43 protein-coding genes and 1 tRNA gene (2 of these 44 cut by a window edge) are annotated in these 57,671 nt (G+C 70.6%); 25 read left to right on the top strand and 19 right to left on the bottom strand.

Translation table 11 applies throughout. The features are described 5' to 3' along the window. From MUY14_RS12155 to MUY14_RS12165, 3 genes are all read left to right on the top strand, one after another. Nucleotides 1–1,830, top strand: the 3' portion of a protein-coding gene (locus MUY14_RS12155) for a glycosyltransferase (RefSeq protein WP_247023081.1). It extends 744 nt beyond the left edge of the window; only the last 1,830 of its 2,574 coding nucleotides appear in the window; the start codon falls outside the window, past its left edge; the stop codon is at nt 1,828–1,830. Continuing rightward, nucleotides 1,830–3,278 (top strand): radical SAM protein, encoded by a 1,449-nt coding sequence (locus MUY14_RS12160; protein ID WP_247023082.1) that lies wholly within the window; start codon nt 1,830–1,832, stop codon nt 3,276–3,278. Before MUY14_RS12155 ends, MUY14_RS12160 begins: the two co-directional genes overlap by 1 nt. Nucleotides 3,279–3,369: 91 nt before the next feature. After that, nucleotides 3,370–4,212 (top strand): GH25 family lysozyme, encoded by an 843-nt coding sequence (locus MUY14_RS12165; RefSeq protein ID WP_247023083.1) that lies wholly within the window; start codon nt 3,370–3,372, stop codon nt 4,210–4,212. On the opposite strand, the gene MUY14_RS12170 is transcribed toward MUY14_RS12165, so the two are convergent. Next, nucleotides 4,149–4,451 carry a hypothetical protein gene (locus tag MUY14_RS12170; RefSeq protein ID WP_247023084.1) on the bottom strand — a complete coding sequence of 101 codons (303 nt, stop codon included), beginning with the start codon at nt 4,449–4,451 and terminating at the stop codon, nt 4,149–4,151. The genes MUY14_RS12165 and MUY14_RS12170 overlap by 64 nt on opposite strands. A gap of 131 nt (nt 4,452–4,582) precedes the next feature. On the opposite strand from MUY14_RS12170, the gene MUY14_RS12175 reads away from it, so the two are divergent. The 3 genes from MUY14_RS12175 to MUY14_RS12185 all read left to right on the top strand — a co-directional run bounded on the left by MUY14_RS12175 (nt 4,583) and on the right by MUY14_RS12185 (nt 6,647). Beyond that, a complete protein-coding gene (locus MUY14_RS12175) occupies nt 4,583–5,803 on the top strand; it encodes a GDSL-type esterase/lipase family protein (RefSeq protein WP_247023085.1) in 1,221 nt (406 codons plus the stop codon). Nucleotides 5,804–5,881: 78 nt separating this feature from the next. Continuing rightward, nucleotides 5,882–6,271, top strand: a complete 390-nt coding sequence (locus MUY14_RS12180; RefSeq protein ID WP_247023086.1) for a hypothetical protein — start codon at nt 5,882–5,884, stop codon at nt 6,269–6,271. Nucleotides 6,272–6,296: 25 nt separating this feature from the next. Then, the gene (locus MUY14_RS12185; RefSeq protein WP_247023087.1) at nt 6,297–6,647 is read left to right on the top strand and encodes a ClpX C4-type zinc finger protein; all 351 of its coding nucleotides are present in this window, start codon (nt 6,297–6,299) and stop codon (nt 6,645–6,647) included. Here the strand turns inward: MUY14_RS12185 and MUY14_RS12190 are convergent. Continuing rightward, entirely contained in the window at nt 6,637–7,440 is an 804-nt protein-coding gene (locus tag MUY14_RS12190) for an SAM-dependent methyltransferase (protein ID WP_247023088.1), read from the bottom strand. The genes MUY14_RS12185 and MUY14_RS12190 overlap by 11 nt on opposite strands. Nucleotides 7,441–7,677: 237 nt before the next feature. Between MUY14_RS12190 and MUY14_RS12195 the strand changes: the two genes are divergently transcribed. Next, nucleotides 7,678–9,795 carry a tetratricopeptide repeat protein gene (locus MUY14_RS12195; protein ID WP_247023089.1) on the top strand — a complete coding sequence of 706 codons (2,118 nt, stop codon included), beginning with the start codon at nt 7,678–7,680 and terminating at the stop codon, nt 9,793–9,795. Between the two features lie 287 nt (nt 9,796–10,082). Here MUY14_RS12195 and MUY14_RS12200 read toward each other — a convergent pair whose 3' ends face one another. The 3 genes from MUY14_RS12200 to MUY14_RS12210 all read right to left on the bottom strand — a co-directional run bounded on the left by MUY14_RS12200 (nt 10,083) and on the right by MUY14_RS12210 (nt 13,116). After that, the gene (locus tag MUY14_RS12200; protein ID WP_247023090.1) at nt 10,083–11,069 is read right to left on the bottom strand and encodes a hypothetical protein; all 987 of its coding nucleotides are present in this window, start codon (nt 11,067–11,069) and stop codon (nt 10,083–10,085) included. A gap of 419 nt (nt 11,070–11,488) precedes the next feature. Continuing rightward, nucleotides 11,489–12,283: a hypothetical protein gene (locus MUY14_RS12205; protein WP_247023091.1), complete on the bottom strand. Its 795-nt coding sequence runs from the start codon at nt 12,281–12,283 to the stop codon at nt 11,489–11,491. 5 nt (nt 12,284–12,288) lie between these two features. Next, nucleotides 12,289–13,116: a hypothetical protein gene (locus MUY14_RS12210; RefSeq protein WP_247023092.1), complete on the bottom strand. Its 828-nt coding sequence runs from the start codon at nt 13,114–13,116 to the stop codon at nt 12,289–12,291. A 142-nt stretch (nt 13,117–13,258) separates the two neighbouring features. Between MUY14_RS12210 and MUY14_RS12215 the strand changes: the two genes are divergently transcribed. The 14 genes from MUY14_RS12215 (at nt 13,259) to MUY14_RS12280 (ending at nt 21,192) form a co-directional block, all read left to right on the top strand. Then, on the top strand, nt 13,259–13,636 hold the full coding sequence (locus MUY14_RS12215) for a YdcP family protein (RefSeq protein ID WP_247023093.1): 378 nt from the start codon (nt 13,259–13,261) through the stop codon (nt 13,634–13,636). 567 nt (nt 13,637–14,203) lie between these two features. Beyond that, nucleotides 14,204–14,356 carry a hypothetical protein gene (locus MUY14_RS12220; protein ID WP_247023094.1) on the top strand — a complete coding sequence of 51 codons (153 nt, stop codon included), beginning with the start codon at nt 14,204–14,206 and terminating at the stop codon, nt 14,354–14,356. A gap of 1 nt (nt 14,357) precedes the next feature. Next, nucleotides 14,358–14,525, top strand: coding sequence for a hypothetical protein (locus tag MUY14_RS12225; protein ID WP_247023095.1), 168 nt, complete (start codon nt 14,358–14,360; stop codon nt 14,523–14,525). A 5-nt stretch (nt 14,526–14,530) separates the two neighbouring features. Continuing rightward, nucleotides 14,531–14,794 carry a hypothetical protein gene (locus tag MUY14_RS12230; protein WP_247023096.1) on the top strand — a complete coding sequence of 88 codons (264 nt, stop codon included), beginning with the start codon at nt 14,531–14,533 and terminating at the stop codon, nt 14,792–14,794. A 2-nt stretch (nt 14,795–14,796) separates the two neighbouring features. Then, nucleotides 14,797–14,979 (top strand): hypothetical protein, encoded by a 183-nt coding sequence (locus MUY14_RS12235; RefSeq protein WP_247023097.1) that lies wholly within the window; start codon nt 14,797–14,799, stop codon nt 14,977–14,979. A gap of 98 nt (nt 14,980–15,077) precedes the next feature. Then, on the top strand, nt 15,078–16,445 hold the full coding sequence (locus MUY14_RS12240) for an FtsK/SpoIIIE domain-containing protein (protein WP_247023098.1): 1,368 nt from the start codon (nt 15,078–15,080) through the stop codon (nt 16,443–16,445). Further along, nucleotides 16,445–16,792, top strand: a complete 348-nt coding sequence (locus MUY14_RS12245) for a hypothetical protein (RefSeq protein ID WP_247023099.1) — start codon at nt 16,445–16,447, stop codon at nt 16,790–16,792. Before MUY14_RS12240 ends, MUY14_RS12245 begins: the two co-directional genes overlap by 1 nt. A gap of 2 nt (nt 16,793–16,794) precedes the next feature. Further along, entirely contained in the window at nt 16,795–17,016 is a 222-nt protein-coding gene (locus MUY14_RS12250) for a hypothetical protein (RefSeq protein WP_247023100.1), read from the top strand. Further along, nucleotides 17,013–17,426: a hypothetical protein gene (locus MUY14_RS12255; RefSeq protein WP_247023101.1), complete on the top strand. Its 414-nt coding sequence runs from the start codon at nt 17,013–17,015 to the stop codon at nt 17,424–17,426. The genes MUY14_RS12250 and MUY14_RS12255 overlap by 4 nt, the downstream gene beginning before the upstream one ends. A gap of 12 nt (nt 17,427–17,438) precedes the next feature. Next, nucleotides 17,439–18,119, top strand: a complete 681-nt coding sequence (locus MUY14_RS12260) for a DUF2637 domain-containing protein (RefSeq protein WP_247023102.1) — start codon at nt 17,439–17,441, stop codon at nt 18,117–18,119. Between the two features lie 22 nt (nt 18,120–18,141). Then, nucleotides 18,142–18,357 carry a hypothetical protein gene (locus MUY14_RS12265; protein ID WP_247023103.1) on the top strand — a complete coding sequence of 72 codons (216 nt, stop codon included), beginning with the start codon at nt 18,142–18,144 and terminating at the stop codon, nt 18,355–18,357. A gap of 111 nt (nt 18,358–18,468) precedes the next feature. Next, complete coding sequence (locus tag MUY14_RS12270; RefSeq protein ID WP_247023104.1) at nt 18,469–19,818, top strand: replication initiator; 1,350 nt, start codon at nt 18,469–18,471, stop codon at nt 19,816–19,818. Then, on the top strand, nt 19,811–19,987 hold the full coding sequence (locus MUY14_RS12275; protein WP_247023105.1) for an AlpA family transcriptional regulator: 177 nt from the start codon (nt 19,811–19,813) through the stop codon (nt 19,985–19,987). Before MUY14_RS12270 ends, MUY14_RS12275 begins: the two co-directional genes overlap by 8 nt. A gap of 14 nt (nt 19,988–20,001) precedes the next feature. Further along, nucleotides 20,002–21,192, top strand: a complete 1,191-nt coding sequence (locus tag MUY14_RS12280; RefSeq protein WP_247023106.1) for a site-specific integrase — start codon at nt 20,002–20,004, stop codon at nt 21,190–21,192. A gap of 116 nt (nt 21,193–21,308) precedes the next feature. Here the strand turns inward: MUY14_RS12280 and MUY14_RS12285 are convergent. The 5 genes from MUY14_RS12285 to MUY14_RS12305 form a co-directional block, all read right to left on the bottom strand. Continuing rightward, nucleotides 21,309–21,382: transfer RNA gene (locus MUY14_RS12285), tRNA-Pro, on the bottom strand. 118 nt (nt 21,383–21,500) lie between these two features. Further along, nucleotides 21,501–22,673 carry an alginate lyase family protein gene (locus MUY14_RS12290; RefSeq protein ID WP_247023107.1) on the bottom strand — a complete coding sequence of 391 codons (1,173 nt, stop codon included), beginning with the start codon at nt 22,671–22,673 and terminating at the stop codon, nt 21,501–21,503. 164 nt (nt 22,674–22,837) lie between these two features. After that, nucleotides 22,838–25,093, bottom strand: a complete 2,256-nt coding sequence (locus MUY14_RS12295) for a glycosyl hydrolase family 18 protein (protein WP_247023108.1) — start codon at nt 25,091–25,093, stop codon at nt 22,838–22,840. Between the two features lie 119 nt (nt 25,094–25,212). Further along, the gene (locus MUY14_RS12300; RefSeq protein ID WP_247023109.1) at nt 25,213–25,992 is read right to left on the bottom strand and encodes an enoyl-CoA hydratase/isomerase family protein; all 780 of its coding nucleotides are present in this window, start codon (nt 25,990–25,992) and stop codon (nt 25,213–25,215) included. Between the two features lie 2 nt (nt 25,993–25,994). Then, the gene (locus MUY14_RS12305; RefSeq protein ID WP_281506287.1) at nt 25,995–26,906 is read right to left on the bottom strand and encodes a PaaX family transcriptional regulator C-terminal domain-containing protein; all 912 of its coding nucleotides are present in this window, start codon (nt 26,904–26,906) and stop codon (nt 25,995–25,997) included. A 147-nt stretch (nt 26,907–27,053) separates the two neighbouring features. Here MUY14_RS12305 and MUY14_RS12310 point away from each other — a divergent pair, with 147 nt between their 5' ends. Beyond that, nucleotides 27,054–28,691, top strand: coding sequence for an ABC-F family ATP-binding cassette domain-containing protein (locus tag MUY14_RS12310; protein ID WP_247023110.1), 1,638 nt, complete (start codon nt 27,054–27,056; stop codon nt 28,689–28,691). Next, nucleotides 28,688–29,170 (top strand): GNAT family N-acetyltransferase, encoded by a 483-nt coding sequence (locus tag MUY14_RS12315; protein WP_247023111.1) that lies wholly within the window; start codon nt 28,688–28,690, stop codon nt 29,168–29,170. The genes MUY14_RS12310 and MUY14_RS12315 overlap by 4 nt, the downstream gene beginning before the upstream one ends. Nucleotides 29,171–29,200: 30 nt before the next feature. Here MUY14_RS12315 and MUY14_RS12320 read toward each other — a convergent pair whose 3' ends face one another. The 5 genes from MUY14_RS12320 to MUY14_RS12340 form a co-directional block, all read right to left on the bottom strand. Continuing rightward, on the bottom strand, nt 29,201–30,010 hold the full coding sequence (locus tag MUY14_RS12320) for a carbohydrate ABC transporter permease (protein WP_247023112.1): 810 nt from the start codon (nt 30,008–30,010) through the stop codon (nt 29,201–29,203). Next, nucleotides 30,007–30,897, bottom strand: coding sequence for a carbohydrate ABC transporter permease (locus MUY14_RS12325; RefSeq protein ID WP_247023113.1), 891 nt, complete (start codon nt 30,895–30,897; stop codon nt 30,007–30,009). Before MUY14_RS12325 ends, MUY14_RS12320 begins: the two co-directional genes overlap by 4 nt. Before the next feature lies 1 nt (nt 30,898). Beyond that, the gene (locus MUY14_RS12330; RefSeq protein ID WP_247023114.1) at nt 30,899–32,164 is read right to left on the bottom strand and encodes an extracellular solute-binding protein; all 1,266 of its coding nucleotides are present in this window, start codon (nt 32,162–32,164) and stop codon (nt 30,899–30,901) included. Nucleotides 32,165–32,273: 109 nt separating this feature from the next. Further along, nucleotides 32,274–34,364, bottom strand: coding sequence for an alpha-galactosidase (locus MUY14_RS12335; RefSeq protein WP_247023115.1), 2,091 nt, complete (start codon nt 34,362–34,364; stop codon nt 32,274–32,276). Between the two features lie 56 nt (nt 34,365–34,420). Continuing rightward, nucleotides 34,421–35,365 (bottom strand): methionyl-tRNA formyltransferase, encoded by a 945-nt coding sequence (locus MUY14_RS12340; protein WP_247023116.1) that lies wholly within the window; start codon nt 35,363–35,365, stop codon nt 34,421–34,423. Between the two features lie 115 nt (nt 35,366–35,480). Between MUY14_RS12340 and MUY14_RS12345 the strand changes: the two genes are divergently transcribed. After that, nucleotides 35,481–36,788, top strand: a complete 1,308-nt coding sequence (locus tag MUY14_RS12345) for a lysine N(6)-hydroxylase/L-ornithine N(5)-oxygenase family protein (RefSeq protein ID WP_247023117.1) — start codon at nt 35,481–35,483, stop codon at nt 36,786–36,788. A gap of 307 nt (nt 36,789–37,095) precedes the next feature. Here MUY14_RS12345 and MUY14_RS12350 read toward each other — a convergent pair whose 3' ends face one another. The 4 genes from MUY14_RS12350 to MUY14_RS12365 all read right to left on the bottom strand — a co-directional run bounded on the left by MUY14_RS12350 (nt 37,096) and on the right by MUY14_RS12365 (nt 40,693). Continuing rightward, nucleotides 37,096–37,581 (bottom strand): DinB family protein, encoded by a 486-nt coding sequence (locus MUY14_RS12350; protein WP_247023118.1) that lies wholly within the window; start codon nt 37,579–37,581, stop codon nt 37,096–37,098. Between the two features lie 123 nt (nt 37,582–37,704). After that, the gene (locus MUY14_RS12355) at nt 37,705–38,514 is read right to left on the bottom strand and encodes an ABC transporter ATP-binding protein (RefSeq protein WP_247023119.1); all 810 of its coding nucleotides are present in this window, start codon (nt 38,512–38,514) and stop codon (nt 37,705–37,707) included. Nucleotides 38,515–38,518: 4 nt separating this feature from the next. Next, nucleotides 38,519–39,577 carry an iron chelate uptake ABC transporter family permease subunit gene (locus MUY14_RS12360; RefSeq protein WP_247023120.1) on the bottom strand — a complete coding sequence of 353 codons (1,059 nt, stop codon included), beginning with the start codon at nt 39,575–39,577 and terminating at the stop codon, nt 38,519–38,521. A gap of 78 nt (nt 39,578–39,655) precedes the next feature. Then, nucleotides 39,656–40,693: an iron ABC transporter permease gene (locus MUY14_RS12365; protein WP_247023121.1), complete on the bottom strand. Its 1,038-nt coding sequence runs from the start codon at nt 40,691–40,693 to the stop codon at nt 39,656–39,658. A gap of 136 nt (nt 40,694–40,829) precedes the next feature. On the opposite strand from MUY14_RS12365, the gene MUY14_RS12370 reads away from it, so the two are divergent. Continuing rightward, on the top strand, nt 40,830–57,671 hold the 5' portion of the coding sequence (locus MUY14_RS12370) for a non-ribosomal peptide synthetase (protein WP_247023122.1). 1,284 nt of this gene lie beyond the right edge of the window; only the first 16,842 of its 18,126 coding nucleotides appear in the window; its start codon is at nt 40,830–40,832; its stop codon lies beyond the right edge, outside the window.

A 57,671-nucleotide genomic window follows, 5' to 3' on the forward strand; every position in this document is an offset into this window, starting at 1 on the left:
CTGCTGGCCCGGATCACCCGGATCATCCCGCAGAAGCGCGTCGACCGGGACCTGCACCTGCTGGCGCTGCTGCCGGACGCCTGGCTGTTCGTCGCCGGCGACGTCGAAGAGGCACCCGCCGAGCACACCCGGCTCGTCGCGCTGGCCGACCGCCTCGGCGTGCGCGACCGCGTCGTCTTCGGCGGCTGGCTGACGCCGTACGACACGGCGCTGCCCGGCCGCTACTCGGTGCGCGACCTGCTCGCGCACGCGACGGTCGTGTCGTTCCTGACCTCTTACGACTACGAGAGCTACGGCAACCCGGTCAGCGAAGCCATCGCCTCCGGGACGCCGTACATCACCAGCGGGTACGAGCTCTACGACGTCGTCTACGGCGGGTTCCGGGCCCCGGTGCTGGACATCCGGGCGCGCGACCTGCCGGACGCGGCGTTCGCCCGCGAGGTGGCCGAGCTGATCACCGACGAAGGGAAACGGGCGGAAGTGGTGCGGGCGAACTCGGAACTCGGGCGGGCGCGGTTCGGCACGCCGGTCGTCGACGGCCTCGTCGACCGGCTCTACCCGCCGCCGATGGGGGCGGGCACGCGGCTGAGCGTCGTGCTGCCGGTGTACAACGAAGCCGCGAACCTGCCGGAGGTACTGCGGACGCTGCACGACCAGCGCGACGGCGACGGGCCGCTCGACCGGGGCCGCTACGAGGTCGTGCTGGTGGACAACAACTCGACCGACGACACCGTGGCGATCGCCCGCGACTTCGCGGCGGCCCACCCGGACCTGGCGCTGCACGTCATCCACGAGTCCGAGCAGGGGGTTTCGTGCGCGCGGCGGGCCGGGATGGACTTCGCCGCGGCGCGCAGCCGCAACCGGCCCGACACCGATCCGGGGGAGCGGTTCTACCTCGTGTCGGCCGACGCCGACTGCCGCGTCGACGCGTACTGGCTCAGCGAGCTCTTCGCCGCGATGGAGACGAGCAAGGCCGCGATCGGCGTCTGCGACTACTACTACAACGCCGGGCACTTCACCGGCCGCCCGCGGCTGTGGGACGCGATCCAGCGGACGCTGCGGTGCCGCGCGGTGACGTTTTCGCTGTTCGGCGGCTTCCCGGACGGCAAGGGGTTCGCCGTCGAGCGCGACGCCTACGAGCGCGCCGGCGGCATCGAGATCTTCTACCAGCTGCAGGACGGGAAGTTCGTCAGCCACCTCTCCGACGACTGGGACTTCGGGATCAAGGTGGCCAGCGGCGGCGACGCGATCACGTACGCGCCGCGCTCGCGCGTCGAGATCAACCCGCGGCGCGTGGACCACGCCATCGACGAGGTGATCGCGGGCCGGGCGTACGGCTCGGACGGCATCATCGTCATGCGCGACATCCGGCCCGCGACGCCCGCCGCCGCGGCGGATCTGACCGAGGCCGAGGCGCGGCAGGCGTGGGAGTTCTCGATCAAGGACTTCACGCCGAAGAACACCATCCTGCCGGTGCTGCTGACCCCCGCGCTGCTCGAAGACGACGCCGTGATCGCGTTCTTCGGCGCGGAGCTGGCCGCCCGGCTGGCCCGGCGGATCGCGGAGATCCGGGACGAGATGCGCGTCGTCGACTTCACGCCGATCCACGCCTACAAGACGCCGTCGTACCGGCTGTACTTCGAATTCGCCGACGAGCTGTTCGCGTGCCTGCGGGAGCACGTCGGCGAAGACATCGGCTTCCCGCCCCCGCTGCCGCCGTGCCTGGCGGAGGTCCCTCCCGCTCGCTTCGCGGAGTTCGTCCGCTACTACTGCGAGGACCGCGAATCGGGGGAAGCCCACAACTACTTCGGCAACGGAGGGGTGTTCTGATGACGCTCGCCTACGAAGCGGCGATCGGCTCGCTGCACGGTCTCGACCCGGCGTGGCCCCGGCCCGCCGTGCTCGACGCCCTGGAAGCGCCCGAGAACCGGCACCTGCTCGAGTTCGTCCGCGAGGACCCGTTCGGGGCGCACGTGTTCCCCGGCAACGTCCCCGGCACGCCGGCGGAGTTCCTGCGGGATCTGGACGCGCAGCTCGCGTCCGCCGGCCCGATCCACCTCTGGTCCTACATCCCGACGTGCGCCTACCGCTGCCGCTTCTGCCAGTACCCGGTGGTGCTGGTGAAGGGCAAACCCGAGGTGGCGTACGAAAAGGCGAAGCACTGGGTCGACCTGAACATCGCCGAGGCGAAGCTGTGGCTCGACGCCGTGCCGAACCTGGCCGGGGCCGAAGTGGGGGAGTTCAACGTCTTCGGCGGGACGCCGTCGTTGCTGCCGGAGCCGGAGATCCGCCGGCTGCTGGAGTTCTACCGCGCGCACTTCGGGTTCACCGGCGACACCACGATCCGCTTCGAAGGCGATCCCAGCACGTTCACCCCGGCGAAGCTGGACCTGCTGCGGGAACTGGGCTGCACCAAGCTGTCCAGCGGCGTCCAGTCGTTCGACGACCACGTGCTGGAGCTCTGCGGCCGCGAGCACAGCGCGGCGATGTGCGTCGACTTCGTCCGCAACGCGCAGCGCGCCGGGTTCGACTGGATCAGCATCGACCTCATGTACGGCCTGCTCGACCAGACCCTCGACAGCGTCCGGCGCGACCTGGACGTCGTGCTGGAGAACGAAGTCACCGCGGTCGTGTGCACGAAGCTGCACCTGGCGTCCTACAGCGACACCCGCACCGGCGTCACGGGGGAGAAGCCCGCCGCGTGGCAGCTGCCGTCCTACCGGGACAAGCTGGTGCGCGACGGCCACCGCTGGCCGACGCTCGGCGAGCAGTACCAGATGCGCGAGCTGCTCACCGACGGCCTGCGCGCGGCCGGGTACACCGAGCACCCGACGATGTACTTCGCGCGCGACGGCCTCGGGCCGGAGAAGTGGAAGTCCATCATGGTCGACCAGGACAAGCAGGAGGCCGAAGTCGCGATCGGGCTCGGCGGCAGCTCGAGCTGCCGCGCGTCCGAGGCGATCACCGACGTGAACTCCCGGCGTTACCCCGAAACCGTGGCGGCCGGGCGCATCCCGCTGGGGTCGGCGACGCGGTTCACCCCGGAGGCACAGGAGGCGCGGGCGGTCAAGATGGCGCTGACGACGTTGCAGCCGCTGCGGGACGCGCTGCACCGCTCGCGGTTCCCCGGCCGGTCGCTGTTCGCGGAGCCGTGGCTTGGCAAGTTCCGTTCGCTGGCCTCGCGCGGGCTCGTCCGGTTGGACCCGGACGACGGCGTCGTCGAACTGACCCGGGTGGGGGAGGTCCTCGTGGAAGCGATCATCACGACCGAGCTGTGAGTCACTACATCGAGTGACAGAAGTGTCGCGAAGAGCGACACGGGCGGGCAGCATGGGCTCCGGACGTGCCAGTACCGAGATCGGAGCCCGGATGAGCCGAAGCCTGGCCGAACAACCGAAGTGGCGGGCGCGGCTCGCGGGAGCGGGCGCGCTGGCCGCGCTCGCGGCGGTCGCCACCGCCCCGCCCGCGGCGGCCGCCCCCGACTATTCGCTGGCGGACGCGAACTACGCCGGCACGCAGATCGCGCTGCACGAAGGCGTCCAGGGCACCCCGCGCTTGGACGACGTCGGGCAGACGCTCGGCCACGACGTCAGCGGGCACCAGGGCCCGGTCGACTGGGCCGCCGCGGCCGGCGCCGGCGCGCAGTTCACCTACGTCAAGGCGACCGAAGGCACCGGGTTCGTCAATCCGCAGTACGGGCAGCAGTACGACGGCGCGCACGCGGCGGGCATCATCCGCGGCGCCTACCACTTCGGCCGTCCGGACGTCTCCGGCGGCGCCGAGCAGGCGGAGTACTTCATCGCCCACGGCGGTGGCTGGCGCGCCGACGGCACGACCCTGCCGGGCGCGCTGGACATCGAGTACAACCCGTACGGCGAGGTCTGCTACGGCAAGAACGCGGCCGACCTGACGGCGTGGATCGCCGACTTCACCCGTACCTACCTGGCGAAGGTGAAGCGCAGCGCGCTGATCTACACGAGCACGGCGTGGTGGAAGCGCTGCACCGGCAACGCGGGGCAGTTCGGGAACACCAACCCGCTCTGGCTCGCGCGCTACGGCGCGGACGTCGGTGAACTGCCCGCCGGCTGGGACAAGCAGAGCATCTGGCAGTTCGCCCGCGGCGGCGGCCTGCCGGGGGACCAGAACTACTACAACGGCCCGTTCGGCCGCGTCCAGGCACTGGCCAAGGGCGCGGCGGCCGGCGGCGCTTGACGGCGCAGGGAGACGTCCGGCCACGGCGGCCGCCGCAGCACCGCGAGGGTGCCGAGCGTCGCGGCCACCAGGCCGGTCGTCACCGCCGGCAGGGCGACGCGCGTGGCGTCGACGGCCGGTTCCCCCTTGACTTCGCCCTCGCGGATGGTGAACACCCCGACCGGGCGGCTGACGGGGATCACCGTCGTGCCGTCCTGCGCTTCGTGCGGTTCGCCGAAGAGCTGCGGCAGCTGCTCCATCACGCCATCGAACCGTGCGGGCGCTTCCGCTGACAAGATCGGACAGAATCCTGTCGGTTCCGTGATCGGCTGCTTACGATCGGCTGCAGGGCCGTCGCCGCCGACTGTCCTCAGTGGACAAGGGAGCCGCCGTGCGCAGGATCGCCCTTCTGACCGCGTTTTCCGTGGCCGCGGCCGTCGTCGCGTCGGCGCCGGGAGCTGCCGGGGCCGGGCCCGCGTGGTTCACGTCGTGGGCGCAGTCGCAGGACGGCCGGGCCGACGCGCCGGTGTCAGCGCAGTCGGTGCGCATGATCACGCACCTCAGCCAGGGCGGCGACGCGGTCCGCGTCCGGTTCCAGAACACGTTCGGGACCGGCCCGCTGACCATCGGCCACGCGACCGCCGGGCCGAGCGCGGGCGGCGCCGCGGTGTCGGCGGTGCGCGGGCTGACGTTCGCCGGCCGCGCGGGCGTCACGATCCCGGCGGGCGGTGAGGTCTGGAGCGATGAGACCAAGCTGGTGACGAAGCCGGACACGAACCTGGCCGTGAGCATGTCCGTCGAGGGCACGGCGGTGGTGGGCCGCCACGGCGCGGCCCTGCGCGACAACTACCTCACCCCGCCGGGCTCGGGCGACCACACGGCCGACGGTCCGGGCACCGCTTATACGTCGACGGTCGGGTCGACGTACGTCGTCAGCGCGGTCGACGTGCACAACACGGCGCTGAAGGGCACGGTCGTCCCGTTCGGCAGCTCGGTGGTCGACGGCATCGGCAGCACGAACTGCGGCCCGGGCTGCACTCAGCTCGGCGCGGATCGCCGGTGGACCGACGACCTGGCGCGGCGGTTCGTCGCATCGTCCGCGCCGCTCGCTGTCGCCAACGCCGGCGTCTCGGGTACGACGAGCGCCCCCACGTGTCCCGGCATGCCGCCGTCGGTCGCGGGCCTGGACGCGGCGAGCCGGCTGGACCGCGACGTCCTGGCGCTGCACGGCGTCCGGTCGGTGATCTACTACTACGGCACGAACGACCTCGCGTACGGCTGCGACGCGGCGGCGATCCTGGACAGCTACCGCGCGGTGTTCCAGCGCCTGCGCGCGGCGGGCATCGCGGTGTACGTCACGCCGAGCACGCCCCGCCCCGGCTACGACGACGCGGCGAACCTGGCCCGCCACGAGATCGGCCTGTTCGTGTCCAAGTGGAGCAGTTGCGGCGGCACGTGTTCGGGCGTCGTCGACTTCGACCAGGTGCTGAAGGACCCGCTGAAGCCGAACAGCATCCTCCCGGCGTACGACAACGGCGACGGCATCCACGCCAACGCGGCGGGTCAGCAGGCACTGGCCGATTTCGTGTCGGTTTCGGTGCTCGCCCGATAGGGGCCGGTTCTTCACACGATGGGCTGACCACGCGAGTCGGACCGGCGGTTTTGTGCGGGGATGCGCAGAGTACGCCGTGTGATCGCTGACTCGATGGACGACGCCGGGTGCTGCCTGCTGTCGGTGGCCTGGAACGTCGCCCCGTTGGCCGAAGCCCACCCGGACTCCCGCCGCGGCTCCTTGCGACGTCGCGTCGTGGCCGCGTGCCGCACGGCGGGCCACGGCGCCCGCGACTGGGCGGTGGCGCACGGCCCGGGTGTCGAGGCGGAGTACCGCCCGTTCCTCCAGCTGGCCGACGTCGCGTACGAGATCGCGACGTTGTTGTTGCTGGTGGAGGACTTCCTCGTCCCGGACCTCGAGAGGGAGCACCGGCGCTGGGCCGAGATCGAGGAGCTGACAGTCCGGTTCACGGAGCTTTCGGAGTGGACGTCGTCGTTCCTCTTGTCAGGCGCTCCCTTACGCTTGTAAGGTCAGCCCTGACAAGGGAGGTCCGATGGCGGTCATCGCCCGCTGTTCGTTCTGTTCGAAGCCGAACACGGAAGTGGAGACGTTGGTCGGCGGCCCAGGCGTCTTCATCTGCGACGGCTGTGTGCAGCTTTGTGTGTCGGTGATCGAGGGCAAGCCTTCGGACGCGCCGCTGATCGCCCCGTGGGAGCACGACCTGCCGCTGGCACAGGTCCTCCAGAACCTGGCTCCCGTGTCCGCGGCGACCACCCAGGTCCAGCAGAACCTGGCGGCGTGGGTCGGAAAGGCCCGATCACTGGGCGGCACGTGGTCCCAGATCGGCGAGGCATTGGGAATGACCCGCCAGTCGGCGTGGGAGCGCTTCGGTTCTACCGCTTGACGCCCACGCCGGCGTAGAGCCCGTCTTCCTCAGGATCGACGACGGCGGCGAGCCGGTCCGGCCGCCAGTTAGCGGAGGTCGTCAGGCCGGGTTCGACGAGCTCGAAGCCGTCGAAGAGTGCCAGTACTTCGCTCTTCGTCCGCGGGAAGATGTGATCCTGCGTCGACCGCATGGTCTCGGCCACCCGCGGATCGTTCAGGACGGCGAAGTCGTTCGTCAGGTGGGTGAGCGCGAGGTAGCTGCCGGGCGCGAGGACTTCACGGTAGTTTTTGAAGATCTCGCTGACGTCGGGCAGGTAGTGCCCGAGGGTGATGGCGAGCAACCCGACGGGTTTCCCGAGATCGAGCAACCTCTTGGTGGCTTCGGCTTGCAGGACCGCGTCGGTATCGGTGGCATCGGCCTCGACGGCAGCGGCGTTGCTGTTCCCCTTGAGCAACATCCGGCTGTGCGCGACGGCGACGGGTTCGTAGTCGACGTAGACGACTTTCGCCGCGGGGTCGGTGGCTTGGGCGACCTCGTGGACGTTGCCGACGGTGGGGATGCCGGAGCCGAGGTCGAGGAACTGCCTCACTCCTTGGTCGAGCAGGAACCTGACCGTCCTCCGGAGAAAGGCCCGGTTCCGCCTGGCCACGGCGGCGACTTGGGGCTGGATGGCCTCGAGCCTCCGCGCAACCTCCCGATCGGCGGTGAGGTTGTGCGCCCCACCGAGAAGGTAGTCGTAGATCCGCGCGGCACTGGGCCGGGAAAGATCAGCCCCGGGCGGGATCCAGTCCGCCCCCTCCTGCTCGGTCATGGTGCATCCCCCTGGTTGTCGAAAGCTGTGCCCACCCTAGTGGTCTGCGCGGCTTGCCGGGAGGTCTGCACGGTCGTCCGGTGCGGCTGTGCTCCGGGGGAGTTCCCGGTGAGGTATTGTCAAACCGCCGGAAATCCGCCTTCGCTCAATTCATGATCGTGAAAGACTGTGCGTGACTGACGGCTGCGCCTGATCGGAGGAATCTGCCTCCGGCGGCTGCGGCTAGGATCAGTCGCCGTGAACGAGCGCGCGGGTCGCAATCACGTGGATGTCTCGACGGCCGGGTCGATCATCCAGGCAGAAACGGTCAGCGGCGGTATCCACCTGCATTCTCCGAAGCAGGCTCGTGAGCTGATTCCGAGGCAGGTACCCGCTCCGGCTGCCCATTTCGCCGGGCGTGACGCCGAGTTGTCGGTCCTGGACGAATTGACCTCCGACGACGAACGTGCCGCGCGAGTTTGCGTCGTGAACGGCATGCCGGGGGTCGGCAAGTCCGCGTTGGTCGAATACTGGGCGATGGCGCGAGCTGACGAATTCCCGGACGGCCAGTTGTTCGTCGACCTTCGCGGAACCGGTCCGGACGCGGCACCGATGCACCCGGGAGAAGCGTTGCGCGGCTTCCTCGACGCGCTGGGTCTCGCCCCGGATTCCTGGCCGGTCGGACTGGACCGGCAAGCGGCACTTTTCCGCAGCCTCACCGCCGGCCGCAGGCTGCTCGTCGTGCTGGACAACGCGAGCGGTAGCGAGCAGGTCAGGTCGCTGCTTCCGGGCGGCTCCACCAGCAGAGTGGTGATCACCAGCCGGAACTGCCTGACCGGGCTGGTGGCCCGGGCCGGTGCCCGGTGCGTCGCTCTCGAGCCGCTCAGTTCGGGTGATGCCAGGACCATGCTCACCTGGATGCTGGGTGCGGACCGCAGCGCCGCCGAACCCGAAGCGATCGAGCAGCTGATCGACTACGCGGGCCGCCTGCCGCTGGCGGTCGCGATCATCGGTGGCCTGCTGGTCGACGAGCGGATCCCGATGGACGCGCTGTCGACCCGGGCCGGCCGGCAACGGTCGACCCTGGACGCCCTCGACACCGGCGAACCCGGATCGGCGATCCGCACGGTGTTTTCGTGGTCGTACCAGGCGTTGACCCCAGCGTCGGCGGAAGTCTTCCGGCACGTCAGCCAGCACCCGGGTCCCGACTTCTCCCCGCGCACCGCTGCGGCGTTGTCGGGCCAGTGCCTGGAGGATGTCCACCGCGCCCTTGCCGAACTCTGCCGCGCGCACCTGGTGGAGCAGTACGTTGCGGGCCGGTACCGCATGCACGACTTGCTTCGGCGGTACGCGCGTGAGCAGACTTCCCATCCGGAGAGCGAGGTCGCCCTCCGGCAGCTCGCGGATCACTACCTGCATTCGCTCTGCGCCGCGAACGACCACTTCGGTTCGCCGTGGGACCGGGTACCCCTGGCGGCCCCGTTGGCGGCCGAGCTCGTCGAGTGCTTCGCAGGCGGTGGGGAGGCCCTGCGCTGGCTCGACGCGGAGCGGTACGGGCTGCTCGCGATGCTGTCGATCACCCCGACGGCCGACCAGGACGCCTACACCTGGCGGCTCGCCGTGACGCTCGTGACCTACCTGGATCGCCAGGGGCACCGTCTCGATCTGTTGCAATCCCAGCAGGCGGCGCTGCACGCCGCGCAGCGAACCGGCGACGGCTGGGGAACAGCCATGGCCCACCGCTTCGTCGGCCGCGCGCTGATTCGCCTGGACCAGTTCGAAAAGGCCGTCAGCCACCTCCGCGAGGCACTGGCGCTGTTCGACGCGGCCGGCGATCTGGTCGGCCAGGCCCACACCTGCTACGCCTTGAGCTACATCTCAGTCGTACAGCGGGATCGCGAACAGGCGTGGGCGTTGACCCAGCGAGCGCTGAAACTCGCCGAGGCGTGCGGGCATCGGATCTGGCTGGCCAAAGCGAGGGGGAACGTCGGCTGGTGGCACCTCGAGTTCGGCGAGCCCGAACGCGTCCTCGAGTGCGTGCGTCCCGCGCTGGACCAGTTCCGCGTCTTGGGGACCGAGCCGGACGGACTGGCCAGCGTGCTCGAATGCCTCGGCCGCGCCTACGCCGACCTCGGCCTGCCAGGCCTGGCGCTGAACACGTTCTGCGACGCACTGCAGCTCCGCCGCCACCACGGCAGCTACTACTGGCAGGCGCGCACCCAGCAACTGATCGCCGGCGCCCACGGTGCGTTGGGCGATCCAGGGGCCGAACGACAGGCTTTGGAAGAGGCCCTGGTCATTCTCTCGCGGCTGAACCACTCCGAGGCGGAGACTGTTCGAGAGCGTCTCGCCAAGGGACGTATGACACCGATGTGACATGCCTTGGGACCTGCTGCGCCCTCAGATACGACGAAAACCACGTTCACCTGAGTGAACGTGGCTTGTCCGTCGGGCTGACAGGATTTGAACCTGCGACCCCTTGCACTTACTCGACGGACCAACGACCTGCGCGCTCGCCAGGTAGTGCCCGTTGTGCAGGGAAGATCTGAGTCCTCGATCATGGTCATTCACCATCGTTCGCGGGTGCCATGTGGGCAGAATGTGGGCTGGCGACGGCGGTGCTTGACGTGAGCTGCGACATGGCACGGTCGGGGGAGCGACGTCTAATCCTCGGGCGGCTCTTCTTCGACTGGCGGGTAGGTTGCAATGGTCTGAGCCTCGTTCCACCACTTGTCGACATGGGTTCGCATCACGTCTGCTGCCACGACGGGAAGAGGTGTAAGGATTGTGGGATGCTGTTTACCAATGGTGTTGATTGAGGTCCCGATGGTGAACGCAGAATTCGTCCCAATGACCATGCGATCGTGAAGTACTCCGTGATCCGCCATGCGTAATTCGATGGGTCGACCGGTGCCAGATTCAATTAGTACGGCCATTGCTGCGCGATCTTCTCGTCGAAGCTGGGACGATACGAGTACGCGTGATATCGAAGTGTAGGCGCGGATTGCAAGTAGCTGTTCGATCCGTAAATAGGGGTCAATCAGGATGGCTTCACCGGCTTCCGCAAGGCGTTGAATAAAAACAGGGTAAGACAGTTCATTCTGGGCATCAAGTACGACCACGTCATACGCGTCGGACTCGCCTTCCGAGGCGTCTTCGCTGCGCAGAAGGGCGCGACCAAGTGGCGTAAGGCCGAGTCCGCCTTGGTCGTCCTGGTCTATCCATCCCAGCCTGATCAAGTGTTGAACGAACGATTCGGCTGGCACGTCGGGCCCGTACTCGTCCGGAATCTCCGGCTCGATCAACCGGCGGGTTCCGAGTATGCTGTACACGTTCGCGGAAAGGATACCGGCGGACGCTCTTTGCCAGTCTTCGCCGATTTTACGAATTCCTGTCAGTGTGGAATTATCAATAATATTCGAGGCCGCTCTGGCTAGGTTTCGAAAAGACTCGGTGTCGTAGATACCGCCGACCGTTTCGTACTTCGCGGGTCGACCTCGCTTTACTAGTCGACCTCTTCTTCCGGGCTTCGGACCCGGGTTCAGCATCCACTCTCGAAGTTCGATCTCTTTCGGGCGATTACCGCCGCGATTCGCGAATGATACAAAGCTCAGAGCCTTGTATTGGTTGTCGTCGATGATCTGCATCATCACTCCCCTCGGTCGTCGCCAGCGTGGGTTTGATCTTACCCCCCTGAGTGGGTGGCCTTTCGGCATCTCGTCGACCTGGCGCAGCCCGATCACGCTGTGTCAAGGGGGTGCTTCCTGCATGACCGCTGCTTGCCTGCTCGGCTGCCCCCTTGACGCGGCGTGATAGCCCTTCGGGAGGTCGACGAGATGCCGTTTGGCCGCACACGGACGCAACCGCCGCGCTCGACTCGGCCATCTCGGAGACCTGCCCGTCCGGCGAGGACATTCTCTTCTTCTTGAGCTGCGGCCCTCGGTACAGCCGCCGGCCGGTCGCGTGGGTGCCGGAGGCGGGCCCCGCGCGTGCCGGCCGATAGCGGCGCGGCCCCGGAGGGGCCGCCTTGAACAAGAAAAGAAACTCTGAACACAACGTCCGTCGCCGACTACGCGCGAAGGTTGACCGCCGCGATGGCCTTGTCGTCGTGCTGCTTGGCGCGGGGGAGCTCGATGGCGCCTGGGTCGGCTTCGTCCTCCCAGGACTGGCACTGCTCGAGGATTGCGGCAAGCTGGGCACCGTCTGCTTGAGACAGTTTCGGCCAGTCATCGAGACCCAGATGGGTGATCGTGTCGTAGGCGCCATCGGTGGCCAGTACTGCCCAAGGAACGTGTTCGACGGGGTACTCGGCTATCACGGCATGGTCGGCCGCGCCCGGGTCAGCTTCCGCAATCCAGTAGCCCCCTGCGGTGTTTCGGCGGGCAGCCTGCTGAGTCTGGAGCTCGCGGAGTAGGGCCTGATGGGTGTCGTCGTAACCGGCTCCCGACGCAAGCCTTTCGCGGTAAGCGCGCCGGGGTTCGAGGTCGAGGTCGTCGATACGCGGATCGGTGACAATGCCACCGGGGAGCACGGCGACGCTGTCTCCGAGGGCGAACACGTCGACCTGGTCACCCCGTCGGCGGAGAATCGTCACGGTGCTCGACGGTGAGTCTCCCGGCCGAAGTGCGAGATTGCTCGTGGTCGCCTCGATTGCGCTGCGGACGGCTGCTCGGAGATCGATGTCCGGGTGTTCGTTCAAGGCTTGGGCAATCCGTTGCCCGAGATCGGCGGCGTAGACGGATGCAGGGACGGGCACCGGTCGAAAGGCTGACGCTCCATCCAGGACGATGACGGCATTGGGCGCGACGAAGATCTTGTCGTCGCTTGCGTCGATGTGGGGGAGCTGTGCGGTGGTCACCTGCATGCGACTCACCACCGGAACGGGCCTGCCACGAGTTCGCTTCCGGTGATCGTGAGTCCGTCGTACGTCGCACGCACGATGAAAGAGCACTCCCGCTCGCGGGTCTCGCTGAACAGCTCGGCGAGGTGGCCGGTCAGGTAGTGCGTGGCGCCCAGTGAGCCGATCCCGTGGATGCCGGCGACGTGCAAGACTGTCCGGCCTCCGATCTGGTGTCGGGCGACGTAGGCGATATCCGCAGACTCGGCCGGGTCGTCGTCGGCGGGGGAGCGGTACCGGTCGCCGGTCTGCTCGTGCTCGATCCACCAACGGCCGGCATCCTTGATCATGCTGAGGACCGGGTCGCGCTCCATGAGGTTCACCGCGATCGGAGCCGATACCGGTCCACACACGACAATCGCATCGCCGTCCGGCAGTGCCTCGCGGTCCGGCTCAATCTGGAAGCGCGTAGCCGTCAGAGATAGGCCGTCAACGAGGCGTTCGAGCTGGTCACCGGTCTGCGCGTCTTCGGCGGCAATGAGAGGCCGTTCGCGGTCCGTCGTCTGGTAGCGCCACGGCACCCCGATGGCAACGGGGCCGACACCGAAGAACGCGCGCTCGGGCCCTGGCGCGGTCGATCGAATCTGGGTGACGCGGCCCTTCGTGATGCCGAGAGCCGCTGCGATCTCCGTGTAGCTCATCCCGCGTAGCCGGTGAGCTTCCTCGATGGCTTCCTTGCGGAGGCGGGCGAGCTCGGTTGCTCGCTGCTGGTAGACGACGAGCAGGGCGGACGCCCGTTGCCCGCGTCGGATCGGGTCCGGGTCGCTGCGGACGCTGTCGAACTCGCTCTCGGCCTCCATGCAGGGTGAGTTTAGACCCCCTTGACACCTGTGGCGAGGGCGGCGTACCTTCGTGTTTAGACCCCCTCAACGACGACTGGCAACAGCTTGCCTTAGGTGTTTAGAGGGTCTACACCGAAGGGTTCGACCAGGAGGTTTGGACATGCAGGACATCCCGTTCGTCAGCTCGGGCTACCGGTTCATGGTCACGGAGGCCCCGATCATGAAGATGCGCGAGGTCAAGGGGGAGATGGTCCCGGCGACCGACCGCGAGGGGAACCCGGCCTTCGTGGTGATGCTGTTCGCGAAGCCGCGTCAGGTGGAGGGGCGCCGGCCGGGCAAGGGCGAAGAGATCAAGGTGACGCTCGCGGCGGACCCGGGGGAGGGGTTCGAGGAGGGCTCCTACGTCGAGTTGATCGACCCGGTCCTCAACACGTGGCAGACCACCGGGGATGACGGCCGGATCTCCGGCTCGGGTCTGTGGTTCAAGGCCCTCGGTTTGAAGCCTGTCGGGGCGGGTGCTGCGCAGCGCGCCGCCTGATCTCGACCTCATGACCGGTGGGTGACCGGTTCGCGCGGCTACCTCCCCGGCTGTCGCGTCATCACCACCCTGGAGCCCTTCCCAAGTCGGTTGGCTGCCCGTTTTCGAGTCGGGCAAGGGCACTTCTTGTTCATTGACAAATACAGAGTGGGCCGATCCATGCCTAAATCCGCGCTGTTTGTGGTGGCGCGCCTCGATTCCCGGCCGGGCCAACTGTCCGGGATTCCTGGGGTTTCACCACGAAGTACACGAGTGGAGAGGAGAGGCGAATGGGTGGGATGAACGCGATTCGGGGTGGGTTGTCGTCGTATGACCCGCACGGCCCGAAGCGGGGTTAGCGATGGCTGACCACGTCTGCTCGGCAAGTTTCTGGCTTTCGCCGACACGGATTGCCACGTGCACCGTGTGCGGCGCCCAGTGGGAGATGTAGGGAGGAAAGGCAGTGTTCACGTACTTGGTGTGGCTCGTACTGGTCGGGCTGCTGTTGGTCGCGGCCCCGGTGTTCGGGGTGCTCGCGCTGGTCTCGGGGCTGGCGCTGGCGTGGAAGGCCGGACGGTGAGCCGCCCGGTGAAGGTCGGCACGGTGATCCGCATGCTGGCCGCCCGGCTGGAGCGGGAACGGGCCGCCGCGCTCACGGAACCGACCGAGGACATGGGATGGCAGGCCGGTTTCTGCGAGGGCCTGAAGCACGCGCAGCACGTGATCCGGAACGGAGACTGACATGCCGGAAATCCAGGCGATCATCACGGCCGCGAGCGACGCCTACCGCGCGTTCGTGGCCACTGAGCCGGATCGAGACATCAGGGTCGCGGTCGGGAACGCGGTGCGCTTCCTGGCGGCAGACCTCACCTCGGCGGCTGAGCTGGTCGCCGCGACACGCGAAGGGTAGAGCGGATGCAGATCGCTGCATTGAACCGGCGGGCGCAGCAGCGCTACGCCACGTTCGTGAACACCTTGGACATGGTCGCCGAAGTGCTGGCTGAAGTGGACAAGCTGATCGCGAAGTACGACGACAACGCCATGTCCGACTCCTGGACCATCGCGACCAAGGACGACCTGAAGTCGTTCCGCACCAAGGCGTTCGACGAACTCGACCGGCTCCGGCTGCTGGGCAAGAAGCACGAGGCTGAACTCATCTCCCGGGACTGGAGGTTCTGACCATGGCGCACCAGGTCGACCGGGTGGTCGATGACCTCGCCACGTCGCTCGTGCAGCTCAAGGAATCGATGCACGGGATGCCGATCAACCGCAACGGCTTCAAGGCCGCGCACGACCGGATGGGCCGCGCGATGGGAACGCTCATCACCGAGCTGACCGACGCCCGGACCGCCATCACACCCTGACCAACCCCACATGATCCGTTTCGCACGCGACCGGCCTCGCCACCTCCCACCACGGGACGCGGGGCCGGTCTCGTGCTGCACGAGAGGACCACCAACCCATGACCACCCCCAAGTCGTCCCGCAAGACCGGGACCGAATTCAAGGCACTCAAGTGGCTGCTGCGCCACCCCGGCGCCACCGTGGCCCCGACCGCCGTCCTGGGCTCCGGACTCGAGCTCGGCTGGAGCGCCACCGGCGGCATCACGGGCGCAACGGCCGGCGCCCTGCTCTGCTGGTACCGGGCGCACCCGGACACCTTCGACCACTACGCCGCCCCGCGGCTTCGGGCCTGGCGCCGCCGCTGGTCGGTCTACCTCGGGCCGCGCTTCGCCCGAGCCCTGCGGGCTTGCGACATGTACGTCACCGACCGCAAGACCGGCGAGGAGCTGTTCCCGAGGGTCACCCGGTTGCGGTCCTACTCCCCGTCGGTCGACGTCGTCACGATGGCGCTGGCGCGCGGGCAGGCTCGCCGCTCGATCGAGGAGAACCTCGAGCGGCTCGCCGACACGCTGAAGGTGCAGCGGATCGCGTTCGAGCACCCGAAGCCCGGCTACGTCGCCCTGATCATCGAACGGATGGAGCCGTTCACCGAGACCATCCCGGCCCCGGAGATGCCCGAGGAGTCCGACGCGGTCGACATCGACGACATCTACGTCGGCGAGACCGAGTACGGCACCGACTGGCGGTTGGGCTTGCGGTCGCATGTGTTCATCGCGGGAGCGACCGGCGCTGGCAAGAACTCGATCGTGTTCTCCGAGCTGCGGGCTCTGGCTCCGCTGATCCGGGACGGGCTGGTCCGGTTGTGGATCTGCGACCCGAAGCAACTGGAGTTCCGCAAGCTCGGGGATGCCGGCGTCGCCTACCGGTACGCCGACACCGAACAGGACTGCGCGGAGCTGGTGGAGGAGTACGTCGCGGACCTGCGCGCTGTACAGCAGTCGTTCGCCGGGACCGGGCGCCGCAAGATCGAGGTGTCGCGGGAAACCCCGCTCAACCTGCTGATCATCGACGAGATCGGGGCGCTGCTGGCCTATGGCGACGGGACCATTGCCCGCAACCTGCGCAAGCTGCTCGCGATCGTCGGCTCCCAGGGCCGTGCCACGGGGCACTTCATGACCGCGCTGGTGCAGGAACCCGCCAAGGACGTTGTCCCGGTCCGGGAGCTGTTCCCGACCCGGGTGTGCCTGCGGGTCACCGCCCAGTCGCACGTGGACATGGTCCTCGGTGAGGGTGCCCGGCTGCGTGGGGCGCTGGCGGACGAGATCCCGAACGTCGCGGACACCGCCGGTATCGGCTACGTGATCCGGCAGCGCACCCGCGTCCCGCAGCGCGTGCGCGCCGCCTACGTCGATGACCGCGAGATCGACGAACTGATCACGTTCATCCGCTCCGGCCGCTCGATCACCGGCCTGTCGGTGGTGGCCTGATGACCGAGATCAACTACCCGGCCGTCGTGCACGCCCCGCACTTCAAGATCCAGAAGTCCACCAACCGGGGCCTGGAGCCGCTGAGCGAGCGCCTGTACTCGTCTCGCGAGGACGCCGCGACCTGGGCGTCGGTCCTGCGGGAGCCGGGGGATCTGGTGCTCATCGGCGAGTACAGCGTCGCCTACTACGCCCGCTGCGTGGTGTGCGGCGAGTTCTCCGACGACGAGCGGATGCGCTTCGCCGACTGGACCGAACTCGGGCAGTACCTGACCCGGGAGCCCGGGTGGCGCTGGACCTGCGAACAGCTCGTGTTCTGCCCGAACCACCGACCCGATGAGGAGGACTGACCATGTGGCGTCTCGGTTTCTACGTGTGGCGAGTGTGGCTCTACGCCAAGTACGGCGCCCCGGCCGCGCTCGTGCTTTACCTGATCCACCTCGGCCAGGGCTGGTCGGTGCTGTTCTGGATCGTGGCCGCCGTGTTCGGCTGCGTCGGGCTCGGGATGGTGCTCGGGGTGACCGAGTTCCGCAACCGCGAGTTCGGCGACGTCGGGCGGGAGCGCATCCGATGAGCCGCCGCGCCGACCCCGGACAGCTCGGCCTGTTCGGCACCCCCGCCCCGACGCCGGCACCGACCACCGGCCGCGCCTGCCCTCCGGCCCGGGGACGTCGCAAGCCGCTCGGCTCACCCGGCAACCCGCTGGTGGCCAAGGACGTACTCGCGGAAGTCCGGGACGGGAAGTTCGGGCTGCTGGACGACACCGACCGCGTGATGGTGCTCGACGGTGAAGGCCACTGCCGGGCCGCTCAGGAGGACGACGTCGTGATGCACCTGGTGTCCATCGGCTACGTCGAACGCGCCCCGGCCCGGGAGACGATCTCGTGCCTGCACGGCGTCGTTCGCAAACCCGTTCTGCCGCTGCGGCTGACCCGACGTGGCCGGGACATGCTCCAGCGCTGGTCCAACCTGACTCCGTTCTGAGAGGAGAGCATCATGTCCACTGCGGACAGTACGAACCGGACTCGTCGGCTGGTGGACCTCGTCCAAACCCTGGTGGCCGTGGTCCTCGGGAGCATCGGCGCGGCGGCCGGGTTCACCCACACTCACGACTGGGCCGTCCATCATGGACAGCTTGGGTGGATCGCCTGGGCCGACGCGGTGGTGATCGAGGGCATCGTGATCGTCGCGGGGTTCGAGATCCAGCGCGACCACCGAAGCGGGGGAGCCCGCAAGCTCACGTTCCCGATGGCCGTGCTCGTGGCCGGGTTCGGGGTGCAGATGGCCGCACAGGTCGCGCTCGCCGAACCCAGCCCGGCCGGGTGGCTGGTGGCCGCGATGCCGGCACTCGGTTTCCTCGTGGTCGTCAAGCTCCTCATGCGTCGCGCTCCAGCTCCGGAAGCTCCCGCGACCCCGGTGTCCACTCCGGACCCCGAGTCGGTCACTGTGACCGCCTCCCGGACCGACGTCGTCACGCACCGGGCCCCGGCGCCGGCCGCTGTGGTCGCTCCGGCCCGGCCCCGGCTCAAGCTCCCCGCTGAGCTGACCAGCCGGATCAACACCGTGGCGGAGACCGCCCGCAGTGAAGGGCGGGAGCTGACTATCGAGGAGATCCGCCGGGTTGTGCGCGTCCCGGAACCGATGGCCGCCCAGATCCTGCATGACCTGACCGCCTGACCACACCGGAAGGGACTCACCCATGACGAAAGCGACGTCCAATCTGGACAAACTCCTCCGCCTTCAGGAGGACTTCGACACCGCGAACAAGTCGGTCATCAACGAGACCGGTGGACGCAACCGCGAGGCCCTGCTCCGCCTGTCCGAAGTGGCTGGCGAGATGGCCCGCATCCACGAAGAGGAAGCGGCGGAAATGCGTCGCGTGGCCGACGCGGCTTACGACCTGCACGCCACCTAGTAGCCGCCCCCGCCCCCGCCCCCGGCGAACCCCCTCCGGCGCGGGAGCCCGGCCATCAACCCGGCCCGGCTCCCGCGCCGTTCTCATGCCTGCCAACCGAAAGGCTCCGACATGCTGACGTTGGAAGACCGCCTCGCCGCCCGCGTGAAGGCCCTGGACTACCACGACTGGCGAGCCAAGGTCCGCGCCGTCAACGGCTGCGCCCGCCCCATCCGGCTCTCGGGGGCACACCAGCTCCAGGACGCCGCCACCGGCGTCGTCCTGCACCACCACGGTGGCGACATCTTCGCCCCGTGCGGCAACCGCCGGTCGGGGGTCTGCCCGGCCTGCTCCGACCGCTACGCCGCCGACGCCTTCCACCTCATCCGCGCCGGGCTCATCGGCGGCCACAAGGGCATCCCCGCCACGGTCGGCGACCGGCCCCGCGCGTTCGTCACCCTCACCGCCCCGTCCTTCGGCCCCGTCCACACCGCCCGCATCACGCGGAACGGGAAGCGCCGGCCGTGCGGCTGCGGGGAGTACCACCACGACGACGACACCCGCATCGGCGCCCCGCTGGACCCGGAGACCTACGACTACGTCGGCTCGGTGATCTGGCAAGCCCACGCCGGCGTCCTGTGGCAGCGCTTCACGACGCGGCTGCGTCGGGAGATCGCCAAACGTGCCGGGCTCAAGGCCCGCGAGTTCACCGAACAGGCTCGGCTCTCGTACGGCAAGGTCGCCGAATACCAGCGACGCGGGCTCGTGCACTTCCACGCCGTCGTCCGCCTCGACGGCCCCGAGGGCGCCGTGTCACCGGCTCCCCGGTGGGCGCACCCGGACCTGTTGGAAGACGCCGTGTACGCGGCTGCTGGGGCCGTCCTCGTGCGGACCGCGTACCCGGACGGGACTGAGCTGGGACTGACGTGGGGCGCTCAGGTCGACGTCCGCCGCATCGAACTGGCCGCCTCAACTGAGCTGGAAGACGACAACGGGCAGATCTCCGAAGCCCGGCTCGCCGCGTACATCGCGAAGTACGCCACGAAGGGCACTGGCAAGAGCGAAGCCGCTGACCGGCCGATCCGCTCCCAGCTCGACATCGATCACCTGAAAGTGACCGCGCACCACCGCCGCATCATCCAGACCGCCTGGGACCTCGGGGACCTGCCGGCGTTCGAGGACCTGAAGCTCCGCAGGTGGGCGCACATGCTCGCGTTCCGGGGCCACTTCCTCACCAAGTCGCTGGCGTACTCCACGACGTTCAAGGCCATCCGAGGTGACCGCCGGGCGTTCCGGCTCGCCGAGACCCTCGAACGGCTGGGGCTGGACGACTGCGTCGACTCGATCGCCGTGGTCAACGACTGGTCCTTTGGCGGCTCCGGGTACCGCGACGACGCGGAACGCGAACTCGCGGCCGGCATCGCCGAACGCATCCGAGACGACCGCAAACTCAAGTACAGCAAGGAAAACGAACATGAATGACCGTCTACTCAGCATTGAAGACCTGTCCACCTACCTCCAGGTTCCGGTGAACACGCTTTACCAGTGGCGCAAGACCGGCAAAGGCCCGGCCGGGTTTCGCGTCGGCAAGTACGTCCGCTATCGGCCGTCCGACGTCGACACCTGGATCGACGGACAGGCGGCCTGCTGATGGCTCGTGCGTGGGTGTATGACCGGCTGAAGAAGACAGCGCATCGCGAGGCCGTGACGAAGGCGAAGGCGGCCGGACGGCGACCACCGGCCCGCTGGGAGGTCCGCTACTACGACGTGACCGGCAAGCTCCGATCGGAGACGGCGCCGAACAAAGACAGGGCAGAGGCGCGCCGGACGGAGCTCGAAGACAGCCTCCGTGGTGGGTCCTATGTGGATCCGAAGTCGTCGAAGGTGACGTTCGCCGAGATGGGGGAGAAGTGGCTTGACAGCCGCCACGACCTGCGTCAGTCGACGTGGTGGAAGTACCGAGGGCTCCTCGACAACCACGTCAACGTCAAGTGGGGCGGCCGGCCACTCAATGCGATCCACCGCGAAGACGTTGCGCTGTGGGTAGCGGACCTGCTGAAGTCGAAGGACAAGGGCGGTAGCGGTCTCGGACCCTCGCAGGCTCGGCACGCCTACCGGGTGTTCTCGATGGTGCTCGACTGGTGCGTGCCGCGTCGCATCCTGGTCAACCCGGCGCGCGGGGTCAAACTGCCAGTGCGTCCGGATGCGGAGCACGTCTACCTCACCTACGAACAGGTGGAGACGCTCGCCGACGCTGCCGCCGTCCTACGCACGAAGTACGACCGGCCTACGGCGGGAGCCGAGATCAACCGCGCGCTCATCCTGCTGCTGGCCTACACCGGCCTCCGGTGGGGTGAGGCTGCCGCGCTGCGGGTCGGGCGCGTGGATCTCGCAAAGCGGCGCATCCGAGTCGTCGTGACGTTCTTCGAGGTTGGCGGTGTGCAGCACGAGGGGCCGCCCAAGACGGGGAAGAAGCGGACCGTCTCCTTCCCGGCGTCCCTCGTGCCGGTGCTGCGTCCGCTGGTGACCGGCCGGCAGGCTGACGACTTGCTGTTCACCACTGGCCGGGGTCAGTCGCTGCGGGCGAACAACTGGCGCGTCCGGGAGTTCAACGCGGCTCTCAAGGCTGCTGACCTCGGTGTCGTCGGGCTCACCCCGCACAAGCTGCGGCACACGGCAGCGTCGCTCGCCATCGCGGCCGGCGCCGACGTGAAGGTGGTTCAGCAGATGCTCGGGCACGCCGACGCGGCCATGACCCTCAACGTATACGGGCACCTGTTCCCGGACCGCCTCGATGAGGTAGCGGACGTGCTCGACGCTCGACGTACTCAAGCGCTGGCGGGTATGGCGGCGTGATGATCAGCCCCGGGGCATGTGGGCAGAATGTGGGCCGCCCCGGGGCTGAGTCGCGTCCGGAGCTACCTCGGGAATGAAAAAAGCCACGTCCACCTGCATGAACGTGGCTGATCCGGTCGGGCTGACAGGATTTGAACCTGCGACCCCTTGACCCCCAGTCAAGTGCGCTACCAAACTGCGCCACAGCCCGGACCCGCACTCGCTGAGTGCGTGAGAAGTACTCTAGCGTGCCCTTCAACCCCCTCTGCAAGCAGGGTCCCCAGTCCGCCTGACCTGCGGAAACAACTCAGGCGGACCGGACCCCAAGATCAAGCCGGGTTGCTTGCGTGGGTCAACGTCTGCCAAGCCACGAACAGGTTGTTCGACCCTGCCGGCCGCTGGCGTTCCGTCAGTGTCTGCGTGTTCGACATGGCGATGCCCAGGCGCGTGTGGAGCGCGTTGAACCCCACCTCGGTCACCGGGCCCAGCCCCAGCTTCAGGAAGCCCGAGCAAAGCCAGGAAGGCACCGCAGTTCCCAGCTGGTACTTCGACTGGAAGCCCAGCGCCTGACGCAGCCGCTCGCCGACGTCGGTTCCGTAGACGTCCTGGCCCTGGATGCGGAGCGTTTCCGCCACGTCCGCGATCGCCGCGATGCCGTAGCCCGTGTGGGTGAAGTCGCGGCAGGTCTCCTGGGTCAAGCCGTCCACGAAGGTCGACTGGCCCTGCCAGTAGCCCACGATCTGGTCGCGCGAAGACAACCCACTGCCAGGGACCGTCTTCGGCAAGGCGCCGTCCGAAGACAGGTACACGTACGCCGCCACTCGGTTGCGGTACCGGGTCACCGCCTTGTCGAAGTTCGGCTTGTCCTCCAGGAACACCGTGATGCCGACCGCGGCCTCCATCATGGACAGTTCCCAGTTGCCGTTGCTGTTGCTGCCGTTGATGATTTTGTTCAGGTACACGTTGCGCAGCATCGTTCCGAACCGGCCCGAATTCGGCCAGCTCGTGTACGTGTACTTGATGATCTCCGCCGCTCGGGGCCACGATGAGCCGGCCCAGCCCGTCTGCAACGGCGCGTTGCTGTTGGTGTGGCTCGTGATCGTCGCCGACCACGCGTCCATCAGCGCTATCGCCTTCTGCGCGTAGCGGGCGTCACCCGAGATGTACCAGATCAGGGCGTCCGTGTACGCCGCGATCGCGTCTTCGCGCTCGTCCGTGCAGCCGTAGTTCGGGTTCGAATAGGAGCCGCATTCCACGACCGCGCGGGGTTTCGGGGTTCGGGACAACGATGCGTACGGACTCGCCAATGCCTGGTCGTACGCCGCTTTCCAGGGTTGGGCGCCCGCGTTCACCTGGGTTTTGACGAAGTCCAGCTGCGGGCGGCTCACCAGCACGCCGGGGTGGGTGAACGTCGCCGGGGCCGCCGGGGCCGGGGTGGCGATCAGCCCCAGTGCCAGCGGGATCGCTGCACCCAAAGCAAAAAACAAGCGTAAGCGGGACATGGCTCTCCTCGAGACGACGGTGTCCTGGATCCCCTGCGCGCTGCGCCCAGTTTCATGGTCCAGACCATCGGGAGTCAAGGAGGTAAGAGCCTTTGTTCGCGATTTGAAGGAAAGGTTCAGCCCGCTGAACGGAAAGGCCGATTCCGTTCAGCGGGCTGAACAACCTAACCGAGTCCGGCGCTGACCGCGTTCATCAATGCGCCGGTGTCACCGGACATCTCCCACGCCATCACGCCGAGCAGGCCGCGCTGCTTCAGCCACGTCGTCTTCAGCCCGATCGACCACGCGTCGTCGAACGTCCACCACTGGCCGCCGTTGCCCGTGTAGCAGGACGTCGCCACCGCCGCCGTGTCGTGGTAGACCGTGCAGTTCGGGACGCTCGCCAGCAGGTTCGCGTAGCCGCGCGTTCCCGCCTCTTCGGCGAACTGGCCCGGGGCCGCGCCGGTCGCCGACTGCCACTCGCCGTTCTTGCCGCCCGCCGCGACGCCTTGCCAGCCCCGGCCGTAGAAGGCCAGGCCCAACGTCAGCCTTCGCGGATCGACGCCCGCGTTCGTGTACGCGTTGATCGCCGCCTCGGCGCTGAAGTGGAACGGGTACGGGTCGTCCGCGTCGGCGTACAGGTTGCCCTGGTGGCCGGTGCGGTTGGGCTCCCACGAGTTGTCGCTGCCCGAGCCGTGGAAGTCGTACCCCTGCACGTTCGCCACGTCCAGGTAGTTGAACACCTTCGAGAGGTCCCACCCGGACGCGACCTTGTTCGGGTCGGCCGGGGTGAACGCGTGCAACTGGTAGCGCTTGCCGGTCGTCGCGCCGTACGCGTCCATCTGCGTGCGGAACTCCGCCATCAGCGCGGTCAGGTTGTCCTTGTCGTTCGGGCTCCAGTGGTTGCCCGGGTGGCCGTCGGCGCTCGCCGGCCACTCCCAGTCGAGGTCGATGCCGTCGAAGATGCCGGCCGCGGTGCCCGGGCCGCCCGCGCCGCCGTAGGACGCGATGTTGCCCTTCAGCCACGTGTCGACGCACGACGAGACGAACTTCTTGCGCGACGCGTCCGTGGCCGCGACGTCGGAGAAGTACTTCGAGTACGTCCAGCCGCCCAGCGACACCAGCACCTTCAGGTTGGGGTGCTTCGCCTTGAGCTTCTTCAGCTGGTTGAAGTTTCCGCGCAACGACTCCCAGCCCGTGTCGGCCACGCCGTCCACCGACTGCGCCGCCGAGAACGGCCGCGAGTAGTCGGCCTCGGCGTCGCCGGCGCCGTCACCCTGGTTCGGGTCCTGCGGGTTCGCCGTGGTGCCCTTCGTGACGCCGGACAGGCACGTCAGGTTCACCGGGTCGATGTTCTCGAACGCGTACAGCAGGTGCGTCAGCTTCGACGCGGCACCGGACGTCTCGAGGTTCTTCACGAAGTACTGGCGCCCGTAGATGCCCCACTGCACGAAGTAGCCGACCTTCGCGTAGCCCGAGACGATGTCGCCGGTCTTCGCGGTCACCGCGGCGCTCGGCGCGGAAACGTTGTCGTAGCCGTCGCGCGCCCGCACCGTGAACGAGTACGAAGTGGACGGTGCCAGCCCGGTCACGACGGCGGACGTCGTGGTCACCGTCGTGGCCAGTACCGATCCGCGGTACACGTCGTAGCCGATCACGCCGGTGTTGTCCGTCGACGCCGTCCAGGCCAGGGAGACGCTGCCCGAGTCCGCGGCCGTCGAGCGCAGCCCGGCCGGGGCGGACGGCGCCTGCGTGTCGTCGGCGGGGCTGTTCGTCGTCACGGCCAGTGCGGCGCTCGCCGGGGACGTGTTCCCCTTGGCGTCCTTGGCCTTCACCGTGAACGAGTACGCCGTGCCCGGGGTGAGCCCGGAGATCGTCGCGCTCGTCCCGGTCACCGACGCGGCCAGGGACGCGCCCTGGTAGACGTCGTACCCGGTGACCGGCAACGATCCGGCCGCCGACGCGGTCCAGGCCAGCGCCACTGTCTTGGTCGTCTTCGTGACCAGCCTGAGCCCGCCGGGCGCACCCGGTGGCGTGTCCGGTGAACCGTCGCAGTTGGCGTTGTCGACGCGGCACTGCGCGGGTGTCGCGGCGGCGCTGAGCCGGAACGTCGGGCTGTACGGGTAGGTGGTCCGGCCCGGCGCCAGCGTCGCGATGTAGTACGCGGGGGTCAGCGTGACCTGCGTGCCGTTCTGGGTCACCGTGCCGTTCTCGCCGGTCGACGCGGTGACGCCGGCGGGCAGCGTGAAGGTGATCGCCCAGTTGCTCACCGAGGAGGTGCCGGTGTTGGCGACGGTGTAGGTGCCAGTGGTGCCGCTCATCGCCAGGGTGGCGGTCAGCGAGCCGGCCGCGGCGGCGGGTGGCGCGAGCGCCGCGGTGCCGCCGAGCGCCACCAGTAAGGCGGCGAGCGCGGAGCGTAGTCGTACGGGGGTGCGTCTCATGGCGGTTCTCCAGACGGCACGGGGGCGGGGACGACGTGGTCTAGACCACATCGAATGTAACCCGGTGCGGGGAAAACCGCGCAGGCCCGAACGGCGGCAACCGCCGTCCGAACGGCCGGTTAACGGCCCGAGAACGTCGCCTTGCCCGGCCCGTCGGCCAAGAACGACTTCACGGCGCCGCGGAGGTCCTCGGTCTCGAAGAGCTCGGCCGCGATCGACGTGATGTGCGCGTTCGCCTCGGGAACGCCGCCGGCGGAGAAGTGGTCGAGCACGCGCTTGGTCGCCGCGTGGGCCCGGGTCGGCCCGGCGGCGAGCTGCCGCGCGAACTCCCGCGCGGCCTCGTCGAAGCCCTCGTCCGGCAGGACGCGGTTGACGACGTTCCAGCGCTCCAGCGTGGCCGCGTCGTAGGTGTCGCCGGTCATGACGAACTCCTTCGCGCGGCCCACGCCCGCACGCGAAGCGAGCCGCTGGGTGCCGCCCATGGTCGGGGTCAGCCCGACGACCTTCTCGACCAGCCCGAACTTCGCCCGCGACGCGGCCAGGATGAGGTCGCACGCCACGGCGACCTCGAACGCCCAGGTCAGGCACAGGCCGTGCGCGGCGAACACGGTCGGGAACGGCAGCGCCGCGATCCGGTCCGGCACCGCGAGCATCTCGTCGAACAGCACCTTCGCCTCGGCGGGCGAGCCCTGGGCGTCGAACAGCGAGACGTCGACGCCGCCGCTGACGATCTTGCCCTCGGCCCGGATCAGCAGGGCCCGGGCGGGCGCCTCCTCCAGCGAGTCGAGCGCCGAAGCGAGCTGGGACTGCAGCGAAGCCGTGTAGAGGTTCAACGGCGGAGCGTCGACGGTCAGGACGGCGAGCCCGCCGTCACGATCGAGGCGGACCTGCTGAGTCATGTTCACCCTGCTTCTTCGGCTTCGACGATGTCGTCCCAATACTGCTGGGCCTCGGGGCGCCAGTCGACGTGTTTGTGATGGAACAGTTCCCCGGCTTTCGTCCCGCTCCACTTCGCCGGGAGGAGCTCGGCGGGCAGCTGCGGGTCGAGGAACGGGAACCGCCGCCACTCGTGGACCAGCTCGGTCTGCGCGCGCAGCACCGCCCGGCCGCCGGTCGGGTGCAGGCCGGTGAACCGGTCGATGAAGTCCTCGTAGCGGTCCTTCAGCTCGGTCAGGTCCCAGGAGCGCGAGACCATCGACTCCTGCTCGCCGACCTCGCCGTACGCCGCGGTGAACGACATCGCCTGGGCGTCGAGGCCGAGCTCGCTGACGATCTGCTGGGCCTCGCGCTGGCGGGACAGGTCCGGGCTGACCCACACGCCGGCCACCGGCGAACCGAAGCCCGCCCAGGTCAGCCGCGTGCGCAGCCGGTGCCGCAGGTCGCGCTTGGCCTCCGGGACGGACACGATCAGCATCAGCCACTGCCCGTTCCACGGCGGGCGCTCGCGGCCGAAGGCGTAGATCCGCTCGGCGCCCTCGGTCAGCAGCCTGCGCCCGGGCGGGGTCAGCGACCAGCGGACGCGGCGCCCGACGCGCTCGGAGACGACCCAGCCCTCGGCGGCCGAGCGGGCCAGCGCCTGCCGGGCGGACTTCTCCTCGATGTCGAGGATGCCGAGAACCTCGACCAGCATCGACGTCCACACGGGCTTGTCGCGGGGGAGCGCGTACTCGCCGAGCACGGTCATCAGCAGCGACCGGGCGCTGGCGTGGCTCACCTCGCGGCGCCGGCTCACCGTGGGCCGGGGCGCGGAGGGGCGGCCTTCCCTCGGTTTCGGCCTGCGGCCGAGGGTCACCGGGGGAGCGGGTTCGCCCATCTGTGTTCACCAACCTCACTGCACGGAAGACGCGACAACCGAACAGGGTACCCACACTCAGTGATCAAAGCGCCACCCGACACACACAGCCGGTGGCTTTGACCTTGATCTGACAGTCCACCACGGCCCCGTAGACTCGGCGATCTCATGAGCGCAACACTCGTCGCGAAGGACCTGGCCGCGGGCCACGGTGACCGCATCCTCTTCTCCGGCCTCGATCTCGTCGTCGCCCCGGGCGACGTCGTCGGCCTGGTCGGTGTCAACGGCGCCGGCAAGTCGACGCTGCTGCGGACCCTCGCCGGGCTCGCGAAACCGGACGGCGGCGAGATCCGGCTGAACCCGCCGTCGGCGACCGTCGGGCACCTGCCGCAGGAGCCGGAGCGGCGGGACGGCGAGTCGGTGCGGGCGTTCCTCGCGCGCCGCACCGGTGTGTCGGCGGCCCAGGCGGACCTCGACGCGGCGACCGAAGCCCTCACCGCGGGCGAAGCGGGCGCGGACGACCAGTACGCGACGGCGCTCGACCGCTGGCTCGACCTGGGCGGCGCCGACCTCGACGACCGCGCCGCCGAAGTGGCCGCCGACCTCGGTCTCGCCGTCGACCTCGACCAGCCGATGACGTCGCTCTCGGGCGGTCAGGCCGCGCGCGCCGGGCTCGCGTCGCTGCTGCTGAGCCGCTACGACATCTTCTTGCTGGACGAGCCGACCAACGACCTCGACCTGGACGGCCTGGCCCGGCTGGAGCGGTTCGTGACCGGGCTGCGGGCGGCGACCGTGCTGGTCAGCCACGACCGCGAGTTCCTGGCCAGGACCGTCGACCGCGTCGTCGAGCTGGACCTGGTGCAGCAGCAGGTCAACAGCTACGGCGGCGGCTACGAGGCCTACCTCGAGGAACGCGAGGTCGCGCGCCGGCACGCGCGTGAGGACTACGAGGAGTTCGCCGACACGAAGGCCTCGCTCGAGGCGCGCGGCCGGATGCAGCGGGCGTGGATGGAGAAGGGCGTCAAGAACGCCCGCCGGAAGCAGCCCGACAACGACAAGAACGCCCGCAAGTTCCGCGCCGAGGCCACCGAGAAGCAGGCGTCGAAGGCCCGGCAGACCGACCGGATGATCGAGCGCCTGGACGTCGTCGAGGAGCCCCGCAAGGAGTGGGAGCTGCGGATGGAGATCGCCGCGGCCCCGCGCGCGGGCGCGGTGGTCGCGACCCTGCGCGGCGCGGTCGTCCGCCGCGGCGGCTTCACCCTCGGGCCGGTCGACCTGCAGATCGACTGGGCGGACAAGGTCGCCATCACCGGCGCCAACGGCGCGGGCAAGTCGACGCTGCTGGCCGCGCTGCTCGGCCGGGTCCCGCTCGACGAGGGCAACGCCGCGCTCGGGCCGGGGGTCGTGGTCGGCGAGGTCGACCAGGCCCGGCGGCTGTTCCTCGACGACGTCCCGCTCGCCGACGCGTTCGCGCGCGAGGTCCCGGAGCTGGCCGACGCCGACGTCCGGACGCTGCTGGCGAAGTTCGGGCTCAAAGCCGCGCACGTGCTCCGGTCGGCGGCGACGCTGTCGCCGGGGGAGCGGACCCGCGCGGCGCTGGCGCTGCTGCAGGCCCGCGGGGTCAACCTGCTGGTGCTGGACGAGCCGACCAACCACCTCGACCTGGCCGCGATCGAGCAGCTCGAGTCGGCGCTCGACAAGTACCCGGGCACCCTGCTGCTGGTGACGCACGACCGCCGGATGCTGGACGCCGTGCACGTGACGCGCCGCCTGGAGGTCGACGGCGGGCGGGTCCGCGAGCGGTGAAGCTCCGCCCGGCGACCGCCGACGACGCCGACTTCCTGGCCGACGTGCTGGTGGCCGCCGTCAACTGGTCGCCGGACTGGCCGCCGAAGAGCCGTCGCCGCGTGCTCGCGGCTCCGAACACCGCCTGCTACGTCGCCGGCTGGCCGCGGGAAAGCGACCTGGGTGTCGTCGCCGAAGCGGACGGCGAGCGGGTCGGCGCCGCCTGGCTGCGCTTCTTCGCTCCCGACGCGCCGGGGTACGGGTTCGTGGCCGCCGACGTCCCCGAACTCACCGTCGGCGTGGCCGCGGAGTGGCGCGGCCGGGGCGTCGGACGCGCGTTGCTGCACGCCGTCGAGGACCACGCGAAGGAAGCGGGGATCGCGCGGATCAGCCTCAGCGTCGAACGGAAGAACTTTGCGGAGCGGCTGTACCTCGCGGCCGGCTACGAGGTCGTGGGCGCGGGGTCCGAGCAGTCCGACACCATGGTGAAGTTTCTGTGAAGAAGCGGCACTTTCACGTGAAAGTGCGCGCTAGCCCTTCGTCGCGCCGCCGGTCAGGCCCTTCACGAACTGCTTCTGCAGTGCCAGGTAGAAGATCAGCACCGGCAGCGTCGCCAGGAACATCAGGGCGAACACGCTGCCCAGGTCCGCCTGGTACTGGCCGATCGAGCGGTAGATGCCCGTCGTGATCGTCGTGCCCTGCCCCGGGCCGAGGATGATCAGCGGGTCGATGAAGTCGTTCCAGATCCACACGCCCAGGAAGATCAGCACGGACGCCGTCGCCGGGCGCAGCAGCGGGAACACCACGCGCCAGAACACCTGCATCCGCCCGGCGCCGTCGAGCAGCGCCGCCTCCTCCAGCTCGACCGGGACCCCGCGGACGAACCCGCTGAACACGAAGACCCCGAACGGCACGTAGTAGCCGACGTTGAACAGGATCAGTCCCGGCAGCGACGCCATCAGGTGGGTGACGCGCAGGACGTCCGTGATCGGGATCAGGATGACCTGCGGCGGGATCATCAGGCCGGCCAGCAGCACCAGCGTCAGGACCTTCGTCCACCGCTTGCGCGAACGCGCCAGGTAGTGGCCGAGCATGGCCGACAGGACGGTCAGGACCAGGATCGACGACACCGTCACGACGACGCTGTTGGCCAGGCTGACCCAGAACAACCCGTCCGGGCGGGTCAGCACCGCGTGGATGTTGGCCAGCGTCGGCGGCAGCGGGAGCGACGCGGGTTCCTTCGCGATCAGGTCGCCCCGCTTGAAGACGTTGGCCAGCACCAGGTACAGCGGCACGAAGAACACCGCGCCGACGAGCAGGGCGACCAGCCGGCGGGTCACAGGTCCACCTCCCGGCGGCGGAGGAAGTTCAGCACGACGGTCGTCACGACCGCGACGATCGCCAGCATCAGCACGGCCATCGCGGACGCGTAGCCGACGTGGTTGGCGTCGAAGCCGGTCTGCAGCACGTCGAACGCGATCGTCGCCGTGGCTCCGGAACCCGGGCCGCCGTTGGTGATCACCTTGACGTAGTCGTAGGTCTTGAACGCGGAGATCAGCAGCACGACCGTAGTGATAGTCAGCGACGGCGCGAGCAGCGGCCAGGTAACCGCGCGGAACCGCCGCAGCGGCCCGGCGCCGTCGATCTCGGCGGCTTCGAGCAGTTCGGCCGGCACGCCCTGCAGCCCGGCCAGGTAGACGACGACGCAGAACCCGAGCATCTGCCAGCACACGATCGAGGCGACCGAGTACAGCGCCAGATCGGGGTCCGAAAGCCAGCCCGGCGGGTGCTCGACCCCCAGCGCGCGCAACAGGTTGTTCAGCGGCCCGGCGTCGTCGAGCAGCCGCGACCAAACGATCGAGACGACGACCGAGCTGAGGATCACCGGGGTGAAGAACACGCTGCGCAAAGCGTTGTACAGCCAGCCTTTCCGGTCGAGCAGCAGCGCGACGCCGAGACCGAGCACGTTGGGCACGAGGACCACGATCAGCGTCAGGATCGTGGTGACCTCGAGCGCGGCGAGGAACTGCTCATCGGTGAAGAGCAGCTGGTAGTTGTCGAAGCCGACGAACCGCACCGGCGGGTGGAACGGGTTGTAGTTCGTCAGGCTGTAGCCGAAGCTGATCAGGATCGGAGCGAGCACGAAGCACACGTAGACGAGCACGCCCGGGGCGCCGAACGACGCGAAGTGCCCGACCCGCGGCAGGACCGGCTTGCGGGTGGCCAAGTCAGCCCGCCTTCGCCCACTCGGTGTCCAGGAACGCGCACGCGTCGGCCACCGTCTTGCGGCCGGTGATGACGTCCTGGGCGGCCTGGTCGACCTTGTCCTTCATACCGGGCAGCAACCCGTCGTCGGCGGTCTCCCAGCGGAACGCGTGGACGACGGCGTTCTGCCGCACCGCCTGGGTGTAGAGGTCGTACCCGGCCTTGAACGCCGGGCCCACGTCGGCGGGCGGGGTGTAGCCCTTGAGCGCCGGGAACAGGCCGTCCGCCTTGACCGACGCGTCGAGCTGGTCCTTGTCCAGCTGGAAGCCGAGCGCGAACTTCCTGGCGGCGTCGAGGTTCGCGGCCTTCGCGTTCACGATCATGCCGCCACCGGTGTAGGCCGGGACGACGAGCTTGCCGTCCTCGGTGGGGAAGTCGAACACGCCGACTTCGAAGTCGTGCTTCTTCGAGTCGGCGTTGGCGGCGAACCAGTTGCCCATCGGGTACATCGCGCTCTTGCCGTCGAGGAAAGCCTGCTCGGTCGCCGCGTAGTCGCGGGAAACGCTCGTCTTGTCCACGTACCCGCGCGCGACGAGGTCGGCGAGCTTCGAGAAGGCGCGCTGGAAGGCGGGATCGGCGAACTTGACCTTGTCCTGGCGCCGCTGGGTCAGCCAGTCCGGCGTCGTGGCGTAGACCTCGGTGCCGACCAGGCCGGAGAGGATCATCGACGACGGGAAGCCGTCCTTGCCGCCGCCGATGGTGAACGGCGCGAAGCCCTTGTCCTTGAGCTTGCCGGCGTCGGCGACCAGTTCGGCCCACGTCTTCGGCGGCGCGGCGATACCCGCGTCGGCGAACATCTTCTTGTTGTAGTAGACCGGCGGGATGGTCTGGGTGTTCGCCGGCAGCTGGTAGTACTTCCCGTTGACCGGGTTGGCCTCGGGGAACTGGAAGTCCTTGAGCTCGTCGGGCGTCCAGGCGTAGAGGTTGCCGGCCTCGGCGAAGCCCGCGGAGTCCACGGCGATCAGCACGTCCGGGAACTGGCCGGACTGCAGCAGCTGCTTCGCGTACGACGTCCGGCCGTCGGCGGTGGGGGCGACGAGCTTCTTCACCTTGAAGCCGGGGTTCTTGTCGGTGACGCGCTTGATCGCGGCGTCCCAGTAGGCGGGCGTGAGGTTCGGTGTCTCGAAGGTGAGGAAGGTGATTTCGGTGCCACCGCCGGTGTTCGACCCGACCGAGCACGCGCTCACCGCCAGGAGCACCGCGGCGCCCAGCGCCAGTGACCTTCTCATCGAGCCTCCCACCAGATGTGATGTATGACGCATTTGATCTGACGTCTGATGGGCTGTCAAGCGCTCAGTGGCGGTGAAACCGTCGAAGGGTGACTGATAGATCCGATCTCTAGCGCGAAATTCGCTCCAGTCGGACGACTGCGCTCGCGAAGTCGCCGGTCGGGAGCCCGAGGCGCAGTCCGTGGGCGAGCAGCACGGCGCCGGAGTGCGTGGTGCCGGAATCCGGATCGAGGTACCGGTCAGCGGAATCGAGCCCGCCGAGCCGCAGCGGCCGGTCCGGCTCGGCGAAGTGCGCGGCCTGCCGGTAGGCGAACACGACCGACCGGTCGCCGAGGACGTACTGGAGCGCGACGAGGCCGTCGTCGACCGGTGGCCGGAGCCGGTGCAGCGCCCCGTGTTGCACCACGGGCCGGATGTCCCGGTACAGCGCGATCATTTCCCGGGCGAGCGCGAGGTCTTCGTCCGGCCAGTGCGCGATGTCGCCGCCGAGACCGAGCACGCCGGCCATGGCGACGTGGAACCGGAAGCGCAGCGGCACCGAGCGGGCGGTGACGAAGTTCGGGTCGTCGGTGACCCAGGCCGCCATCGCGCGGGCCGGGTAGAGCTGGCTGTAGCCGTGCTGGACGCGGAGCCGGTCGAGGGCGTCGGTGTTGTCCGACGGCCAGACCTGGTCGGTGCGGGCGAGCACGCCGAGGTCGACCCGGCCGCCGCCACCGCTGCACGCCTCGATCCGCAGGCCGGGGTAGTCGCGGCGGAGGCGGTCCAGGATCGCGTACACCGCACGGGTGTGCTCGACCCACAGCCGGTCCTGGTCCGCTTCGCCCGGCCAGCCCGCTTCGCTGAACGGGCGGTTCATGTCCCACTTGAGGAAGTCGACGCCGTGGTCGCCGACGAGCCGGTCGAGCCAGCCGTGCGCCCACACGGCGACGTCGGGCCGCGCGAAGTTGAGGACGAGCTGGTTGCGCAGTTCCGACCGGCGCCGGTGCGGGTGGTGCAGCACCCAGTCCGGGTGGGCGCGGTGGAGGTCGCTGTCCGGGTTGACCATCTCGGGCTCGACCCAGAGCCCGAACTTCATGCCCAGCGCGTGCACCGCGTCGACCAGCGGCCGGAGGCCACCGGGGAAGCGCTCGCGGTTGACGTGCCAGTCGCCGAGCCCGGCGTGGTCGCCGGTGCGGGCGCCGAACCAGCCGTCGTCCAGCACGAACAGCTCGACGCCGAGCGCCGCGGCCCGCTCGGCGAGGGCGAGCTGGCCGCCTTCGGAGACGGCGAATCCCGTGGCTTCCCAGGAGTTGTAGAGGACCGGGCGCAGCTCCGCGGGGTGCGGCAGGACGTGTTCGCGGACGTAGGCGTGCCACGCGCGGCTCGCGGCGCCGAACCCGCCGCGGGTGTGCAGGCCGGCGGCGACCGGGGTGGTCAGCGGCCGGCCGGGCCCGATCCGGTGGACGACGCCGTCTTGCCCGAAGCCGCCGCTGACCGTCAGGCGCCCGGTCGAGGAGCGGGTCGTGGTGAGGCGCCACGAGCCGCTCCACGCGAGCGCGACGCCGTAGACCTCGCCGTGGTGTTCGGTGGCGGTGCCGTCGTCGACCATGACCCAGGGGTTGGCGTGGTGACTGGTGATCCCACGGCGGCTGCCGAAGACGGTCTCCCCGTGCGGGGCGGGTTCCCGTCGCAGCTGGGTTTCCGCGGCCCAGCGGCCGGTGGTGTGGCTGAGCCGGTAGTCCTCGAGGACGGGCAGGGCCCAGGTCGCGGAGTCGGCCCGGGCGACCTCGACGTCGGTGTCGGCGGACAGCTCGGTCCAGCGTTCGAGGACGTCGGACCGGAACCGGTAGTGGAGGGTGATCCGCACGGAGTAGTGGCGGTCGGTGCAGTGGATCGCCAGGTGGCGCTCGGTGATTTCGTGGCGCTGGTACCGCCATTCGAGGCCCCGGGTGCCGTCGGCGAAGCGGAGTTGCAGGGCCGGGGTCCAGTAACGGGTGCCGCTGTCCGCCGCGAGTTCGTCGAGACCTTCGTTCGGGTCGTTGAAGCCGTCCCAGCGGGGAAGAGTTTTCTGCGTGAGTTCGACGACCTGGGGCGGGGACAGGCGCGGACCCCAGTACACGTGGGTGGGGACGTCGTCTTCGTCGAGCCGCAGGGCGTAGGTGGTCGTCGTGCCGGTGAGCACCCAGGTGCGGTGGGCGTCGAGGAAGCTGATCCCGGGCATGCGGGTCATCCTGGCCGCCGGGACACCGCGGCGGCCAGGAATTCCCGCTCACCGGATCAAGGCCGGTCGGTCAGGTACCCGCCCATGGTCTTGAAGTACTCGTGCGCCGGCAGTTCCGTGCCGTCGGCGGTGCGGACCCGCTCGACGACCAGGCCGGCCGACTGACCGCGGCGCGCCTGCGGGCCGGCCACGATCACGACGCCGTCGCCCTCCTTGATGAAGATCCGGCCCGGCGTGCCGCCGTAGTGCCCCTTCGACACCGATGCCTTGAGGATCCGCAGCTCCTCGCCGCGGTGGTGGGTGAACGCGTTCGGGTACGGGTCCGACAACGCGCGCACGAAGCGCTCGAGGTCCTCGGGCGGGAGGGTCCAGTCGATCAGGCTGTCGCGGCGGGCGCGCTTGTGGAAGAAGCTGGCCTTCGAGCGGTCCTGCGGCACCGGGGTGTACCCCGTCTCGATCTTCGAGATCGCTTCGGCCGTGAGCGGGGCGATCAGGTCGACCGTGCGGTGGAACAGATCCGTCGTGGTGTCCGCCGGGCCGACCGGGATCGCGCGCTGCAGGACGATGTCGCCCGCGTCGAGTTCGCCGTCCATCATGTGGGCGGTGACGCCGACCTCGGGCTCACCGTTGATCAGCGCCCAGATGAGCGGGGAGAAGCCCGCGTACGACGGCAGCAGCGAGTCGTGGATGTTGAGGGTGCCGTGCCGCGGGAGGTCGAAGATCTCCGGGGGCAGCCAGGTGCGCCAGTTGTTCGCGACGATCAGGTCGAGGTCCGCGGCCTTGAGCTCGGCCAGCAGTTCGGCGTCGTCCGGGCGGGTGCGGAGCAGGACGCGGATGGCGTTGGCCTCGGCGAGGTCGGCGACCGAATCGGCCCAGATTCGCTCGTAGGCGTGGTCGCTCTTCGGGTGCGTCACCACGAGGGCGACGTCGTGTCCCGCGTCGATGAGCGCCTGCAGGGTCCGGTGCCCCCAGGTCTGGTAGCCGAACATCGCCACGCGCATTCGAGAGTGCCCTTTCGTGATCGGGGGACGAACATCACCACGAACGTACTAGGCGAGGCTCGCCTAAGTTAGGTTAGGGTTCCCTGAACGGTACCGGAGCACGCGAGGGAGCAACATGACTGCAGAGGTCCCGATCTACGACATCGTCGGCGTGGGCTTCGGACCGTCGAACCTGGCCCTCGCGATCGCCCTCGCCGAGCACAACGCCGGCGCCGGGGAGCCGGTGACCGCGCACTTCCTCGAGCGGCAGCCGAAGTTCGGCTGGCACCGCGGGATGCTCATCGACACGGCCACGATGCAGGTGTCGTTCCTGAAGGACCTGGTCACCATGCGGAACCCGACCAGCAGGTTCAGCTTCCTCAACTACCTGCACTCGGCGGGGCGGCTGGTCGACTTCATCAACCACAAGAACCTCTTCCCGCTGCGGGTCGAGTTCCACGACTACTTCGAGTGGGCGGCCGCGAAGGTCGACGACGTCGTCTCGTACGGCACCGAGGTCGTGTCGGTGAAGCCGGTGTACGACGGTTCCGAGGTGGCCTACTTCGACGTCGAGGCTTCGGACGGCTCGTCGTTGCGCGCCCGGAACCTGGTGGTGGGCACCGGCTTGCGGCCGCAGCTGCCCGAAGGGATCACCGCCGGGCCGCGGATCTGGCACAACAGCGAACTGCTGTTCCGCGTCGACGCCCTGCGCGGCACGTCGCCCCGGCGCCTGGTCGTGGTGGGCGCCGGGCAGAGCGCCGCCGAGGTGGCGGCGCTGCTGCACGACGAGTTCCCGCAGGCCGAGGTGTGCGCGGTGTTCGCCCGCTACGGCTACAGCCCGGCCGACGACAGCTCGTTCGCGAACCGGATCTTCGACCCGGACGCCGTCGACCAGTTCTACCGCGCGGGCGAACCGGTCAAGGACCGCCTGATGCGCTACCACGGCGCGACGAACTACTCCGCGGTCGACATCGACCTGATCGACGAGCTGTACCGGCGGGTCTACCGCGAGAAGGTGCTCGGGGTGGAGCGGTTGCGGTTGCTGAACGTCTCCCGCCCGGTCGAGGTGACCGACACGGGCACGGCGGTGTCGGTGACGATCGAGTCACTGACGACGGGCGAGCGCACGGTGCTGGAGGCGGACGCGATCGTCTACGCGACCGGTTACCGCCCGGCCGACCCGACACCGTTGCTGGGCGAGCTCGGCCCGCGGTGTTCCCGCGACGAGGAGGGCCGCTTGCGTGTCGAGCGTGACTACCGCTTGACCACGGAACCTGTGCTGCGCGGCGGGATCTACCTCCAGGGCGGAACGGAGCACACGCACGGCATCACGTCGTCGCTGCTGTCGAACACGGCGGTGCGGGTGGGGGAGATCCTGCAGTCCGTTGTGGACCGCCGGGTGGTGGCGGCGCCGGCGGGGGAGTACGCGGTCAGCGCCCGCTGACCCGCCAGACGGAGATCGTAAACGCTGTTCGAAGTCGGACGGACACTTCGGATGGGCGTTCTGGGATACCCGGGCGCATGCCCGTCCGGCCGGCGCGGCCGGTATTGGTGGCGGTGTCGGTCCTTGGCAAATTCTGTGGCTGCTGGTGACGCTCGCGGCGGCAGGCGTGATGTTCGCTTCTGACGTTCAAAAAATCACCTGCTCGCGTGATCGTACGATGAAGGTCGGGCCGGCCTGAGCGCGCTCGAGCCGGTCCAGCCGTCGAGCGGGCCGTCGAGCCAGGTCGTTCACGCCGCAGGCTACGAGTTCAACGGGCGGCCAGCTGCTCCCGCAGGATGTCGCCGTGGCCGGCGTGGCGGGCGAAGTCCTCGATCAGGAGCAGGTAGACGAACCGCAGGTTCACCTCGCCGAGGACGTCGTGCGTCCACGTGTCGTCGAGGTCGAAGCGGGCCGCGATTTCCCGGGACCGGGCGCCGGCCCGCTCGAACTCGGCGATCACGTCGGCGACCGTTTCCCCTTCGGTGACCACGAAACTGGGGTCGCCCGGCGTCGTGGGACCGTCGCATTCGGACTCGGCGCGGCCCAGCAGCAAGCACTGGAACCACCGCCGCTCCGCCATGGCCGCGTGCTTGACCAGCCCGATCGGCGTGGTCATCGACGCGACCAGCCGCACGCGGGCATCGGCCTCCGACAGTCCGCGGGCGGTCTCGGCGACGGCTCGCCGGTTGCGGTCCATCGTGGCCTCCAGCAGGTGGCGCTCGGGACCGGTGGTGATTTCGGGCAGCACGAACATGGCTCTGCTTCCTGGAGGGGGTTTCGGCCGGACGTTCCCCGGAACACGCGAGGCGGGCCGGGACCCAGGATAGCCGAAGTCGGGCTCGGCGCGAAGAAGGCCGTCCCTGCCGGTTCGCCGGGGTCAGCCCTGGTGCACCGGCGCCGGGTGGTGGCGGCTGATCGGGATCACCATCGGCGTCCCGCTCACCGGGTCCGCGGTGATCCGGCAGCGGACGTCGAACACCTCGTCCACCAGCTCCTCGGTGATCACCTCGGTCGGCGCGCCCGAGGCCACGATCCGGCCCGACTTCATCGCGATCACGTGGTCGGCGTAGCGGCACGCCTGCGGCAGGTCGTGCAGCACCATCACCACCGTGCGGCCCTCGCCGCGGTTGAGGTCGACGACCAGGTCGAGGACGTCGATCTGGTGCGCCAGGTCGAGGTACGTCGTCGGCTCGTCGAGCAGCAGCACCGGTGTGCCCTGCGCGACCGCCATCGCGATCCACGCGCGCTGGCGCTGGCCGCCGGAAAGCTCGTCCACCGGGCGGTCGGCCAGGTCGGTCAGCTCCGTCGCCGCCAATGCCTCGCGCACCGCGCCTTCGTCCGATGTGGACCATTGGCGCCACCAGCTCTGGTGCGGGGCGCGGCCGCGGCCGACGAGGTCGGCGACCGTCATGCCCTCCGGCGCCACCGGCGACTGCGGGAGGATGCCGAGCTGCTGGGCGACCTGGCGGGTCGGCAGGTCGTGGATCGGCCGGCCGTCGAGGTAGACACCACCCGACTTCGGCGTGAGCAGCCGGGCGAGCGTGCGCAGCAGCGTCGACTTCCCGCACGCGTTCGGGCCGACGATCGCGGTGATCCGGCCCGGCGGGATCTCGAGGTCGAGGCCGTCGATGACGACCCGGTCGTCGTAGGCGACGCGGAGGTCCCGCACGCGCAGGGACGGTGTCATCTTCTCAGCCTCCGGAACCGGAACGGTTGGCCCTGGCCAGCAGCCAGAGCAGGATCGGAGCACCCAGCACGCCGGTCACGATGCCGACCGGCAGCGCGGACGCGGTGAGCTCGCGCGCGATGATGTCGCTGCCCAGCACCACGACCGCGCCGGTGAGCGCGGACGCGGTGATCGGCGGCGACGACAGCCGGGCGAGCCGCTGCGCGATCTGCGGTGCGGTCAGCGCGACGAAGGAGATCGGCCCGGCCGACGCGGTCGCGAACGCGACCAGCCCGGCGCCGGCCAGCAGCAGCCCGAGCCGGACCGGCTGCACCGGCGTGCCGAGCCCGGCGGCCACGTCGTCGCCGAGCAGCAGCGTGCCCATCCACCGCGACAGCGCCAGCACCAGCGGGAACAGCACGACCAGCGCGGCGAACAGCGGCACGACGTGGTCCCAGCCGCGGTTGGCGAGGTTGCCGACCAGCCAGCCGATCGACGCCTGCGCCTCGGTGATCTGCGCCTTGCTGAGCAGGTAGTCCGTGAGGCTCGTGCACATCGCGAAGATCCCGATGCCCACCAAGAGGATCCGGTACCCGGTGGTGCCGCGCCGCCACGCCAGCGCGTACACCAGCAACGCGGTCAGCAGGCCGCCGGCCAGGCCGAGGGTGGTGGTGCCGAGCCCGCCGCCGAAGCCGAACGCGATCCCGGCGACGACGAACGTGGCCGCGCCCGCGTTGATGCCGATCATGTCCGGGCTGGCCAGCGGGTTGCGGGTGATCGTCTGGAACACCGCGCCGGACGCGCCGAACGCGAGCCCGGCCAGCAGCCCGGTCAGCGCCCGCGGCAGCCGCAGTTCCTGCACGATGTAGGTGTTCCCGGTGTCGCCGCCGCCGAAGAGGCCCGAGAGGACGTCGGACACGCTCATCGGGACGTCGCCGATCGTCATGCCCAGGCAGAACAACACGAACGCGAGGACGGCGAGGATCCCGGAGACCAGCAGCAGCCGCGGCCGGACGCGGCCGGACACCGGGGGCGCGGCGAGGCGGAAGGTGACGCGGTCGCGCCGGAGGTGCAGCAGGCTCATGCGCACGCCTCGCTGACGCTCGGCGCGGCCTGAGCCGAAGGCGCGGTGTTGGTCGATTCGCTCGCAAGCTCGCTCATGTCAGGACTCCGCGAGCTTGCGCCGGCGGACCAGGTAGATGAAGAACGGGGCGCCGAGGAACGCGACGATCACGCCCGCGCGGATCTCGCTCGGCCGCGCCAGGACCCGGCCGAGGATGTCGGCGGCGAGCAGCAGGCTCGGGGCGAGCACCGCGGTGTAGGGCAGCAGCCAGCGGTGGTCCGGGCCGAGCATGAACCGCACCGCGTGCGGGACGATCAGGCCCAGGAACAGGATCGGCCCGGCGACGGCGACGGCCGCGCCGGTCAGCAGGGTGATCGCCAGCGCGCCGCGCAGCCGCAGCGGGCCGAGCTTCCGGCCCAGCGCGATCGCGACGTCGTCGCCGAGGGCCAGGCTGTTGAGCGCCGGGCCGCTCGCGATCGCGAGCACCACGCCGACGACGAGGAACGGCAGCACCTGCAGCAGGACGTTCGCGTCCACGCCGGACAGCGAGCCCGACGACCAGAAGCGGTAGCGGTTGAGCGCCACCGGATCCGACAGCACCATCGCGCTGGTGAAGGAGGCCAGCAGCGCCGTGACGGCCGCGCCCGCCAGCGCCAGCTTGACCGGGCTCGACCCGGCCCGCCCGCGCGTACCGAGGAAGTAGACGACGGTGGTCGCGGCGAGCGCTCCCGCGAAGGCGAACCAGATGTAGCCGTAGAGCGAGCTGATGCCGAGCACGGTGATCGAGAAGACGATCGCGAACCCGGCTCCGGCGCTCACGCCCAGCAGACCGGGGTCGGCGAGCGGGTTGCGGGTCAGGGCCTGCATCACCGTGCCGGCCAGGCCGAGCGCGGCGCCCACCAGGACGGCCAGCAGGGTCCGCGGCATCCGGACACTGTGGATGATGACCGCGTCGGCCGAGCCGTCGTCGTGCCACAGCACCTGCCAGACGGCACCGAACGAGATCTCCTTCGAGCCCAGCCAGACACTCAGCAGGCACAGGAAAACCAGGACACCGAGGGCGGCCAGCAGACCGAGCGCACGGCCCGTGTGTGGCGGGCGTCGCGTGAGAGCGATCCCTCCGGGGTCTGTTCGCACCGCACCTCCGACTGGTACTCATTTTAGGTAAGGCTAACCGATGGTACAGGAGTGCATCCTCACCATCCGTTTGTTAGGGTCACCTAAGTTGGCGCCTCGTCGGAGGCGCCGCGAGCAGCGGGAGGCTGGTCTACCGGTGAGCAACGGTGACGCTGTGCAGCAGGTGTCGAGGCTCGGTTTCTGGCGTGATCGCCTCGCCTCGGCACCGAAGGAGCTGGCGCTGCCGGTCGACCGGCCGTACCCCGCCGAGCCCGTCGCCGCGGTGACGCGCACCCGGCCGTTGCCCGAAACGGACGAGCTGACGCTCCTCGCCGCGTTCACGGTGCTGCTGTCCCGGTACGCGGGAACCGCCGACGTCCTGCTCGGGATCGGCGCGCTGGTGCCGCTGCGGGTGGATCTGGGTGGCTCGCCCGGATTCGCCGACGTCGTCGCGCGCGTGCGTGCGGCGCGGGAAGAGGCGCTGGCGCACGAGGTGCCGTTCGGCGACCTGGTCACCGAGCTCGAGCCGGAGCCCGGGAGGGGTGGCTCGCTGCTCGTCAACGTCGGCTTCCACGCCGGGACCGACCTGCCGCTCGACCTGAACCTGACCACCGGCGGCCTGCGCTACCGCCCCGACGTGCTCGACGAGTCCACTGTGGACCGGATGCTCGACCACCTGGGCCACCTCCTCGCCGAAGCCGCGGAACGTCCACAGTGGCCGGTCGAGCGGCTCGCCCTGATGGCCGCGCCGGAACTGCACCGGATCCTCGGTGCGTGGAACGACACGGACCTCGCCGAGCCGCTCTCGACCCTGCCGGAGCTGTTCGCCGCCCGGGTCCGGGAGACCCCCGGCGCCGTCGCGCTCGTCTTCGAAGACGAAGAGCTGACCTACGCCGAGCTGGACGCGCGCGCCAACCGGCTCGCCCACCTCCTCGTCGGCCGCGGCGCCGGGCCGGAACGCGTCGTCGCCCTCGCCGTCCCGCGTTCGCTCGACATGATCGTGGCCGAGCTGGCGGTGCTCAAGGCCGGTGCCGCCTACCTGCCGCTGGACCAGGACTACCCGGCCGAGCGGATCGCCTTCATGGTCGCCGACGCCCGCCCGGTGTGCGTGGTGACCACCAGTGACCTCGCCGGCCGCTTCGACGGTGACGTCCTGCTCCTCGACGAGACGGACCTGACCGGCGCCCCGGCCACTGACCCGGCCGCGCGGATCGTCCCGGCGAACGCGGCCTACGTCATCTACACGTCGGGATCGACCGGACGGCCCAAGGGGGTCGTGGTTTCCCACGCGGGCGTGGCGAAGCTGGTGGCGACGCAGACCGAGCGGTTCGGCATCGGGCCGCACAGCCGGGTGCTGCAGTTCGCGTCGCCGAGTTTCGACGTCGCCTTCTGGGACCTGTGCCTCGGGCTGCTCTCGGGCGGCCGGCTGGTCGTCGTCCCGGCCGAGCGGCGGGTGCCCGGCCCCGAGCTGGCCGAGTACGCCCACGCCAAGGGCGTCGACTTCATGATCCTGCCGCCGGCTCTGCTCGCCGAGTTCCCCGAGGACTGCGACCTGCCGCGCGACAGTGTCCTGCTGGCCGGCACCGAGCGCGTGTCGCCGGAGCTGGTGCGGCGGTGGGCGCCGGGGCGGCGGATGTTCAACGCCTACGGGCCGACCGAGGCCACGACCAACTCGACGCTCGGGCTCTGCGACCCGGAGATCGCGCCCGGCTCGGCCGTTCCGATCGGCGTCCCCGACCCGGGCACCCGTGCCTACGTCCTCGACGCGCACCTCGCGCCGGTCCCGGTCGGCGTCGTGGGCGAGCTGTACCTCGCGGGTTCGGGGCTGGCGCGGGGTTATCTCGGGCGGCCGGGGCTGACGGCGGAGCGGTTCGTGGCGGACCCGTTCGGTTCGGGCGGACGCCTCTACCGCACGGGTGACCTCGTGAAATGGCTGCCGGACGGCCGGCTGGTGTTCCTGGGGCGCGCGGACGACCAGGTCAAGATCCGCGGTTACCGGATCGAGCTGGGCGAGATCGAGTCCGTGCTCGCCGAACACCCGCGCGTCGGGCAGTCGGTCGTCGTCGCGCAGGACGGCCGGCTGATCGCCTACGCCGTGCCGGTGCCCGACCGCGACCAGGCGGCCGAGCAGGGCCACGTCGACGAATGGCACGACGTCCACGAAGAGATGCTCGCCGGTTCCCAGGGCATCGAGGAGAACTTCGCCGGCTGGAACTCCAGCTACGACGGCTCGGACATCCCCCTCGCCGAGATGCGGGAGTGGCACGCGGCGACGATCGAGCGGATCCGGTCCCTGGCGAAACCCGCACTTTCACGTGAAAGTGCGGGTTTGGGGCGGGTGCTGGAGATCGGCGTCGGCAGCGGGCTCATCCTCTCGCGGATCGCGCCGGACGCCGAGGCGTACTGGGGCCTCGACCTTTCCGAGAGCGCGATCGAGAACGTCCGCCGCGAGGTCGCGGCGACGCCGTTCGCGGGCAAGGTCCACCTGGCCGCGCGTCCGGCGCACGACCTCGGCGAGCTGCCCGGCGAGCCGTTCGACACGGTGATCATCAACTCCGTCGCGCAGTACTTCCCGAGCGCCGATTACCTCACCGAGGTGGTGAAGACCGCGGCCGGTGTCCTGAAGCCCGGCGGGACGATCTTCCTCGGCGACATCCGGAACCTGCGTTCGCTGCGGGCGTTCCGCACCGCCGTCGAGCTGCGGCACGGCCGGGGCGACGTCGCCGCGGTCGACCAGGCCATCGCGCGTGAGGGCGAGCTGGTGCTCGACCCGGACTTCTTCCCGGCGCTGGCCCGCGGTCTCGACGGCTTCGACGACGTCGACCTGTGGGTCAAGCGCGGCACCGCGCACAACGAGCTGACCCGGCATCGCTACGACGTCGTGCTGCGCCGGGGCTCCCGGCCGGAGCCGGCCGAAGAGCAGGTCGTCGCGTTCGGCGATCTCGGTGCGGTCGAACGGTTCCTGGCCGCGGAGGCACCGGAGCGGCTGCGCGTCACCGGCATCCCGGACGCGCGGCTGTCCGGCGAGCTGGCCGCGGTCCGCGCCCTCGACGCAGGCACCCCGGCGGCCGCCCTCGAAGCCCTCGACGGGCGCGACGGCGTCGACCCGGAAGCCCTGCACCGGCTCGGCGACGCCGCGGGCTACCGGGTCGCGGTGACCTGGGCCGCCGAAGCCGGCGAGCTGGAAGCCGTCTTCTCGAGGGGGGAGGACGGCACCGCCTACCGGCCGGGACGCCGGAGCGGTGCGCCCGGGTCGTACGCCAACAACCCCGCGGCGCGGCGGGAGACCGGTGCGTTCGTGGCTTCGCTGCGCGCGCACGTGCGGGACCGGCTGCCGCTGTACATGGTGCCGTCGGCGTTCGTCGTGCTGGACAAGCTGCCGGTGCTGGCGTCGGGGAAGCTCGATCGCAAGGCGCTGCCGAGCCCCGAGCGGTTCACCGCCGGGCCGGGCCGGGCGCCGCGCAACCCCGTCGAGCAGCTGCTGTGCGAGATGTTCGCCGACGTCCTCGGCGTGCCGCAGGCCGGCCCGGACGACGACTTCTTCGCCCTCGGCGGGCATTCCCTGCTGGCCACCCGGCTGATCCAGCGCATCCGCGCGGCCGTCGGCGCCGAGGTACCGGTGCGCGCGGTGTTCGACGCGCCGACCCCGGCCGCCCTCGCCGAACTCCTCGCCGGGGCCGTCACCGGGTCCGAACGCCGTCCGCTCACCCGCGTCACCGAGCGGCCCGAGCGGCTGCCGCTGTCGTTCGCGCAGCAGCGGCTGTGGTTCCTGCACGGCCTCGAAGGCGGTTCGGCGACCTACAACGTCCCGCTCGTCATGCGCCTGTCCGGCGAGCTGGACGTCGACGCGCTGCGCTCGGCGCTGAACGACGTCCTCGCCCGGCACGAAGCCTTGCGCACGACCTTCCCCGTCGCCGACGGGGTTCCGTACCAGGAGGTCCTGCCCGAAGGCACGGTCGAACTGACCGTGCGCGCAGTGTCCGATGTGGATTCCGAAGTGGACGCCCTCGTGCGCGGGGTGTTCGACCTCGGCGCCGGCGTGCCCGTCCGCGCGGAGCTGCTGAGCGCCGGCCCGCGCCGGCACGTGCTGGTCCTGGTGGTGCACCACATCGCCGCCGACGGCTGGTCGCTTTCGCCGCTCTGGCAGGACATCGCCACGGCGTACCGCGCCCGGCTCCGCGGCGACGCTCCCGGGTGGACACCGCTGCCGGTGCAGTACGCGGACTACACGCTCTGGCAACGCGAACTCCTCGCGGCCGAAGAAAGCGCCCAGCTCGAGTACTGGCGCGGCGCACTCGACGGCCTGCCCGAGCGGATCACCCTCCCGCTCGACCGCCCGCACCCGGCCGTCTCCACCTACCGCGGCGGGTTCTTCACCTTCGCCTGGGACGCCGGGCTCCAGGCCGGGCTCGCCGACCTCGCACGGGCGTGCGGCGCGAGCCCGTTCATGGTCGTGCACGCGGGCCTGACCGCGCTGCTGTCCCGCCTCGGCGGCGGCACGGACATCCCGATCGGCACCCCGATCGCGGGCCGCACCGACCCGGCGCTCGACGACCTGGTCGGGTTCTTCGTCAACACCCTGGTCCTGCGCGTGGACACCGGCGGCGACCCGTCCTTCCGCGACCTCGTCGCGCGGGTGCGCGAGCGCAGCCTGGACGCCTACGCCCACCAGGACGTGCCGTTCGAGCGGCTGGTCGAAGCGCTCAACCCGGCGCGGTCGCTGGCGCACCACCCGCTGTTCCAGACCATGCTCGCCTGGCAGAACACGCCCGGCAGCGGCGTCGAGCTGCCCGGGCTGACCGTCACCGAGCAGCCGGTCGGCACCGGGACGGCCAAGTTCGACCTCTGGTTCTCCTTCACCGAACGCGCCGACGGGCTGCACGGCCAGGCCGAGTTCAACGCCGAGGTGTTCGACCGGGCCACCGTGACCGGCCTCCTCGGCCGGCTGGAAGTCCTGCTCCGCCAGGTCGTCTCGGCCCCGGACCGCCGCCTCGGGACGCTCGACGTGCTCACGCCGGCCGAGCGCGACGGTCTCGAAGCGACCTGGTCGGGTGCGGCCGGGGACGTGCCCGCGGTCACCGTGCCCGGGCTGTTCGCGGCGCAGGCCGCCCGCACGCCGGACCACCCCGCGCTGGTCTTCGAGGAGGAAGAGCTCAGCTACGCCGAGCTGGACGCCGTCTCGAACCGCCTCGCCCACGTGCTGGCCGCGCGGGGCGCCGGGCCGGAACGCGTGGTCGCCCTCGCGCTGCCGCGCTCGACGCACCTGGTGACGGCGATCCTCGCCGTGCTCAAGACGGGCGCGGCCTACCTGCCGCTCGACCCGGGCTACCCGGCCGGCCGCATCGCGTTCATGCTCGAAGACGCGGCCCCGGCCCTGGTGCTGGCCGTCGAGGAGACCGCCGTCCCGGGCGCGCTCCTGCTCGACGACCCCGGCACCCTCGCCGAGGCCCCGGACACGCCGCTCGATGTCGTGCTCCGGCCGGGCAACCCGGCGTACGTCATCTACACGTCCGGGTCGACCGGCCGCCCCAAGGGCGTCGTCGTCCCGCACGAGGGGATCGTCAACCGGCTGCTGTGGATGCAGGACGAGTACGGCCTCACCGGCGACGACCGCGTGCTGCAGAAGACTCCGTCCAGCTTCGACGTCTCGGTGTGGGAATTCCTCTGGCCGCTGCTCACCGGCGCCACGGAGGTCCTCGCGCGGCCCGACGGGCACAAGGACCCCGCCTACCTGGCCCGGCTGATCCGCGACCGCGGGATCACGACCGTCCACTTCGTCCCGTCGATGCTCCAGGTCTTCCTGCAGGAACCGGCGGCGGGGGAGTGCACGAGCCTGCGCCGGGTCCTCTGCAGTGGCGAGGCGCTGCCGCCGGACGCCGTCGCGCAGTTCGGCCGGGTGCTCGACGCCGAGCTGCACAACCTCTACGGCCCCACCGAAGCCTCGGTCGACGTCACGGCCTGGCGGACGTCCACTGTGGACGTCACCGTCCCGATCGGACGTCCGGTGTGGAACACGCGGACCTACGTGCTCGACGCCGCCCTGCGCCCGGTCCCGCCCGGCACCCCCGGTGAGCTGTACCTCGCCGGGATCCAGCTCGCCCGCGGCTACCTCGGCCGGCCCGGGCTCACCGCGGAGCGGTTCGTCGCCGACCCGTTCGGCGCGCCCGGCGCCCGGATGTACCGCACCGGCGACCTGGCCCGCTTCCGCGCCGACGGCGTCCTCGAGTTCCTCGGCCGCGGCGACGAGCAGGTCAAGATCCGCGGCTTCCGCGTCGAACCCGGCGAGATCGCCGCGACGCTGTCCGCGCACGACGACGTCGCCCACGCCGTGGTCGTGGCCCGCGAAGACCGACCCGGCGACGTCCGCCTGGTCGGGTACGTCGTGCCCGCCGACCTGTCCCCTGCGGACGAGACCGAGCAGGTCGGCGAGTGGCGCGAGCTGTACGACTCGATGTACGCGAGCGCAGCCGACGAATTCGAAGGCTGGAATTCCAGCTACACCGGCGAGCCGATTCCGCGGGCCGAGATGCGGGAGTGGCGCGACGCGATCGTCACGCGGATCCGGTCGCTGAAGCCGAAGCGCGTGCTGGAGATCGGCGTCGGCACCGGCCTGCTGCTGACCGAGCTGGCCCCGGACTGCGAGTCCTACTGGGGCACGGACTTCTCCGCCGAGGTCATTGCTTCCCTGGGCGCCCGGGTCGCGGCCGACCCGGCGCTCGCCGGGCGCGTCGAGCTGCGCACCGGAGATGCCGCCGACGTCACCGGGCTGCCGTCCGGATTCTTCGACACCATCGTGCTCAACTCCGTCGTCCAGTACTTCCCGAGCGGGACCTACCTCCTGGACGTCGTCCGGAAGGCACTGGACCTGCTCGCCCCGGGCGGGGCGCTGTTCGTCGGCGACGTCCGCGACCTGCGCCAGGTCCGGGCGTTCCACACAGCGGTGGCCGAGGCGCGCGGCGGTGACGTCGAGCAGAACCTGCTGCGGGAGAAGGAGCTCCTCGTCGCGCCCGAGTTCTTCGCCGGGCTCGACGGGGTCGCCGCGGACATCCGGGTCAAGCGCGGCCGGGCGGTCAACGAGCTGACCCAGTACCGCTACGACGTGGTGCTGCGCCGCGGTTCGGTGGAGGTCGCCGAGGTCCCGGCGCTCGCGTGGGGTACCGATCTCTGCAGCGTGGACGAGGTTGCCGGCCCGAGCCGGATCGAACGCGTTCCGAACGGCCGCACCGCACCGGGCGGGGTGGACCCTGAAGAGTGGTACGCGTTCGGCGACGCGCACGGCTACCGCACGGTGGTCACCTGGTCCGCCGAGGGCGACGGATCCGTCGACGTCGTGTTCACGACCGGCGAGACCGCCGGTGCGTTCCGGCCCGGCCCCGGCCCGCTGCTGTCCTACACCGGCAACCCCGGCCGGTTCCGCCGCGTCAGCACGCTGTCCGCGGACCTGCGGGCGCTGGCCGCCCAACGGCTGCCGGAGCACATGGTGCCCTCGGCGATCGTCGTCCTCGACGCGCTCCCCGTGACCGCCAACGGCAAGCTCGACCGCCGGGCCCTGCCGTCGCCCGACCCGGTCGCGCCGACGTCGGACCGCGAGCCGCGCACGCCGCTCGAGCGGCAGCTGTGCGAGCTGTTCGCCGACGTCCTCGGCCTGCCGCGGGTCGGCCCGGACGACAGCTTCTTCGCCCTCGGCGGCCATTCGCTGCTGGCCACCCGGCTGATCGCCCGGATCCGGACGTCCCTGAACGCCGAGCTGGAAGTCCGGTCGGTCTTCGAGACGCCGACCGCCGCGGGCCTCGCCGGGGTGCTGGCCACGGCCGGCGGGTCCGCCCGCCCGCCGCTGGTCCGGCAGCCCCGGCCCGAGCGGGTGCCGCTGTCCGGCGCCCAGCAGCGGCTGTGGTTCCTGCACCACCTCGAAGGACCGTCGGCCACCTACAACGTGCCGCTGATCATGCGCCTCGACGGCGACCTCGACGTCGAAGCGCTGCGCGCGGCGCTCACCGACGTGGTCGCCCGGCACGAAGCCCTGCGCACCCGCTTCCCGCAGCGGGACGGCGTGCCGTACCAGGACGTCCTCCCGGCCGAAGACGTCAGCCTGCCGGTGCGCGAGGTCGCGGACCTGGACGCGGCACTGACCGGGCTCGTCCGCGGGCCCTTCGACCTCGAGCACGAGGTGCCGGTGCGCGCGGAACTGCTCCGCCTGGGCGCGCGCGAGCACGTGTTCGCGCTGGTGTTCCACCACATCGCCTCCGACGGCTGGTCGATGGCCCCGCTGTGGCGCGACATCGCCACCGCCTACGCCGCCCGCCGGTCCGGCGAGACTCCACAGTGGACTCCGCTGCCGGTCCAGTACGCGGACTACACGCTGTGGCAACAGGAACTGCTCGGCCGCGAGGACGACCCGGACAGCATGCTCAGCGCGCAGCTGGACTACTGGCGTGACGTGCTCGACGGCCTGCCGGACCGGATCGAGCTGCCGCTGGACCGGCCGCACCCCGCGACCGCGACCTTCCGCGGCGAGCTGCACACCTTCGGCTGGGACGCCGGGCTCCACGCCCGGTTGGCCGAGCTGGCCCGCGAGTCCGGCGCCAGCGTGTTCATGGTCGTGCACGCGGCCCTCGCCGCCCTGCTCACCCGGCTCGGCGCGGGCACCGACGTGCCCATCGGCTCGCCCATCGCCGGGCGCACCGACCAGGCGCTCGACGACCTCGTCGGGTTCTTCGTCAACACCCTGGTGCTGCGCGTGGACACCGGCGGCGAACCGTCGTTCCGCGACCTCGTGGCCCGCGTCCGCGAGCGCAACCTGGACGCGTACGCCCACCAGGACGTGCCGTTCGAGCGGCTGGTCGAGGTGCTGAACCCGGCGCGGTCGCTGTCGTACCACCCGCTGTTCCAGGTGATGATCGCCGGGCAGAACAACACCCGTGCCGAGGTGACCCTGCCCGGCCTGACCGTGTCGGAGATCCCGGTGACCACCGGGACGTCGAAGTTCGACCTGGCCATCTCCCTGACCGAACGGGAAGCCGGGATCGACGGCGTGCTGGAGTTCAACGCTGACGTCTTCGGCCACGCCGGCGCGGACGCGATCCTGCGCCGCCTCGAAGTGCTGCTGCGCGCGGCCCTGGCCGAGCCGGACCGGCCGGTCGGCGCGCTCGACCTCCTCGCCGGGGACGAGCGGGACCGGGTGCTCACCGAGTGGGCCGGGTCGCTCGACCCGGCAGGCACGGAGACGTTCCCCGCGATGTTCGCCCGCCGCGTCGCCGAGGCGCCGGACGCGGTCGCGCTCGTCTTCGAGGACGAGGAACTGACCTACGCCGAGGTGGACGCGCGCGCCAACCGGCTGGCGAACCTGCTGCTCGCCCGCGGTGCCGGCCTCGAGCGGGTGGTCGCGCTGGCCGTGCCGCGGTCGGTCGACATGATCGTCGCGGAGCTGGCCGTCCTCAAGGCCGGGGCCGCCTACCTCCCGGTCGACGTCGACTACCCGGCCGACCGGATCGCCTACATGACCGAGGACGCGGGCCCGGTCTGCGTGGTGACGACCCGGGACGTCGAGGCGAAGCTGCCCGCGAGCCTGCCGCGGATCCTGCTCGACGACCCGGCACTGGCCGGATCGTCCACTGTGGACCCGCGGGTGCCGGTGCGGCCGGAGAACGCAGCCTACGTGATCTACACGTCCGGCTCGTCCGGGCGGCCGAAGGGCGTCGTGCTCCAGCACTCCGGCGTCGCGAAGCTGGTCGCCACGCAGGTCGAGCGGTTCGGCATCGGGCCGCACAGCCGGGTGCTGCAGTTCGCGTCGCCGAGTTTCGACGTCGCCTTCTGGGACCTGTGCCTCGGGCTCCTGTCCGGCGGCCGCCTGGTGGTGGTGCCGGCCGAGCGCCGGGTCGCCGGCCCCGCGCTGACCGAGTACGCGCACCGGCACGCCGTCGACTTCATGATCCTGCCGCCCGCGCTGCTCGACGCCATGCCGGCGGACCTCGACCTGCCGACCGACAGCGTCCTGCTCGCGGGTACGGAACGGGTGTCGCCGGAGCTGGTGCGGCGGTGGGCGCCGGGGCGGCGGATGTTCAACGCCTACGGCCCGACCGAGGCCACCACCAACTCGACGCTCGGCGAGAGCGACCCGGCCGAGCTGGCGGAGGCGACGGTCGTCCCGATCGGCGTCCCCGACCCCGGCACCCGGGCGTACGTGCTCGACGCCGGGCTGCGGCCCGTCCCGCCCGGCGTGGTGGGCGAGCTGTACCTCGCGGGCTCCGGCTTGGCGCGGGGATACCTCGGGCGGCCCGGGCTGACCTCGGAGCGGTTCGTGGCGGACCCGTTCGGTTCGGGCGGACGCCTCTACCGCACGGGTGACCTCGTGAAATGGCTGCCGGACGGCCGGCTGGTGTTCCTGGGCCGGGCGGACGACCAGGTCAAGATCCGCGGTTACCGGATCGAGCTGGGCGAGATCGAGTCCGTGCTCGCCGAGCACCCCGCGGTCGGGCAGGCGGTCGTCACCGCGCAGGACGGGCGGCTCATCGCCTACGCCGTGCCTTCGGCCGGGCGCGATGAAGAAGCCGAGCTGGAGCACGTCGGCGAGTGGCGTGAGCTGCACGAGAACGTCTTCACCGACGCGGCGGCCGGCGGGCTGGAGGAGAACTTCACCGGCTGGAACTCCAGCTACGACGGCTCCGAGATCCCCCTGGCCGAGATGCGCGAGTGGCACGCGGCGACGATCGACCGCATCCGCTCCCTCGCGAATCCCGCACTTTCACGTGAAAGTGCGGCTTTGGGGCGGGTGCTGGAGATCGGCGTCGGCAGTGGCTTGATCCTGTCCCGGCTCGCGCCGGACGCCGAGGCGTACTGGGGTGTCGACCTGTCCGAGAAGGCCATCGCCAACCTGCGGCGCGAGGTCGCGGCGACGCCGTTCGCGGCCAAGGTCCACCTGGCCGCGCGTCCGGCGCACGACCTCGGCGAGCTGCCCGGCGAGCCGTTCGACACGGTGATCATCAACTCGGTCGCGCAGTACTTCCCGAGCGTCGCCTACCTCGCCGAGGTGATCCGCACGGCCGCCGCGCGCGTCCGGCCGGGCGGGGTCGTCTTCCTCGGCGACATCCGCAACCTGCGCTCGTTGCGGGCGTTCCGGACCGCGACCGAACTGCGCCACGGCCGCCGGGACAGCGCGGCCCCCGACCAGGCGATCGCCCGCGAAGGCGAGCTGGTGCTCGACCCGGACTTCTTCGCGGCGCTGAGCCGGGAGCTCGACGGCTTCGACGACGTCGACCTGTGGGTCAAGCGCGGCCACGCGCACAACGAGCTGACCCGGCACCGCTACGACGTCGTGCTGCGGAAGGCACCGAAGCCGGCGCCGCCGGCCGAAGACGTCGTCGCGTTCGCTTCGCTCGAGGAGCTGGCTGAGCGGCTCGAGGCGCGACCCGCGCGGCTGCGCGTCACCGGGGTGCCGAACGCGCGGCTGTCCGGTGAGCTGGCCGCCGTCGCGGCGCTGGCCGGCGGGGACACCGACGCCGCACTGTCCGCTTTGGACGGTGAGCCGTCCGGAGTGGACCCCGAAACCCTGCACGCGCTCGGCGAACGCCACGGCTACCGCGTCCACGCGACGCTCACCGCGGACGCGGGCACGCTGGAGGTCGTGTTCACCACCGGTGCGCCGATCCGGATCCACCGCACCCGCCCGGTCCGGGCCGCCCTCGAGGCGCTCGGCAACCACCCGGCCGGGCAGCGGGACACGAGCGCGCTGGTGGCGGCGCTGCGGGCGCACGTGCGCGACCGGCTGCCGCAGTACATGGTGCCCTCGGCGTTCGTGCTCCTGGACCGCCTGCCGCTGCTGGCTTCCGGCAAGCTCGACCGCCGCGCGCTGCCGAGCCCGGACAAGCAGGCCGCCGGCACCGGACGGGCGCCGCGGACCCCGGTCGAAGAGGTCTTGTGCGGCCTGTTCGCCGAAGTCCTCGACACGGCCGCGGTCGGCGTCGACGACGACTTCTTCGCCCTCGGCGGGCATTCGCTGATGGCGACCCGGCTGATCGCGCGGCTGCGCGCGGTCTTCGGCGTCGAACTCCAGGTGCGGTCGGTGTTCGAGACGCCGACCGTGGCCGGGCTCGCCGCGCTGCTCGCCGCCGCCGACGCCTCGGCCGCCCGGCCCGCCCTGGTGCGCGCCGACCCGCGGCCGGCGGTGCTGCCGCTGTCGTTCGCCCAGCAGCGACTGTGGTTCCTGCACCGCCTCGAAGGCCCGTCGGCGACGTACAACATGCCGACCGCGGTGCGGCTCACCGGCGCCCTCGACGCCGACGCGCTGCGCACCGCGCTGTCCGATGTGGCCGAACGCCACGAAGCCCTCCGCACGGTCTTCCCCGAGGTCGAGGGTGAAGCCCGGCAGCGGGTGCTCGACGACGTCACGATTCCCCTGCTGGTGCGCGAAGTCACCGGCGCGACGCTCGCCGACGCGGTGTCGGAAGCGGCCCGGACGGTGTTCGAGCTGGAGTCCGAAATCCCGCTGCGCGCGGAACTGCTCCGCCTGGGCGCCCGGGAACACGTCCTCGTGCTGGTGTTCCACCACATCGCCTCGGACGGCTGGTCGACCGCGCCGCTGTGGCGGGACCTCGCCACCGCCTACACCGCCCGCCACGCCGGTGAAGCTCCCCAGTGGACGCCGCTGCCGGTGCAGTACGCCGACTACACGGTGTGGCAGCGGGACGTCCTGGGCGAGCCGGTGATCGAACCGCAGCTCGACTACTGGCGGCGCGCGCTGGCGAACCTGCCCGAGCGCATCGAGCTGCCGACCGACCGGCCGCACCCGGCGGAGGCGTCATACCGCGGTGAGCAGTTCGCCTTCGGCTGGGACGCCCGCCTCCACAGTGGACTCGTCGACCTGGCCCGCGCCTGCGGGGCCAGCGTGTTCATGGTCGTGCACGCCGGGCTCACCGCGGTGCTCACCCGGCTCGGCGCGGGCGCCGACGTGCCTATCGGCACGTCCATCGCCGGGCGCACCGACCAGGCCCTCGACGACCTCGTCGGCTTCTTCGTCAACACCCTGGTGCTGCGCGTGGACACCGGCGGCGATCCGACGTTCCGCGACCTCGTGGCCCGCGTGCGGGACCGCAGCCTCGACGCCTACGCCCACCAGGACGTGCCGTTCGAGCGCCTGGTCGAAGCGCTGAACCCGGCGCGCTCGCTGGCGTACCACCCGCTGTTCCAGACGATGCTGGCGTGGCAGAACAACGCGGTCGCCGACCTGACCCTGCCGGGGCTGACCGTCGCCGAGGAGCCGGTCCGCACCGGTACCTCGCGCGCCGACCTGGTGTTCTTCGTCGGCGAGAGCCCGGGCACGCAGGCCGGGATCCGCGGCACGGCCGAGTACAACAGCGACGTCTTCGACCGCACGAGCGTCGAGGCGATCCTGGCCCGGCTCCGGACCCTGCTGACCGCCGTCGTCGCCGACCCGGACACCCGGATCGGCGCGGTCGACCTGCTGACCGACGCCGAACACGACCAGCTCACGCCCGACCCCGCGACACCGCTGCCCGCGGAGACGGCCGCCGGGCTGTTCGCCGCGCAGGTGAGCCGGACCCCGGACGCCGTCGCGCTGGTGTTCGGCGGCGAGCGCGTGACCTACGCCGAGCTGGACACGCGGGCCACGACGCTCGCCCGGGCGTTGCTCGCCCGGGGTGCCGGGCCGGAGCGGGTCGTCGCGGTGGCGCTCCCGCGCTCGGCCGAGCTGGTCGTCGCACTCTTGGCGGTGCTCAAGACCGGTGCCGCCTACCTGCCCCTCGACCTCAACCACCCGGCCGAGCGCGTCGAGCTGATGCTCACCGACGCCGCTCCGCACCTGGTCATCGCCAAGGACGGCTTCGGCGACCGCCTGGTCCGGCCGGGTGACACCGGGCCCGAACCGGCGTGGCCGTCGATCAGCCCGGACCACCCGGCGTACGTGATCTTCACGTCCGGCTCGACCGGCCGCCCGAAGGCGGTCGCCGGCACCCAGCGGGCGCTCGCCAACCGGCTGAACTGGGGCCGCGACGCCGCCCGGGGCGTCCGCCTGGCCAAGAGCGCGCTGACGTTCATCGACGGCTCCACCGAGCTGCTCGGCGGCCTCGTCGCGGGTGACAGCGTGGTGTTCGCCGACGACACGACGGCCACCGACCCGATCGCGCTCGCCGAGCTGGTCCGCACGTCCGGCGCCCAGGTGCTGACCGTGGTGCCGAGCCTCCTCGACACGTTCGCCGAAGACACCGAAGCTGACGCGTTCGCCTCGGTGACCACCTGGATCACCAGTGGCGAACCGCTTTCCGGGGCCCTCGCCGAGAAGGTGGCGCGGCGGTGGCCGTCGGCGGAACTGGTCAACCTCTACGGCTGCTCGGAAGTCGCGGGCGACAGCCTGGCCCAGGTCTGCGGCCCGGTGGCCATCGGACGGCCGGTCGCGAACACCCGCGCGTACGTCCTCGACGCGGGTCTCCGGCCGGTCCCGCCGGGCGTCCGCGGCGAGCTGTACCTGGCCGGCGCCGGGCTCGCCCGCGGTTACCTCGGCCGTCCGGCGCTCACCGCGGAACGGTTCGTCGCGTCGCCCTTCGAGCCGGGGGAGCGGATGTACCGCACCGGCGACGTCGTCCGCCGCCGCCCCGACGGCGCCCTCGACTTCGTCGGCCGCGCCGACCAGCAGCTCAAGATCCGCGGCTTCCGCGTCGAGCCCGGCGAAGTCGAAGCCGTGCTGACGGCGGACGCCGCGGTGTCCCGCGCGGTGGTGATCGCCCGCGAGCACCGGCTCATCGCCTACGTCGCACCGTCAGGCGACCCGGCCGCGTTGCGCGCGACGCTGGCCGCGCGGCTGCCGGAGCACTCGGTGCCCTCGGCGATCGTCGTGCTGCCGGAACTGCCGGTCAACGCCAACGGCAAGCTCGACCGCGCCGCGCTGCCCGATCCGGAGGTCCGGACCTCCGGCCGCGCCGCGCGGACCCCGGCCGAGCAGGCGCTCTGCGAGCTGTTCGCCGACGTCCTCGGGGTGCCCGCGGTCGGCCCGGACGACGGCTTCTTCGCCCTCGGCGGGCATTCCCTGCTGGCGACGCGCCTGGTCAGCCGGATCCGCGCGCTGCTCGGCGTCGAAGTGCCGATCCGGGCGGTGTTCGACGCGCGGACCCCGGCCCGGCTCGCCGAAGTCCTGGACCCGGGCCGCCGCAGCCGCCCGCCGCTGGTCCCGGCCGAGCGGACGGCCGTGCTGCCGCTCTCGTTCGCGCAGCAGCGGCTGTGGTTCCTCGACCGCCTCGACGGGCCGTCCGCGACCTACAACATCCCGTGGGCGTGGGAGCTGACCGGGCCGGTCGACGCGTGCGCGCTGGAGGCAGCGGTGCGCGATGTCGTGGCGCGCCACGAGGTTCTGCGGACGCTGTTGGTCGAAGAGCAGGGCACCCCGCACCAGATCGTGCTCGACCCCGCGGATGACCGCGCCCGCCCGGCTCTCGTGACGGAAACGGCCACCGACCTCGACGAGCGCGTCACGGCGGCGGCGTCGTACTGCTTCACCCTCGACGCGGAAATCCCGATCCGGGCGACCCTCGTCTCGGCCGGGACGGCGCGGCACGTGTTCGTGCTGCTGGTCCACCACATCGCGGGCGACGGCTGGTCACTGCCGCCGCTGAAGCGCGACCTCGACACCGCCTACACGGCCCGGCTCCGCGGCGAACGTCCACAGTGGACACCGTTGCCGGTGCAGTACGCGGACTACACGCTGTGGCAGCGCGAGATGTTCGGCCGCGCCGAAGACCCGGACAGCCTGCTCGGCCGGCAGGCGGCGTTCTGGCGGGACACCCTCGCGGGCCTGCCCGACGAGCTGGCGCTCCCGGCCGACCGGCGGCGCCCGGCGCGCTCGACCAACCGCGGGGCCGCGGTGCCGTTCACCGTGCCCGCGGAAGTCCACCGTGGACTGCGCGCGCTGGCGAACGGCAGTGGCACCAGCACGTTCATGGTGCTGCAGGCGGCGCTGGCCGCGCTGCTCACCCGGGTCGGTGCGGGCACCGACATCCCGCTGGGGACGCCGGTGGCCGGCCGCACCGACCACGCGCTGGAGGACCTCGCCGGCTTCTTCGTCAACACCCTGGTGCTGCGCACCGACACCGGCGGCGACCCGACGTTCCGGGAGCTGCTGGCCCGCGTCCGGGAGGCCGACCTCGCCGCGTACGCCCACCAGGACCTGCCGTTCGAGCACCTCGTCGAGCTGCTCAACCCGGCGCGGTCACTGGCCCGGCACCCGCTGTTCCAGGTCATGCTCGCGGTGTACCACTCCGGCCGGGAGCGGGAACGGCTGCTCGGCCTCGACGCGGCCTACCGGGACACCGGGCTGCGGCAGGCGAAGTTCGACCTGTCCTTCGACCTGGTCGAGACTCCCGACGGCATCGAGGGCGACCTCGAGTTCAGCCTCGACCTCTTCGACGAGCCGTCCGCCCGGACGCTCGCCGAACGCCTGGTGCGGCTGATGACCGCCGTCGTCGCGGACCCGGACCGGCCGCTGAGCCGGATCGACGTCCTCGAAGCCGGCGAGCGGGACCGGATCCTGCGCGAGTGGGGGAGCGGCGAACCACTGACGACGTCGGCGCCGACGGTCGTCGACCGGCTGGCCGCGCAGGTGGCGGCGACGCCGGACGCGACCGCGCTGAGCGACGCGGATTCGAGCGTCACGTTCGCGGAGTTCGCCGCGCGGACCGACCGCCTCGCGCGGTGGCTCGCGTCGCGGGGTGCGGGCCCCGAGAAGGTCGTGGCGCTCGTGCTGCCGCGGTCGGCGGCGGTCGTCGAGGCGATCTTCGGCGTGTTCAAGACCGGCGCGGCGTACCTGCCGGTGGACCCGGACCAGCCGGCCGGCCGGATCGCCGCGATCCTCGCCGACTCCGGCGCCGCGCTGGTGCTCACCAGCCGCGCGCTGACGGCACCGGTGCCGGGGGCGCTGTTCGTCGAGGACGTCGTGGACACCGGCGCGGCCTTGAAGCCGCCGTCGCCCGCGAACCCGGCGTACGTGCTCTACACGTCC

The organism is Amycolatopsis sp. FBCC-B4732 (assembly GCF_023008405.1).
Taxonomy (GTDB): Bacteria; Actinomycetota; Actinomycetes; order Mycobacteriales; family Pseudonocardiaceae; genus Amycolatopsis; species Amycolatopsis pretoriensis_A.

Coding starts and splice junctions, on each gene's coding strand:
- MUY14_RS12185 (WP_247023087.1), top strand. CDS start 6,297: ATGGCGGTCATCGCCCGCTGTTCGTTCTGTTCGAAGCCGAACACGGAA.
- MUY14_RS12265 (WP_247023103.1), top strand. CDS start 18,142: ATGACGAAAGCGACGTCCAATCTGGACAAACTCCTCCGCCTTCAGGAG.
- MUY14_RS12340 (WP_247023116.1), bottom strand. CDS start 35,365: ATGCGCGTGGCGATGTTCGGCTACCAGACCTGGGGGCACCGGACCCTG.
- MUY14_RS12260 (WP_247023102.1), top strand. CDS start 17,439: ATGTCCACTGCGGACAGTACGAACCGGACTCGTCGGCTGGTGGACCTC.
- MUY14_RS12165 (WP_247023083.1), top strand. CDS start 3,370: ATGAGCCGAAGCCTGGCCGAACAACCGAAGTGGCGGGCGCGGCTCGCG.
- MUY14_RS12345 (WP_247023117.1), top strand. CDS start 35,481: ATGACTGCAGAGGTCCCGATCTACGACATCGTCGGCGTGGGCTTCGGA.
- MUY14_RS12310 (WP_247023110.1), top strand. CDS start 27,054: ATGAGCGCAACACTCGTCGCGAAGGACCTGGCCGCGGGCCACGGTGAC.
- MUY14_RS12335 (WP_247023115.1), bottom strand. CDS start 34,364: ATGCCCGGGATCAGCTTCCTCGACGCCCACCGCACCTGGGTGCTCACC.
- MUY14_RS12290 (WP_247023107.1), bottom strand. CDS start 22,673: ATGTCCCGCTTACGCTTGTTTTTTGCTTTGGGTGCAGCGATCCCGCTG.
- MUY14_RS12190 (WP_247023088.1), bottom strand. CDS start 7,440: ATGACCGAGCAGGAGGGGGCGGACTGGATCCCGCCCGGGGCTGATCTT.
- MUY14_RS12160 (WP_247023082.1), top strand. CDS start 1,830: ATGACGCTCGCCTACGAAGCGGCGATCGGCTCGCTGCACGGTCTCGAC.
- MUY14_RS12295 (WP_247023108.1), bottom strand. CDS start 25,093: ATGAGACGCACCCCCGTACGACTACGCTCCGCGCTCGCCGCCTTACTG.
- MUY14_RS12355 (WP_247023119.1), bottom strand. CDS start 38,514: ATGACACCGTCCCTGCGCGTGCGGGACCTCCGCGTCGCCTACGACGAC.
- MUY14_RS12305 (WP_281506287.1), bottom strand. CDS start 26,906: ATGGGCGAACCCGCTCCCCCGGTGACCCTCGGCCGCAGGCCGAAACCG.
- MUY14_RS12235 (WP_247023097.1), top strand. CDS start 14,797: ATGGCGCACCAGGTCGACCGGGTGGTCGATGACCTCGCCACGTCGCTC.
- MUY14_RS12360 (WP_247023120.1), bottom strand. CDS start 39,577: ATGAGCCTGCTGCACCTCCGGCGCGACCGCGTCACCTTCCGCCTCGCC.
- MUY14_RS12245 (WP_247023099.1), top strand. CDS start 16,445: ATGACCGAGATCAACTACCCGGCCGTCGTGCACGCCCCGCACTTCAAG.
- MUY14_RS12330 (WP_247023114.1), bottom strand. CDS start 32,164: ATGAGAAGGTCACTGGCGCTGGGCGCCGCGGTGCTCCTGGCGGTGAGC.
- MUY14_RS12250 (WP_247023100.1), top strand. CDS start 16,795: ATGTGGCGTCTCGGTTTCTACGTGTGGCGAGTGTGGCTCTACGCCAAG.
- MUY14_RS12210 (WP_247023092.1), bottom strand. CDS start 13,116: ATGGAGGCCGAGAGCGAGTTCGACAGCGTCCGCAGCGACCCGGACCCG.
- MUY14_RS12200 (WP_247023090.1), bottom strand. CDS start 11,069: ATGATGCAGATCATCGACGACAACCAATACAAGGCTCTGAGCTTTGTA.
- MUY14_RS12350 (WP_247023118.1), bottom strand. CDS start 37,581: ATGTTCGTGCTGCCCGAAATCACCACCGGTCCCGAGCGCCACCTGCTG.
- MUY14_RS12205 (WP_247023091.1), bottom strand. CDS start 12,283: ATGCAGGTGACCACCGCACAGCTCCCCCACATCGACGCAAGCGACGAC.
- MUY14_RS12300 (WP_247023109.1), bottom strand. CDS start 25,992: ATGACTCAGCAGGTCCGCCTCGATCGTGACGGCGGGCTCGCCGTCCTG.
- MUY14_RS12270 (WP_247023104.1), top strand. CDS start 18,469: ATGCTGACGTTGGAAGACCGCCTCGCCGCCCGCGTGAAGGCCCTGGAC.
- MUY14_RS12275 (WP_247023105.1), top strand. CDS start 19,811: ATGAATGACCGTCTACTCAGCATTGAAGACCTGTCCACCTACCTCCAG.
- MUY14_RS12170 (WP_247023084.1), bottom strand. CDS start 4,451: ATGGAGCAGCTGCCGCAGCTCTTCGGCGAACCGCACGAAGCGCAGGAC.
- MUY14_RS12215 (WP_247023093.1), top strand. CDS start 13,259: ATGCAGGACATCCCGTTCGTCAGCTCGGGCTACCGGTTCATGGTCACG.
- MUY14_RS12255 (WP_247023101.1), top strand. CDS start 17,013: ATGAGCCGCCGCGCCGACCCCGGACAGCTCGGCCTGTTCGGCACCCCC.
- MUY14_RS12230 (WP_247023096.1), top strand. CDS start 14,531: ATGCAGATCGCTGCATTGAACCGGCGGGCGCAGCAGCGCTACGCCACG.
- MUY14_RS12240 (WP_247023098.1), top strand. CDS start 15,078: ATGACCACCCCCAAGTCGTCCCGCAAGACCGGGACCGAATTCAAGGCA.
- MUY14_RS12225 (WP_247023095.1), top strand. CDS start 14,358: ATGCCGGAAATCCAGGCGATCATCACGGCCGCGAGCGACGCCTACCGC.